This is a genomic window from Streptomyces sp. NPDC107522, assembly GCF_055657525.1.
Map to the genome: position 1 here is coordinate 467,893 of NZ_JBVKAU010000006.1, position 56,105 is coordinate 523,997.

Annotated in this window: 50 protein-coding genes (2 of these 50 only partly in view); 26 read left to right on the forward strand and 24 right to left on the reverse strand. The window is 70.6% G+C overall.

Going from position 1 to position 56,105, the window contains the following annotated elements:
- Window positions 1–594, reverse strand: the beginning of a protein-coding gene (locus ACZ7L6_RS22450; RefSeq protein WP_471926531.1) for a sodium:solute symporter family protein. Its footprint begins 1,098 nt before the window's first position; the window shows 594 of its 1,692 coding nt (coding positions 1–594); the start codon lies at window positions 592–594; the stop codon falls past the left edge of the window.
- A gap of 177 nt (window positions 595–771) precedes the next feature.
- On the opposite strand from ACZ7L6_RS22450, the gene galT reads away from it, so the two are divergent.
- The 3 genes from galT to galK all read left to right on the forward strand — a co-directional run bounded on the left by galT (window position 772) and on the right by galK (window position 4,029).
- Window positions 772–1,833 (forward strand): galactose-1-phosphate uridylyltransferase, encoded by a 1,062-nt coding sequence (gene galT, locus ACZ7L6_RS22455; protein WP_471926533.1) that lies wholly within the window; start codon window positions 772–774, stop codon window positions 1,831–1,833.
- Entirely contained in the window at window positions 1,830–2,792 is a 963-nt protein-coding gene (gene galE / locus ACZ7L6_RS22460; RefSeq protein WP_471926535.1) for a UDP-glucose 4-epimerase GalE, read from the forward strand. The genes galT and galE overlap by 4 nt, the downstream gene beginning before the upstream one ends.
- Window positions 2,793–2,865: 73 nt before the next feature.
- Window positions 2,866–4,029 carry a galactokinase gene (gene galK / locus ACZ7L6_RS22465; protein WP_471926537.1) on the forward strand — a complete coding sequence of 388 codons (1,164 nt, stop codon included), beginning with the start codon at window positions 2,866–2,868 and terminating at the stop codon, window positions 4,027–4,029.
- A 47-nt stretch (window positions 4,030–4,076) separates the two neighbouring features.
- Here galK and ACZ7L6_RS22470 read toward each other — a convergent pair whose 3' ends face one another.
- The gene (locus ACZ7L6_RS22470) at window positions 4,077–4,532 is read right to left on the reverse strand and encodes a GNAT family N-acetyltransferase (RefSeq protein ID WP_471926539.1); all 456 of its coding nucleotides are present in this window, start codon (window positions 4,530–4,532) and stop codon (window positions 4,077–4,079) included.
- A gap of 272 nt (window positions 4,533–4,804) precedes the next feature.
- On the opposite strand from ACZ7L6_RS22470, the gene ACZ7L6_RS22475 reads away from it, so the two are divergent.
- Window positions 4,805–5,578, forward strand: coding sequence for a LuxR C-terminal-related transcriptional regulator (locus ACZ7L6_RS22475; RefSeq protein WP_471926541.1), 774 nt, complete (start codon window positions 4,805–4,807; stop codon window positions 5,576–5,578).
- Window positions 5,579–5,701: 123 nt separating this feature from the next.
- On the opposite strand, the gene tamR is transcribed toward ACZ7L6_RS22475, so the two are convergent.
- Window positions 5,702–6,199: a MarR family transcriptional regulator TamR gene (tamR, locus tag ACZ7L6_RS22480; protein ID WP_059196100.1), complete on the reverse strand. Its 498-nt coding sequence runs from the start codon at window positions 6,197–6,199 to the stop codon at window positions 5,702–5,704.
- A 94-nt stretch (window positions 6,200–6,293) separates the two neighbouring features.
- On the opposite strand from tamR, the gene ACZ7L6_RS22485 reads away from it, so the two are divergent.
- From ACZ7L6_RS22485 to ACZ7L6_RS22495, 3 genes are all read left to right on the forward strand, one after another.
- The gene (locus ACZ7L6_RS22485) at window positions 6,294–7,103 is read left to right on the forward strand and encodes a trans-aconitate 2-methyltransferase (RefSeq protein WP_471926543.1); all 810 of its coding nucleotides are present in this window, start codon (window positions 6,294–6,296) and stop codon (window positions 7,101–7,103) included.
- Window positions 7,103–7,495, forward strand: coding sequence for a VOC family protein (locus ACZ7L6_RS22490; protein ID WP_471926545.1), 393 nt, complete (start codon window positions 7,103–7,105; stop codon window positions 7,493–7,495). The genes ACZ7L6_RS22485 and ACZ7L6_RS22490 overlap by 1 nt, the downstream gene beginning before the upstream one ends.
- A 65-nt stretch (window positions 7,496–7,560) precedes the next feature.
- Complete coding sequence (locus ACZ7L6_RS22495; RefSeq protein ID WP_471926547.1) at window positions 7,561–7,734, forward strand: CsbD family protein; 174 nt, start codon at window positions 7,561–7,563, stop codon at window positions 7,732–7,734.
- 22 nt (window positions 7,735–7,756) lie between these two features.
- Here ACZ7L6_RS22495 and ACZ7L6_RS22500 read toward each other — a convergent pair whose 3' ends face one another.
- Window positions 7,757–8,434 carry a TetR/AcrR family transcriptional regulator gene (locus tag ACZ7L6_RS22500; protein ID WP_433041772.1) on the reverse strand — a complete coding sequence of 226 codons (678 nt, stop codon included), beginning with the start codon at window positions 8,432–8,434 and terminating at the stop codon, window positions 7,757–7,759.
- The gene (locus ACZ7L6_RS22505; RefSeq protein ID WP_471926549.1) at window positions 8,431–9,441 is read right to left on the reverse strand and encodes an acyl-CoA desaturase; all 1,011 of its coding nucleotides are present in this window, start codon (window positions 9,439–9,441) and stop codon (window positions 8,431–8,433) included. Before ACZ7L6_RS22505 ends, ACZ7L6_RS22500 begins: the two co-directional genes overlap by 4 nt.
- Window positions 9,442–9,749: 308 nt before the next feature.
- On the opposite strand from ACZ7L6_RS22505, the gene ppc reads away from it, so the two are divergent.
- Window positions 9,750–12,479, forward strand: a complete 2,730-nt coding sequence (ppc, locus tag ACZ7L6_RS22510) for a phosphoenolpyruvate carboxylase (RefSeq protein ID WP_471926551.1) — start codon at window positions 9,750–9,752, stop codon at window positions 12,477–12,479.
- A 104-nt stretch (window positions 12,480–12,583) separates the two neighbouring features.
- Here the strand turns inward: ppc and ACZ7L6_RS22515 are convergent, their stop codons facing one another.
- The 7 genes from ACZ7L6_RS22515 to ACZ7L6_RS22545 all read right to left on the reverse strand — a co-directional run bounded on the left by ACZ7L6_RS22515 (window position 12,584) and on the right by ACZ7L6_RS22545 (window position 19,132).
- A complete protein-coding gene (locus ACZ7L6_RS22515; protein WP_471926553.1) occupies window positions 12,584–13,255 on the reverse strand; it encodes an LPXTG cell wall anchor domain-containing protein in 672 nt (223 codons plus the stop codon).
- Window positions 13,256–13,392: 137 nt separating this feature from the next.
- Window positions 13,393–13,881 (reverse strand): hypothetical protein, encoded by a 489-nt coding sequence (locus ACZ7L6_RS22520; RefSeq protein ID WP_471926555.1) that lies wholly within the window; start codon window positions 13,879–13,881, stop codon window positions 13,393–13,395.
- 65 nt (window positions 13,882–13,946) lie between these two features.
- On the reverse strand, window positions 13,947–14,549 hold the full coding sequence (gene pth, locus ACZ7L6_RS22525) for an aminoacyl-tRNA hydrolase (protein ID WP_471926557.1): 603 nt from the start codon (window positions 14,547–14,549) through the stop codon (window positions 13,947–13,949).
- 127 nt (window positions 14,550–14,676) lie between these two features.
- Window positions 14,677–15,273 (reverse strand): 50S ribosomal protein L25/general stress protein Ctc, encoded by a 597-nt coding sequence (locus ACZ7L6_RS22530; RefSeq protein ID WP_471926559.1) that lies wholly within the window; start codon window positions 15,271–15,273, stop codon window positions 14,677–14,679.
- 218 nt (window positions 15,274–15,491) lie between these two features.
- Window positions 15,492–16,472 carry a ribose-phosphate diphosphokinase gene (locus ACZ7L6_RS22535; protein WP_398828940.1) on the reverse strand — a complete coding sequence of 327 codons (981 nt, stop codon included), beginning with the start codon at window positions 16,470–16,472 and terminating at the stop codon, window positions 15,492–15,494.
- 133 nt (window positions 16,473–16,605) lie between these two features.
- The gene (gene glmU, locus ACZ7L6_RS22540) at window positions 16,606–18,054 is read right to left on the reverse strand and encodes a bifunctional UDP-N-acetylglucosamine diphosphorylase/glucosamine-1-phosphate N-acetyltransferase GlmU (RefSeq protein ID WP_471926561.1); all 1,449 of its coding nucleotides are present in this window, start codon (window positions 18,052–18,054) and stop codon (window positions 16,606–16,608) included.
- A gap of 214 nt (window positions 18,055–18,268) precedes the next feature.
- On the reverse strand, window positions 18,269–19,132 hold the full coding sequence (locus ACZ7L6_RS22545) for a helix-turn-helix domain-containing protein (RefSeq protein ID WP_471926563.1): 864 nt from the start codon (window positions 19,130–19,132) through the stop codon (window positions 18,269–18,271).
- 167 nt (window positions 19,133–19,299) lie between these two features.
- On the opposite strand from ACZ7L6_RS22545, the gene ACZ7L6_RS22550 reads away from it, so the two are divergent.
- The gene (locus ACZ7L6_RS22550; RefSeq protein WP_471926565.1) at window positions 19,300–20,640 is read left to right on the forward strand and encodes a sensor histidine kinase; all 1,341 of its coding nucleotides are present in this window, start codon (window positions 19,300–19,302) and stop codon (window positions 20,638–20,640) included.
- A 25-nt stretch (window positions 20,641–20,665) separates the two neighbouring features.
- Here ACZ7L6_RS22550 and ACZ7L6_RS22555 read toward each other — a convergent pair whose 3' ends face one another.
- Window positions 20,666–21,160: an SUKH-3 domain-containing protein gene (locus ACZ7L6_RS22555; RefSeq protein WP_471926567.1), complete on the reverse strand. Its 495-nt coding sequence runs from the start codon at window positions 21,158–21,160 to the stop codon at window positions 20,666–20,668.
- A gap of 95 nt (window positions 21,161–21,255) precedes the next feature.
- Window positions 21,256–21,786: a YwqJ-related putative deaminase gene (locus tag ACZ7L6_RS22560; RefSeq protein ID WP_471926569.1), complete on the reverse strand. Its 531-nt coding sequence runs from the start codon at window positions 21,784–21,786 to the stop codon at window positions 21,256–21,258.
- Window positions 21,787–22,094: 308 nt separating this feature from the next.
- On the opposite strand from ACZ7L6_RS22560, the gene ACZ7L6_RS22565 reads away from it, so the two are divergent.
- Window positions 22,095–23,078 carry an SMI1/KNR4 family protein gene (locus ACZ7L6_RS22565; protein WP_471926817.1) on the forward strand — a complete coding sequence of 328 codons (984 nt, stop codon included), beginning with the start codon at window positions 22,095–22,097 and terminating at the stop codon, window positions 23,076–23,078.
- Between the two features lie 319 nt (window positions 23,079–23,397).
- On the opposite strand, the gene ACZ7L6_RS22570 is transcribed toward ACZ7L6_RS22565, so the two are convergent.
- Window positions 23,398–23,892 carry a hypothetical protein gene (locus ACZ7L6_RS22570; protein ID WP_471926835.1) on the reverse strand — a complete coding sequence of 165 codons (495 nt, stop codon included), beginning with the start codon at window positions 23,890–23,892 and terminating at the stop codon, window positions 23,398–23,400.
- Here ACZ7L6_RS22570 and ACZ7L6_RS22575 point away from each other — a divergent pair.
- Window positions 23,795–26,347 (forward strand): SUKH-4 family immunity protein, encoded by a 2,553-nt coding sequence (locus tag ACZ7L6_RS22575; protein WP_471926819.1) that lies wholly within the window; start codon window positions 23,795–23,797, stop codon window positions 26,345–26,347. The genes ACZ7L6_RS22570 and ACZ7L6_RS22575 overlap by 98 nt on opposite strands.
- Window positions 26,348–26,684: 337 nt before the next feature.
- On the forward strand, window positions 26,685–27,572 hold the full coding sequence (locus ACZ7L6_RS22580) for a cellulose-binding protein (RefSeq protein WP_471926571.1): 888 nt from the start codon (window positions 26,685–26,687) through the stop codon (window positions 27,570–27,572).
- Between the two features lie 157 nt (window positions 27,573–27,729).
- Here the strand turns inward: ACZ7L6_RS22580 and ACZ7L6_RS22585 are convergent, their stop codons facing one another.
- Together ACZ7L6_RS22585 and ACZ7L6_RS22590 are read right to left on the reverse strand one after the other, a co-directional pair.
- A complete protein-coding gene (locus ACZ7L6_RS22585) occupies window positions 27,730–29,340 on the reverse strand; it encodes a sodium/solute symporter (protein ID WP_471926573.1) in 1,611 nt (536 codons plus the stop codon).
- A complete protein-coding gene (locus ACZ7L6_RS22590) occupies window positions 29,337–29,900 on the reverse strand; it encodes a DUF485 domain-containing protein (protein WP_471926575.1) in 564 nt (187 codons plus the stop codon). The genes ACZ7L6_RS22585 and ACZ7L6_RS22590 overlap by 4 nt, the downstream gene beginning before the upstream one ends.
- A 274-nt stretch (window positions 29,901–30,174) precedes the next feature.
- On the opposite strand from ACZ7L6_RS22590, the gene ACZ7L6_RS22595 reads away from it, so the two are divergent.
- On the forward strand, window positions 30,175–30,525 hold the full coding sequence (locus tag ACZ7L6_RS22595; protein ID WP_471926577.1) for a hypothetical protein: 351 nt from the start codon (window positions 30,175–30,177) through the stop codon (window positions 30,523–30,525).
- 217 nt (window positions 30,526–30,742) lie between these two features.
- Here ACZ7L6_RS22595 and ACZ7L6_RS22600 read toward each other — a convergent pair whose 3' ends face one another.
- Entirely contained in the window at window positions 30,743–31,237 is a 495-nt protein-coding gene (locus ACZ7L6_RS22600; RefSeq protein ID WP_471926579.1) for a GNAT family N-acetyltransferase, read from the reverse strand.
- A gap of 103 nt (window positions 31,238–31,340) precedes the next feature.
- Here ACZ7L6_RS22600 and ACZ7L6_RS22605 point away from each other — a divergent pair, with 103 nt between their 5' ends.
- On the forward strand, window positions 31,341–32,516 hold the full coding sequence (locus ACZ7L6_RS22605; RefSeq protein WP_471926581.1) for an alpha/beta hydrolase family protein: 1,176 nt from the start codon (window positions 31,341–31,343) through the stop codon (window positions 32,514–32,516).
- On the opposite strand, the gene ACZ7L6_RS22610 is transcribed toward ACZ7L6_RS22605, so the two are convergent.
- On the reverse strand, window positions 32,497–34,101 hold the full coding sequence (locus ACZ7L6_RS22610) for an MFS transporter (RefSeq protein WP_471926583.1): 1,605 nt from the start codon (window positions 34,099–34,101) through the stop codon (window positions 32,497–32,499). The two genes, ACZ7L6_RS22605 and ACZ7L6_RS22610, sit on opposite strands and share 20 nt — an antisense overlap.
- Window positions 34,102–34,550: 449 nt before the next feature.
- Here ACZ7L6_RS22610 and ACZ7L6_RS22615 point away from each other — a divergent pair, with 449 nt between their 5' ends.
- Together ACZ7L6_RS22615 and ACZ7L6_RS22620 are read left to right on the forward strand one after the other, a co-directional pair.
- Window positions 34,551–35,339 carry an ABC transporter ATP-binding protein gene (locus ACZ7L6_RS22615; protein WP_471926585.1) on the forward strand — a complete coding sequence of 263 codons (789 nt, stop codon included), beginning with the start codon at window positions 34,551–34,553 and terminating at the stop codon, window positions 35,337–35,339.
- Window positions 35,336–37,906, forward strand: a complete 2,571-nt coding sequence (locus tag ACZ7L6_RS22620) for an ABC transporter permease (protein WP_471926587.1) — start codon at window positions 35,336–35,338, stop codon at window positions 37,904–37,906. Before ACZ7L6_RS22615 ends, ACZ7L6_RS22620 begins: the two co-directional genes overlap by 4 nt.
- A 107-nt stretch (window positions 37,907–38,013) precedes the next feature.
- Here ACZ7L6_RS22620 and ACZ7L6_RS22625 read toward each other — a convergent pair whose 3' ends face one another.
- Window positions 38,014–39,477, reverse strand: a complete 1,464-nt coding sequence (locus ACZ7L6_RS22625; RefSeq protein ID WP_471926589.1) for a DUF2079 domain-containing protein — start codon at window positions 39,475–39,477, stop codon at window positions 38,014–38,016.
- A gap of 447 nt (window positions 39,478–39,924) precedes the next feature.
- Between ACZ7L6_RS22625 and mfd the strand changes: the two genes are divergently transcribed.
- On the forward strand, window positions 39,925–43,479 hold the full coding sequence (gene mfd / locus ACZ7L6_RS22630) for a transcription-repair coupling factor (protein ID WP_471926591.1): 3,555 nt from the start codon (window positions 39,925–39,927) through the stop codon (window positions 43,477–43,479).
- A 68-nt stretch (window positions 43,480–43,547) separates the two neighbouring features.
- Here mfd and ACZ7L6_RS22635 read toward each other — a convergent pair whose 3' ends face one another.
- From ACZ7L6_RS22635 to ACZ7L6_RS22645, 3 genes are read right to left on the reverse strand one after another with little or no spacing between them, the layout of a single operon-like run.
- On the reverse strand, window positions 43,548–44,210 hold the full coding sequence (locus tag ACZ7L6_RS22635) for an HAD family hydrolase (RefSeq protein WP_471926593.1): 663 nt from the start codon (window positions 44,208–44,210) through the stop codon (window positions 43,548–43,550).
- A 60-nt stretch (window positions 44,211–44,270) separates the two neighbouring features.
- On the reverse strand, window positions 44,271–44,702 hold the full coding sequence (locus tag ACZ7L6_RS22640; RefSeq protein ID WP_471926595.1) for an SgcJ/EcaC family oxidoreductase: 432 nt from the start codon (window positions 44,700–44,702) through the stop codon (window positions 44,271–44,273).
- Window positions 44,703–44,736: 34 nt separating this feature from the next.
- Window positions 44,737–45,333, reverse strand: a complete 597-nt coding sequence (locus ACZ7L6_RS22645) for a TetR/AcrR family transcriptional regulator (protein ID WP_471926597.1) — start codon at window positions 45,331–45,333, stop codon at window positions 44,737–44,739.
- Window positions 45,334–45,449: 116 nt separating this feature from the next.
- Between ACZ7L6_RS22645 and ACZ7L6_RS22650 the strand changes: the two genes are divergently transcribed.
- On the forward strand, window positions 45,450–46,331 hold the full coding sequence (locus ACZ7L6_RS22650) for an SCO6745 family protein (RefSeq protein WP_471926599.1): 882 nt from the start codon (window positions 45,450–45,452) through the stop codon (window positions 46,329–46,331).
- A gap of 340 nt (window positions 46,332–46,671) precedes the next feature.
- Here the strand turns inward: ACZ7L6_RS22650 and ACZ7L6_RS22655 are convergent, their stop codons facing one another.
- Window positions 46,672–46,854, reverse strand: coding sequence for an Rv0909 family putative TA system antitoxin (locus ACZ7L6_RS22655; RefSeq protein WP_471926601.1), 183 nt, complete (start codon window positions 46,852–46,854; stop codon window positions 46,672–46,674).
- Window positions 46,855–47,046: 192 nt separating this feature from the next.
- On the opposite strand from ACZ7L6_RS22655, the gene ACZ7L6_RS22660 reads away from it, so the two are divergent.
- From ACZ7L6_RS22660 to ACZ7L6_RS22695, 8 genes are all read left to right on the forward strand, one after another.
- Entirely contained in the window at window positions 47,047–47,814 is a 768-nt protein-coding gene (locus tag ACZ7L6_RS22660) for an HNH endonuclease family protein (protein ID WP_471926821.1), read from the forward strand.
- A 109-nt stretch (window positions 47,815–47,923) separates the two neighbouring features.
- Complete coding sequence (locus ACZ7L6_RS22665; protein ID WP_471926603.1) at window positions 47,924–48,667, forward strand: GNAT family N-acetyltransferase; 744 nt, start codon at window positions 47,924–47,926, stop codon at window positions 48,665–48,667.
- 218 nt (window positions 48,668–48,885) lie between these two features.
- Window positions 48,886–49,548 carry a hypothetical protein gene (locus ACZ7L6_RS22670; protein WP_471926605.1) on the forward strand — a complete coding sequence of 221 codons (663 nt, stop codon included), beginning with the start codon at window positions 48,886–48,888 and terminating at the stop codon, window positions 49,546–49,548.
- 38 nt (window positions 49,549–49,586) lie between these two features.
- Window positions 49,587–51,080, forward strand: a complete 1,494-nt coding sequence (locus ACZ7L6_RS22675) for a protein kinase domain-containing protein (RefSeq protein WP_471926823.1) — start codon at window positions 49,587–49,589, stop codon at window positions 51,078–51,080.
- Window positions 51,081–51,208: 128 nt separating this feature from the next.
- Window positions 51,209–52,036: a glycoside hydrolase domain-containing protein gene (locus tag ACZ7L6_RS22680; RefSeq protein ID WP_471926607.1), complete on the forward strand. Its 828-nt coding sequence runs from the start codon at window positions 51,209–51,211 to the stop codon at window positions 52,034–52,036.
- Window positions 52,037–52,216: 180 nt separating this feature from the next.
- Window positions 52,217–52,861 carry a SurA N-terminal domain-containing protein gene (locus tag ACZ7L6_RS22685; RefSeq protein WP_471926609.1) on the forward strand — a complete coding sequence of 215 codons (645 nt, stop codon included), beginning with the start codon at window positions 52,217–52,219 and terminating at the stop codon, window positions 52,859–52,861.
- Between the two features lie 121 nt (window positions 52,862–52,982).
- The gene (locus tag ACZ7L6_RS22690; RefSeq protein ID WP_471926611.1) at window positions 52,983–53,969 is read left to right on the forward strand and encodes a nucleoside triphosphate pyrophosphohydrolase; all 987 of its coding nucleotides are present in this window, start codon (window positions 52,983–52,985) and stop codon (window positions 53,967–53,969) included.
- 42 nt (window positions 53,970–54,011) lie between these two features.
- Window positions 54,012–56,105, forward strand: partial view of a tetratricopeptide repeat protein gene (locus ACZ7L6_RS22695; RefSeq protein ID WP_471926613.1) — the 5' portion only. 225 nt of this gene lie beyond the right edge of the window; the window shows 2,094 of its 2,319 coding nt (coding positions 1–2,094); it begins with the start codon at window positions 54,012–54,014; its stop codon lies beyond the right edge, outside the window.

Sequence of the window (56,105 nt, forward strand, 5' to 3'; positions counted from 1 at the left end):
GAGCACTTCGTTGTAGATCGCCGAGGACAGGCCGCCCAGGGTGATGTAGGCGAGGACGAAGAAACCCGCGACCACGATCGCCACCCACTGCGGCCAGCCCAGCAGCGCCTCGACCACGATCGCCAGGGCGTAGAGGTTCACGCCGGCGATGAGGATGGCCGCGAAGGCGAACAGGACCGAGCTGAGCAGGTGCGCCCACTTGTCGAAGCGCAGGAGCAGGAACTCCGGGACCGAACGGACCTTGCTGCCGTAGTAGAAGGGCATCATCACCAGGCCGAGGAAGACCATGGCCGGGATGGCGCCGATCCAGTACCAGTGGACCGTGTAGGCGCCGTACTGCGCGCTGTTCGCGGCCATGCCGAGGATCTCGGTGGCGGCCAGGTTGGCGGAGATGAAGGCGAGACCCGTGACCCAGGCGGGCAGGGAGCGGCCCGAGAGGAAGAAGTCGAGGCTGGTCTTCACCGAGCGGCGGGCGGCGAAGCCGATGCCCAGCACGACGACGAAGTAGATGGCAAGGATCGTGTAGTCGAGCCAGTTCGTGGGGAGTCGTAGCTCGGCAGCCAGCTGGATGGGTACTTCTGTGGGGGTTTGCATAAGTACTCGCTTCGTTGCGCGAACCGATACAGAGCGGAACCTACGCCTTTGCGTTCAGTAATTGAACATGTCTGTTGATGCTCTTTGTTTGATTGTGATGTTGACGCTGGTGGTGGCTTGTGTTTCGATGTGTTTACTTATGTTGAGTGGTTGAGTGGCCCTAATAGGGAGTCCGGCGTGAAGAAGACCTCGACCCAGCTGGCCGACGGTCGCGAGCTGATCTACTACGACCTGCGTGACGACTCGGTGCGGGACGCCGTCGACAAGCGGCCGCTGGACCCGACCGTCACCACGTCCGAAGTGCGCCAGGACCCCCTGCTCGGCGACTCCGTCGCCATCGCCTCGCACCGGCAGGGGCGTACCTACCACCCGCCGGCCGACGAGTGCCCGCTGTGCCCGTCCGAGGGCGACCGCCTGAGCGAGATCCCGGACTCGTCGTACGACGTCGTCGTCTTCGAGAACCGCTTCCCCTCGCTGGCCGGCGACTCCGGGCGCTGCGAGGTCGTCTGCTTCACCTCCGACCACAACGCGTCCTTCGCCGACCTGACCGAGGAGCAGGCGCGGCTCGTCCTCGACGCCTGGACCGACCGGACCTCCGAGCTGTCATCTCTGCCTTCCGTCGAGCAGGTGTTCTGCTTCGAGAACCGCGGCGCCGAGATCGGCGTGACGCTGCAGCACCCGCACGGGCAGATCTACGCCTACCCCTTCACCACCCCCCGCACCGCCCTGATGCTGCGCTCCGCCGCGGAGCACAAGGACGCGACCGGCGGCGAGAACCTCTTCGACCACATCGTGGAGCGTGAACTCGCCGGCGAGCGGGTCGTCCTCGAGGGTGAACACTGGGTGGCCTTCGTGCCGTACGCCGCGCACTGGCCGTACGAGGTCCACCTGTACCCGAAGCGCCGCGTGCCCGATCTCCTTGCGCTGGACGAGGAGGCGCGCACAGAGTTCCCCAAGGTGTATCTGGAACTCTTGAGGCGCTTCGACCGGATCTTCGGCACCGACGAGCCTCCGACGCCGTACATCGCCGCCTGGCACCAGGCGCCGTTCGGGCAACTGGAGGACTTCGAGGGCGTCGTGCGTGAGGACTTCGCGCTTCACCTCGAGCTTTTCACCATCCGCCGCACTTCCGGCAAGCTGAAGTTCCTCGCGGGTTCCGAATCCGGCATGAGCGTGTTCATCAACGACATCCGGCCGGAGGCCGCGGCCGAGCGACTGCGAGAGGTAGCGAGTTCATGAGTGGGAAGTACCTGGTCACCGGTGGCGCCGGCTATGTGGGCAGCGTGGTCGCCCAGCATCTGCTGGAGGCGGGTGACGAGGTCGTCGTCCTCGACAACCTCTCCACCGGCTTCCGCGAGGGCGTGCCGGCCGGGGCTTCCTTCATCGAGGGCGACATCCGTGACGCCGCCAAGTGGCTGGACCCCTCCTTCGACGCCGTCCTGCACTTCGCCGCGTCCTCGCAGGTCGGCGAGTCGGTGGTGAAGCCGGAGAAGTACTGGGACAACAACGTCGGCGGCACCATGTCCCTGCTCGGCGCCATGCGCGAGGCGGGCGTGCGCAAGCTGGTCTTCTCCTCCACGGCCGCCACCTACGGTGAGCCGCGCCAGGTGCCGATCGTCGAGTCGGCGCCGACGCAGCCGACGAACCCGTACGGCGCCTCGAAGCTCGCCGTCGACCACATGATCACCGGCGAGGCGACCGCCCACGGCCTGGGCGCGGTCTCCCTGCGCTACTTCAACGTGGCGGGCGCCTACGGCGAGTACGGCGAGCGCCACGACCCCGAGTCGCACCTCATCCCGCTCGTCCTCCAGGTCGCCCAGGGCAGGCGCGACGCGATCAACGTCTTCGGCGACGACTACCCGACGCCGGACGGCACCTGCGTGCGCGACTACATCCACGTCGCCGACCTCGCCGAGGCCCATCTGCTGGCGCTGAAGGCCGCCCGGCCGGGCGAGCACCTCATCTGCAACCTCGGCAACGGCAACGGCTTCTCCGTCCGCCAGGTCATCGAGACCGTCCGGCAGGTCACCGGGCACCCGATCCCCGAGGTCGTGGCCCCGCGCCGCGGCGGCGACCCGGCGGTCCTGGTCGCCTCGGCCGACACCGCCCGCGAGCGGCTCGGCTGGAACCCGTCCCGCGCGGACCTCGTGGGGATCGTCGCGGACGCGTGGGAGTTCGCGCAGCGGCGCGCAGGCTAAGTTCTACGGCTGTTCGGCCGGTCAACTCACCGGTCGCTTCGGCCGGTTCAGCAGGGAAGGTCAGGGTCAGGGGATGAGCGTCGACACGGCAGCCGCGGTCGCCGAGCGGTTCAGGGAGCTGTACGGGGCCGAGCCGGAAGGGGTGTGGGCCGCGCCGGGCCGGGTCAACCTGATCGGCGAGCACACCGACTACAACGACGGCTTCGTCATGCCGTTCGCGCTGCCGCACACCGCGGTCGCGGCGGTCTCGCGTCGCACGGACGGCATGCTGCGGCTGCACTCGTCGGACGTCGAGGGCGGGGTCGTCGAACTGCGCGTCGACGACCTGGCCCCCGAGTCGGACCAGGCCTGGACGGCGTACCCGTCGGGCGTCGTCTGGGCGCTGCGCCAGGCCGGCCATGCGGTGACCGGCGCCGACATCCACCTGGCCTCGACGGTCCCGGCGGGCGCGGGCCTGTCCTCGTCGGCGGCGCTGGAGGTCGTGGTGGCGCTGGCGCTCAATGATTTGTACGACCTCGGCCAGAAGGGCTGGCAGCTGGCCCGCCTGTGCCAGCGCGCGGAGAACGTGTACGTCGGCGCCCCGGTAGGGATCATGGACCAGACGGCGTCGGCGTGCTGCGAGGCCGGCCACGCCCTGTTCCTGGACACCCGGGACCTCTCCCAGAGGCAGATCCCCTTCGACCTGGCCGCCTTGGGGCTGCGCCTGCTGGTCGTCGACACCCAGGTCAAGCACTCCCACAGCGAGGGCGAGTACGGCAAGCGGCGCGCGGGCTGCGAGAAGGGCGCTGCGCTGCTGGGCGTGGACGCGCTCAGGGACATCGCGTACGACGACCTGGACGCGGCGCTTCAGCGCCTCGGCGACGAGGAGGAGGTCCGCCGCCTGGTCCGGCACGTGGTCACGGAGGACCAGCGCGTCGAGCGGGTCGTCTCCCTGCTGGAGTCGGGCGAGACGCGCGCGATCGGCCCGGTCCTGACGCAGGGCCACGCCTCCCTGCGGGACGACTTCCGCATCTCCTGCCCGGAGCTGGACCTGGTCGTGGACACCGCCCTTGCGAACGGCGCCCTGGGCGCCCGCATGACGGGCGGCGGCTTCGGCGGCTCTGCGATCGTGCTGGCCGAGGCGGCCGGCGTCGAGACCATCACCAAGGCCGTCGAAGAGGCCTTCGCCTCGGCCGGGTTCACGGCACCGCGCGTCTTCGAGGCGGTGCCTGCGGCCGGGGCGCGGCGGGTGAGCTGACGCACGGCGCGTGAGCTGACGCGCGGCGGGTGAGGTGACCGGCTCGCTCACCCCAGCCGCTTGGTCAGCGTGTACTCCGTGATCCCCGGCGGATAGTCGGGGATCACGCACACCACGTCGTACCCCTGCTTCTTGTAGAACTCCGGCGCCTGGAAGTCCCATGTCTCCAGGCGTACGGCCGTGCAGCCCCGCTCGTCGCGGGCGATGCTCTCCGCACGTGCAAGCAGTTGCGAACCGAGACCGGCCCCGCGGTGGCGTTCGTCGACCCAGAGGTACGTGACATGGAGCCAGCTGGTCCAGGTGTGACCGACGAGGCCGCCGGCCAGGGCGCCGGAGTCGTGCAACGCCCAGACCTGGAGCGGAAGTTCGCGTTCTCCTGGGGTTCCGCGCAGGGCGCGCAGGATCGGGGAGGCCGCGGTGTTGGTGTCCCGCAGCCGCCGGCGAAGAAGATCCTGCCGGGCTTTGTCGACTTCTGTCTCCAGACGAAACATGCGGCTCACCATAAACGCGTCGGACGGCCAGTTCTGCAAATTACCTTCCGCTCCTGCCGCCCGCCCGTACTCTGATGGACAGCACCGGTGGGGGCCGGTGCTGATCAGGGGGCGAGACAAGTCGGGTTCGATGCCCGAAGTGGGGGTAGCAGTTCTTGCACGGCGGCGGCCGTGCGGCCATCCGTGCTTCGGGCGTCGTGCCCGCAACCGTGTTCGTCTCCCGGTGTCGTCCTCATGACGATGGGGTATCCCCTGCTCTTCGAGAGCTTGGGGAAGGGGGTTTCGTGGTTCGCATCCGAGTCCTGGTCGTCGACGACCATCGCATCTTCGCCGAGTCGCTCGCCGCCGCCCTGGCCGCCGAGCCCGACGTCGACGTCTCCGCCGCGGGCAGCGGTCCGGCGGCGCTGCGCAGCCTGGAGCGCGCGGCCGCCGAGGGGCGCCGGTTCGATGTCCTGCTCGTCGACGCCGACCTGGGCGGCAGTGTGCCGGGCGTGAGGCCCGCCGTGCCCGTCCAGGAGGTGGGCGAGGACGGGCTGGTCGACGGCATATCGCTGGTCGCCGGGGTCCGCTCGGCGCAGCCGGCCGTACGGATCGTCGTCCTCGCCGAGAAGGACGATCCACGCCGGGCCGCGCTCGCCCTGCAGGCCGGGGCCTCCGGATGGGTGGCCAAGGACTGCTCGCTGTCCCGGCTGCTCACCGTCATCCGTGGCGTACTGCGCGACGAGACGCATCTGCCGCCGGCCCTGCTGACGGGCGTCCTGCGGGAGCTGACGGCCGCGCGCAAGCACCGCACCGAGAGCGAGCGGCTGGTCGAGTCGCTGACCCCGCGCGAGCGCGAGGTCCTGCGCTGCATGGTCGCCGGCCTGGGCAGAAAGGCGGTCGCCGAGCGCCTCTACCTCTCCCCGCACACGGTCCGCACCCACATGCAGAACGTCCTCGGAAAGCTGGGCGTCCACTCGACGCTGGCCGCGGTCGCGCTGGCGCGGCGCGCCGGGGTCGGCCCGGTGGACCTGGGCCCGGCCGGCCGAATCCTGCCGGAGGAAAGCAGCAGCGCGTGACAGATGCCGGTGAGCAGCAACGTCCCTAAGGGGCGCGGGGAACTGCGCGACCAGCCGCGACGAAGCTGCAGACAACCGACGGCATAGCGAGGCACTACCCAAACGGCTCTCCCAGCGGAGCGCCTAGCCGGGGATGTTGTCGAACGGCGCAGTCAGCTGCCGCAGCAGACCGGCCAGTTCACCCCGCTGCGCCCGCGACAGCTCCGCCAGGATCGCGCGCTCCTGGTCGAGCAGCCCGGCGAGCGCCTGGTCCGCCCGGTCGCGGCCCTCGTCCGTGAGGCGGACCAGCACACCGCGCCGGTCGCTGGGGTCGGGAAGGCGCTCCACCAGGCCCTTCTTGGCCAGGCGGTCGATGCGGTTCGTCATCGTGCCCGAGGTGACCAGGGTCTGTGTGAGCAGCTGCCCCGGGGAGAGCTGGTACGGCGTTCCGGCGCGTCTGAGCGCGGTCAGCACGTCGAACTCCCAGGGCTCCAGGCTGTGCTCGGAGAAGGCCAGCCGGCGTGCGCGGTCCAGATGCCGGGCCAGTCTGCTCACCCGGCTGAGCACCTCGAGCGGTTCCACGTCGAGGTCCGGGCGCTCCCGGCGCCACGCTGCGACCAGCCGATCGACCTCGTCCTCCATGACGATCAGTGTAGTGGTTGTGTCGACGTGAAGTCTCTTGACGTCAAGATATCTCGGGAGGCAGGCTGGACAGCGAGAGACAGGAGGCCCCGCCATGTCCGCTGCCGCCGCCCCCACCTGGGACCCCGCCCAGTACCTGCGCCACGCCGGCCACCGTGCCCGCCCCTTCACCGACCTCCTCGCCCGGGTCCCCGACCTCCCCGGCGAGCAGCCCCGTATCGCCGACCTCGGCTGCGGCCCCGGCAACGTCACCGCCCTGCTCGCGCGGCGCTGGCCCACCGCGCACATCACCGGCTACGACAACTCCGGCGAGATGCTCGACAAGGCCCACGTCGAGCACGAGGGCCCGACCAGGGGCGGCGGCCGCCTCGACTTCGCGCACGCCGACGTACGGACGTGGGAGCCGGGTGAGCCGTACGACCTGATCGTCAGCAATGCCACGCTGCAGTGGGTGCCGGGCCATGTGGAGCGTTTCGGCGCCTGGGTGCGGGGCCTGCGCCCGGGCGGCACCTTCGCCTTCCAGGTCCCCGGCAACTTCGACGCCCCGAGCCACCGCCTGATGCGCGACCTCGCCGACCGCCACGGCCTCACCGACACCCTGCGCCACTCCGACGCCGTGCTGTCCCCGCAGGACTACCTGGCCCGCCTGACCGGCCTGGACTGCACGGCGGACGTGTGGGAGACGACGTACATCCACCTGCTGACCGGCGAGGACCCCGTCCTCGACTGGGTGAAGGGCACGGGTCTGCGCCCCGTCCTGACGGCCCTCGCCGACACGCCTGACCGGCGCGAAGCCTTCCTGCACGACTACCGGGCGGCCCTGCGCGAGGCGTATCCGCCCGGCCCGCACGGCACTCCCTTCCCGTTCCGCCGGATCTTCGCCGTGGCCCACAAGGAGGCGTGATGATCACCGCCGTCGACCACGTCCAGCTCGCGGCCCCGCCCGGCTCGGAGGAGCGGCTGCGGGCGTACTACGTGGACGTCCTCGGCATGACCGAGATCCCGAAGCCGCCGGTGCTCGCCGCGCGCGGGGGCTGCTGGTTCCAGGCCGGGGGTGTGCAGCTGCATCTGGGGATCGAGAGCGCCCCCGCCGGAGGCGGAAAATGTCACTGCCGGGCCGCGAGGAAGGCGCACCCCGGGCTGCGGGTGATCGGAATCGAGCGGTACGGGGCCGCCCTCGCCGCCCGTGGAGCGCAGGTGGAGTGGGACGAGAACCTGCCGGGGCACAAGCGGTTCTACTCCTGGGACCCCGTGGGGAACCGGCTGGAGTTCCTGGAGCCGGTGCTCACTGTTTGAGTTCCACCCCGGAGGGTCACCCGCTGGTTGGACCCCGACGTCAAGCCTTGCGAGGAGTGAGGGACGTGGCGAAGGAAGAGAAGGCCCGGGGCAAGAAGGAACAGCTCAAGGGCAAGGCCAAGGAAACCATGGGCCGCACGGTCGGCAACGAGGGGCTGACCGCCGAAGGCAAGAGCGAGAAGAGGAAGGGCAACGCCCGCCAGATGAAGGAGAAGGGGAAGGACACCTTCAAGGGCTGAGTCCGCGGGCACCCGAGGTGCGTCAGCTCTTGCGGTGCCCTATCAGCCGCGGCTTCGGCTCCAGGCCGTCCAGCCCGTGCCAGGCCAGGTTCACCAGATGGGCCGCCACCTCCGCCTTCTTCGGGCGGCGGACGTCCAGCCACCACTGACCGGTCAGGGCGACCATCCCGACCAGGGCCTGCGCATACAGCGGGGCCAGCTTGGGGTCGAAGCCGCGGCTCTTGAACTCGCGGCCCAGGATGTCCTCCACCTGGGTCGCGATGTCCGAGATCAGCGAGGCGAAGGTACCCGTCGACTGGGGGATGGGCGAGTCACGGACCAGGATGCGGAAGCCGTCCGTGTACTCCTCGATGTAGTCCAGCAGCGCGAACGCCGCCTGCTCGCACAGCTCACGCGGATGGCCGGCCGTGAGGGAACTCGTCACCATGTCCAGCAGACGGCGCATCTCGCGGTCCACCACCACCGCGTACAGCCCCTCCTTGCCGCCGAAGTGCTCGTACACCACCGGCTTGGACACTCCGGCCTTCGCCGCGATCTCCTCCACCGACGTGCCCTCGAAGCCCTTCGCGGCGAAGAGGGTGCGACCGATCTCCAGCAGCTGCTGACGCCGCTCCGCACCGGTCATCCGGGTACGGCGCGTCCGCCGCTGCTTCTCATTGCCGGGGGTACTGCTGGAGTCGGTCGCCACGGCGTCAATCATGCCGCCTTCGCAGGCTCCTTCCGGCGCCGGGAGCCGCCTTCCTCGGTGTTCCGGCGCGAATCGATACGCGAGCGTGACGGCCAGCGCACGTCGTAGGCCCAGCCGAGCATCTCGAACCAGCGGATGAAGCGCGCCGAGGAGTCGATCTGCCCGCGCATCACACCGTGCCGCGCGGAGGTCGGGTCGGCGTGGTGCAGGTTGTGCCAGGACTCGCCGCACGACAGGACCGCCAGCCACCACACGTTGCCCGAGCGGTCACGCGACTTGAACGGCCGCTTGCCCACCGCATGGCAGATCGAGTTGATCGACCACGTCACATGGTGCAGCAGAGCCACCCGGACGAGTGACCCCCAGAAGAACGCGGTGAACGCGCCCCACCAGGACATCGTCACCAGACCGCCGATCACCGGCGGCAGCGCCAGCGACACGACCGTCCACAGCACGAACTGCCGGGAGATCGTCCGGATCGCCTTGTCCTTGATCAGATCCGGCGCGTACTTGTCCTGCGGCGTCTGCTCCTCGTCGAACATCCAGCCGATGTGCGCCCACCACAGGCCCTTCATCAGGGCCGGGACGGTCTCACCGAAACGCCACGGAGAGTGCGGGTCGCCCTCCGCGTCCGAGAACTTGTGGTGCTTGCGGTGGTCCGCCACCCAGCGGACCAGCGGGCCCTCGACCGCCAGCGACCCCATGATCGCCAGCGCGATCCTGAGCGGCCGCTTGGCCTTGAAGGAACCATGCGTGAAGTAGCGGTGGAAACCGATCGTGATGCCGTGGCAGCCGAGGAAGTACATGAAGACCAGCAGGCCGAGATCCAGCCAGCTCACACCCCAGCCCCAGGCCAGCGGCACCGCGGCCAGCAGCGCCAGGAACGGGACGATGATGAAGAGGAGAAGCGTGATCTGCTCGAGCGAGCGCTTCTGCTCACCGCCCAGCGTGGCGGAGGGCGTAGGGGTGTCGTCGTTCGCCTTCGGGGCGTCTTCGATCACATCGGAGCTCGTGGTCATGGGCGTCCCCTGTGGGGTCGAGGGTTGAGGCAAGTGCCGGGGTCTCGGGAACTGTTCCCAGGTTCCGTCACAACGGTCCCTACGGTTCCGTAACCTACGGCGTCGTAAGTATGGCAGTGCGCCGCCCGGCGGCAAGAGCCCGTGAGACTGCGCGTCCGCATGGACACCTATCCTTGGAGTCGGTCGGACAGCGCGGTCCGCTCTGAATTCTTCCCGGATGCCAGGAGCCGTATGCGGCACCCGCCGCGCGGCCCCCAGCGCCGGGTTCCCCTCCCAGACGAGCTTCAACACTGCAAGGAGCCGCACCTGTGAGCAGTGCCGACGACCAGACGACGACCAGCAGCGAGCTGCGCGCCGACATCCGCCGACTGGGCGACCTCCTCGGTGAGACCCTCGTCCGGCAGGAAGGCCCCGAGCTCCTCGACCTCGTCGAGAAGGTCCGCCGCCTGACCCGAGAGGACGGCGAAGCCGCCGCCGAGCTGCTGCGCGGCACGGAACTGGAGACCGCGGCCAAGCTGGTCCGCGCCTTCTCCACCTACTTCCACCTGGCCAACGTCACCGAGCAGGTCCACCGAGGCCGCGAGCTGCGCGCCAAGCGCGCCGCCGAGGGCGGCCTCCTCGCCCGCACGGCCGACCGCCTCAAGGACGCCGACCCCGAGCACCTGCGCCAGACGGTCCAGCACCTCAACGTCCGCCCCGTCTTCACGGCCCACCCCACCGAGGCCGCACGCCGCTCGGTCCTCAACAAGCTCCGGCGCATCGCCGCCCTCCTGGAGGAGCCGGTCCTCGAAGGCGACCGCCGCCGCCACGACACCCGACTGGCCGAGAACATCGACCTCGTATGGCAGACGGACGAGCTCCGCGTCGTCCGTCCCGAGCCCGCCGACGAGGCCCGCAACGCCATCTACTACCTCGACGAACTCCACGCCGGCGCCGTCGGCGACGTCCTGGAGGACCTCACCGCCGAACTGGAACGCGTCGGCTACAAGCTCCCCGACGCCACCCGCCCCCTCACCTTCGGCACCTGGATCGGCGGCGACCGCGACGGCAACCCCAACGTCACCCCCCAGGTGACCTGGGACGTCCTCATCCTCCAGCACGAGCACGGCATCAACGACGCCCTGGAGATGATCGACGAGCTGCGCGGCTTCCTGTCGAACTCCATCCGCTACACGGGCGCGACCGAGGAGCTCCTGGAGTCGCTGAAGGCCGACCTGGAGAACCTCCCCGAGATCAGCCCCCGCTACAAGCGCCTCAACGCCGAGGAGCCCTACCGGCTCAAGGCCACCTGCATCCGGCAGAAGCTGGAGAACACCAAGACCCGCCTGGCCAGGAACATCCCGCACGAGCCCGGCCGCGACTACCTCGGCACCAGCGAGCTGCTCCAGGACCTCACCCTCATCCAGGCCTCGCTGCGCGAACACCGCGGCGGCCTGTTCGCCGACGGCCGCATGGACCGCACCATCCGCACCCTGTCCGCGTTCGGCCTCCAGCTCGCCACCATGGACGTACGCGAACACGCGGACGCCCACCACCACGCCCTCGGCCAGCTCTTCGACCGCCTCGGCGAGGAGTCCTGGCGCTACGCCGACATGCCCCGCGACTACCGCACCAAGCTCCTCGCCAAGGAGCTCCGCTCGCGCAGGCCCCTCGCCCCCACCCCGGCGCCCGTCGACGCGGCCGGTGAGAAGACGCTCGGCGTGTTCCAGACCGTGAAGAAGGCCCTGGAGGTCTTCGGACCCGAGGTCATCGAGTCGTACATCATCTCCATGTGCCAGGGCGCCGACGACGTCTTCGCCGCCGCCGTCCTCGCCCGCGAGGCCGGCCTCATCGACCTGCACGCCGGCTGGGCCAAGATCGGCATCGTGCCGCTGCTGGAGACCACCGACGAGCTCAAGGCCGCCGACACCATCCTGGAGGACATGCTCTCCGACCCGTCGTACCGCAGGCTCGTGGCACTGCGGGGCGACGTCCAGGAGGTCATGCTCGGCTACTCCGACTCCTCCAAGTTCGGCGGCATCACCACCAGCCAGTGGGAGATCCACCGCGCCCAGCGCCGCCTGCGCGACGTCGCCCACCGCTACGGCGTCCGCCTGCGCCTCTTCCACGGCCGCGGCGGCACCGTCGGCCGCGGCGGCGGCCCCTCCCACGACGCCATCCTCGCCCAGCCCTGGGGCACCCTGGAGGGCGAGATCAAGGTCACCGAACAGGGCGAGGTCATCTCCGACAAGTACCTCGTGCCCTCCCTCGCCAGGGAGAACCTGGAGCTGACCGTCGCGGCGACGCTGCAGGCCTCCGCGCTGCACACCGCCCCGCGCCAGTCGGTCGAGGCGCTCGCCCGCTGGGACGCCGCGATGGACGTCGTCTCCGACGCCGCCCACGCCGCCTACCGCAAGCTCGTCGAAGACCCCGACCTGCCGACGTACTTCCTCGCCTCCACGCCGGTCGACCAGCTCGCCGACCTGCACCTGGGCTCGCGGCCCTCCCGCCGCCCCGGCTCGGGCGTCTCGCTCGACGGACTGCGCGCCATCCCGTGGGTCTTCGGCTGGACCCAGTCCCGGCAGATCGTCCCCGGCTGGTTCGGCGTGGGATCGGGGCTGAAGGCGCTGCGCGAGGCCGGCCTCGACACCGTGCTCGACGAGATGCACGAACAGTGGCACTTCTTCCGCAACTTCATCTCCAACGTCGAGATGACGCTCGCCAAGACCGACCTGCGGATCGCCGCCCACTACGTCGACACGCTGGTGCCGGACGAGCTGAAGCACGTCTTCGACACCATCCGCGCCGAACACGACCTGACCGTCGCCGAGGTCCTCAAGGTCACCGGCGAGCAGGAACTCCTCGACGCCCAGCCCGTCCTCAAGCAGACCTTCGCCATCCGCGACGCCTACCTGGACCCGATCTCCTACCTCCAGGTCGCCCTCCTCAAGCGCCAGCGTGACGCCGTGGCCGCCGGAGAGACAGCCGACCCGCTGCTCTCCCGCGCCCTGCTCCTCACCGTGAACGGCGTGGCAGCCGGCCTGCGCAACACCGGCTGAGCACCCCGCACACGACGGTGCCCCCGCGCTTCACACGAAGCACGGGGGCACCGCTCGTTCACAGCCCTACGGCAGACAAGCCCCTACGTCGGACAAGTCCCAGCTCAGGCCTTACGACGCCGGAACACCAGGTATCCGCCCGCGCCCAGCAGCGCCGCCGCGGCCGCGGACAGCAGGCCCACCGGCGCACCGTTGCCCGTCTCGGCGAGGTCGCCCTCGCTGTCACCGCCCTGCGCGGACGGCGACGACGACGCAGCGGCCTCGGCGGACTCAGACGGGCTCGCGGACGGCTCGGCGGTGGACTCGCCCGGCGCCTCCGACTCCGAGGCCGACGGCGAAGCCGTGCTGCCGCCGCCCTCCTCCTCGTCCTCGCAGTCCGTCCAGAACACCTTGTGCTTGGCCGAGCCGTTCTCGCCCTCGAAGTTCCAGAACAGCTTGTAGTGCCCGTCGGGCAGCGTCATGTCCTGCGTACGGCCATGACCCTCGCCGTCCAGGGTGATGGCACCGGACTTCACCGTCTCGCCCTTTGTAGCGGCGGTCGGCGCCCAGGCCTCGATGTGCCAGTCGACCTTCTGAACGCTGTCGAAACCGAACGCGTCCAGGTAGAACTCGCACACGTGCGGCTCGTTCTTGCGCAGCTCTTCGCCGGTCGTGGCGTCATGGATCTTGACGGTCCCGTTGTCACCGGGAGCGGTGGCGTGGGCGGCGGCCGGTGCGGAGAAAACAGCGGCCGCGGCGACGGCGGACAGGGCGCCGGCGCGGGTGAGGGTTCGCATGAGGCAGTAGTCCATCTTCGTGAAACGAACGGGAAGATGTGGAGGGGGCGGCTCAGCATCCTGCTCGCACTGACCACAGGTCAATCACGAACAGACAACACTCAATTCCTCCACAGACCGGTAGAACGACGCGGCCGTCAGATCGTCACAAAAGCCGCCGTGAGCAGGGCCAACCCCGACCCCGCCAGCACCCACGCCACCCGAGTCCGCCGCAACCCACCCGCGACGACCACCGAAGCCAGCAACAGCGCTCCGCCCATCGGAACCCACGCATAGAGAACGCCCGCCGGCCCCGACCGCACGACATCGTCACTGCCCGGCTTCACCACGACCGTGTACGTCCGCCCCTTGCGCACGGCCACGTTCTTCTCGATGACGACCGACTCCCGCGGCCGCGACCCCGCCGACATCGGCGTGTACGGCCCACTGCACGTGTCCGCACCACACCGCGTCACCTCGATCGTGCCGCTCTCCCGCCCCTTCGTGAGCATCACATGATGCGCGGTGCCCCACGACCCCCACACACCCGCGATCAGAATCAGCAGCGCGACCGTACCCATCGCCGCGAACCGCCCGAACCGCAGCACCGCGACAGCGCCCTGACTGGAAACAACGGCAGAAGGCATGGCCGCGATCCTTGGCCATGCCCCTGCGCTCGGTCAACCTCGGCCCGTTCGACTGACCGGACAAGTCAGGAGTTGTACGTGCTTTGCGCCCGCTCCAACCCCTCGATCACCAGACACTCCACCGCATCCGCCGCCCGGTCCACGAAGTAGTCCAGCTCCTTGCGCTCCGCCGACGAGAAATCCTTCAGCACGAAGTCCGCCACCGGCATACGCCCCGGAGGCCGCCCGATCCCGAACCGCACCCGGTGATAGTCCGAACCCATCGCCTTGGTCATCGACTTCAGCCCGTTGTGCCCGTTGTCACCGCCACCCAGCTTCAGCCGCAGCGTGCCGTAGTCGATGTCCAACTCGTCATGTACGGCGACGATGTTCGCGACCGGCACTTTGTAGAAGTCCCGCAACGCGTTCACCGGACCCCCGGACAGATTCATGTACGACATCGGCTTCGCCAGAATCACCCGCCGGTTCAACGGCCCCGGCGGCCCGATCCGCCCCTCCACGACCTGCGCCTGAGCCTTACCGGCCCGCTTGAACTTCCCCCCGATCCGCTCGGCCAGCAGCTCCACCACCATGAACCCGACGTTGTGCCGGTTCTTGGCGTACTCAGGTCCGGGATTGCCCAGGCCGGCGATCAGCCAGGGGGCACTCGGGTCGGTGGTCACGTCCATGTCTCCTTGCTGTGCTTTCTGGGGGATGACCCCCAGACCCGCAGCAGCCAGCCGCTGCCCCCAACGGGAACAGCGGCTGACAAACCGATGACAGAGCCGACGATCACGCCTCTGCCAGAGCTGAGGATCAGGCCTCGGCGACTTCCTCGCCCTCGGCGGCCTCGCCCTCCGGGGCCTCCTCGGCCTGCGCGGCCAGAACCTGCAGGACGACAGCGTCCTCCTCGACGGCCAGCGTCGTGCCCTTCGGCAGCGTGATGTCCTTGGCGAGGACGGAGGCACCGGCCTCCAGGCCCTCGATGGAGACGGTCACGGACTCGGGGATGTGCGTGGCCTCGGTCTCGACCGGCAGCGCGTTCAGCACGTGCTCCAGCAGGTTGCCACCCGCGGCCAGCTCGCCCTCGGTGTGCACCGGGATCTCGACCGTGACCTTCTCGCCGCGCTTGACCAGCTGCAGGTCGACGTGCTCCAGGAAGCCCTTCAGCGGGTCACGCTGCACGGCCTTCGGAATCGCCAGCTCGTTGCCCTTGCCGTCGATGTCCAGAGAGATCAGAACGTTCGGCGTACGCAGCGCCAGCAGCAGGTCGTGGCCCGGCAGGGTCAGGTGCAGCGGGTCCGAACCGTGCCCGTACAGGACACCGGGAACCTTGCTGTCACGACGGATACGACGGGCAGCGCCCTTGCCGAACTCGGTACGGGTCTCGGCGGAGATCTTGACCTCGGACATGATCACTCCTCGTAGAAGCTAGGACGGACGTGGTTACCCGGCCACGAACGGCCTGCTACGAAGAGCGCGTCGATAACGGATCGCCGTACGACTTCCCATGAAGCGGTACGGCCTCCCTCGCCGAGCAACTGCAGCAGTCTACTCGGCAGGGGAGGCCGTAGAGAAGTTGACCTTGAGCGCCCTCCGGGCGCGGGCGATCAACCAGGTCCGCTAACGGCTCACTGCTCGTCGAACAGGCTCGTCACCGAACCGTCCTCGAACACCTCACGCACCGCACTCGCGATCGTCGGCGCGATCGACAGAACAGTGATCTTGTCCAGCTCACGGTTCAGCTCACCCGGCGTCGGCAGCGTGTTCGTGAACACGAACTCACTCACCCGCGAGTTCTTCAACCGGTCCGCCGCAGGCCCCGACAGCACACCATGCGTCGCCGTCACGATGACGTCCTCCGCACCGTGCGCGAACAGCGCGTCCGCCGCCGCACAGATCGTGCCACCCGTGTCGATCATGTCGTCGACCAGGACACACACGCGGCCCTTGACCTCACCCACGACCTCGTGGACCGTCACCTGGTTCGCCACGTCCTTGTCCCGCCGCTTGTGCACGATCGCGAGAGGAGCACCCAGCCGGTCACACCACCGGTCGGCCACCCGCACACGACCCGCGTCCGGCGACACGACCGTCAGCTTGTCCCGGTCGACCTTGTCGCCCACGTAGTCCGCCAGAAGCGGAAGGGCGAAGAGGTGATCGACCGGCCCGTCGAAGAAGCCCTGAATCTGGTCCGTGTGCAGATCCACGGTCAGGATCCGGTCCGCACCCGCCGTCTTCATAAGATCCGCGATCAGACGCGCCGAAATCGGTTCACGCCCACGGTGCTTCTTGTCCTGCCGCGCGTAACCGTAGAACGGCACGATGACCGTGATGGAGCGAGCCGACGCACGCTTCAGCGCATCGATCATGATCAACTGCTCCATGATCCACTGATTGATCGGAGCCGTGTGGCTCTGGATCACAAAGCAGTCCGCACCACGCGCCGACTCCTGATAACGGACATAGATCTCACCGTTGGCGAAGTCGAAGGCCTTCGTCGGGACAACCCCGACACCCAACTGCTGGGCGACCTCCTCGGCAAGCTCGGGGTGGGCGCGGCCGGAGAAGAACATCAACTTCTTCTCGCCGGTCGTCTTGATCCCGGTCACAGCACTGTCTCCTCAGAGGTGTCGCAGCTGGGTGTCGAGAGACCACGCCGCTGGGCGCGACGAGCCGTCTCAGCTGGTGGGGTGCGGGTGTGCACTTATCACGGTACGCCGTGTCCGACGCACCCGTTTCCGGTCAGTCTTCGCTTTCCCCCTGCCGGGAGGCCGCCTCGGCCGCCTTCGCAGCCGCACTGCCCGGACGCTTACGGGCCACCCAACCCTCGATATTCCGCTGCTGACCACGGGCCACAGCGAGCGAACCGGGCGGCACATCCTTCGTGATCACAGAGCCGGCAGCGGTGTACGCACCGTCCCCGATCGTGACAGGCGCCACAAACATGTTGTCCGAACCGGTACGGCAATGCGAGCCGACCGTCGTGTGGTGTTTGTCCTGTCCGTCGTAGTTCACGAAGACACTCGCGGCACCGATGTTCGTGTACTCACCGATGGTCGCGTCACCCACATACGACAGATGCGGGATCTTCGTCCCCTCACCGATCGAAGCGTTCTTCGTCTCGACGTACGTCCCGATCTTGCCCTTCGCCCCCAGCCGCGTACCGGGCCGCAGATAGGCATACGGCCCCACCGACGCACCCGGCCCCACGTGAGAGCTGTAGGCCACGGTGTTGTCCACACGAGCACCGGCGTCGACACGCGTGTCCGTGAGCCGGCTGTTCGGCCCCACCTCCGCGCCCTCACCGACATGAGTGGAACCATGCAGCTGAGTGCCCGGGTGCACAACCGCGTCCTGCTCGAACGTGACCGTGACGTCGACCCAGGTGGTAGCGGGATCGACCACGGTCACGCCGTCCAGCATGGCCCGGGTCAGCAGCCGGTCGTTCAGAATCCGGCGCGCCTCGGCGAGCTGCACACGGTTGTTGATCCCCGCGATCTCGCGATGGTCGGCGGCCACGGAGGCGCCGACACGATGACCGGCCTCGCGAAGAATCCCCAGCACATCGGTGAGGTACTCCTCACCCTGACTGTTGTCGGTACGCACCTTGCCGAGCGCGTCCGCGAGCAACTGCCCGTCGAACGCGAAGACACCCGAGTTGATCTCCCGGATCGCCCGCTGCGACTCCGTCGCGTCCTTGTGCTCGACGATCGCCGTGACCGCACCGGAAACCCCGTCCCGCACGATCCGCCCGTACCCGGTCGCGTCCGGCACCTCGGCGGTCAGCACGGTCACCGCGTTGCCGTCGGCGGAGTGCGTGGCGGCGAGACGGGTCAGGGTCTCGCCGGTCAGAAGCGGAGTGTCGCCACAGACGACGACCACGGTCCCGTCGACGCCACCGCCGAGCTCCTCGAGAGCCATCCGTACGGCATGCCCCGTGCCGTTCTGCTCCGCCTGGATCGCGGTCCGCACGCCGGGGTCGATCTCCCCGAGATGCGCGGTGACCTTCTCCCGCGCGTGCCCCACGACCACGACGAGGTTCTCGGGCTGCAACTCGCGCGCGGCGGCGAGCACATGGCCTACGAGGCTGCGTCCGCACAGCTCGTGCAGGACCTTGGGTGTGGCCGACTTCATACGGGTGCCCTCACCCGCTGCGAGAACGACGACGGCTGCCGGGCGAATGGCGCTCACGGGATGCCCTTCGGCTGTGGATGGGGTGGGGTGACATCCGCAGGATACCGGGGGGTTTCGTGGGGGACATGGGAGCGGGCCCTGACTTGGCTGTCAGGGCCCGGAGGCAGAGAGCTCCCCCATCAGGATTTGAACCTGAACTTAAGGGACCAAAACCCTCAGTGCTGCCTGATTACACCATGGGGGATGAAACTCGACTAAACCGGACATTTGGTCAGGTCGCCGAGTCGGCACCCAACACTATGCCGTACCAGGCGCCCTCCATGCGACGGTACAACTCGGCGCTCCTGGTGACATAAATGACCAAGCAACCTCGATAGGAGTCGCCGATGTTCTTGCGAACCGTCCTCGGGTTGTGCCTCTTGAGAGTGGCTCGCTGGAAGGTTGAAGCGTCCACGCCGACCAGGTCGGCCCAGAAGGCCTCGGCTTCGCTCACGTCTGCTGATTCGTGGATGCTGACGCGGAATCGCATCCGCTCGCGCTCTACATCCAAGGACTCGAGCCAGCGCAGATAGAAGCGGATGACGTTCGGGTCGCTGTTGATGAACTGCAGGATCTCCCGGCGCTGGGTGCTGTGAGCTTTGTCCTTGGCCCCCTCGGCCCAGTAGAGAACCACCCCGGCCAAGAACAGCTCGCGGTCTGAGAGGCTGCCGACGGCTTGCTTCGCCTCTTCCTTCGTGCGATGCCGTTCCTCGTCCTGTGCGTTACGGAGGCGTTCCAGCCCTGCATTCATGAGTGCCCGCTGCTCCTCCGGCGTGTAGCGAGGCTCGGGCCTCGGCAGATCCCGTACCCATAGCGAGACGGAGCTCCTGGAGCACCCCAGCTCCGCCTCGATCTGGTCGTACGTCCAACCCTGTAGCCGGAGCTCCCGTGCCTTCGCCCGCAGGTCGTCCTTCGCTCGCGGCCGCTTCGTCCACTCCGGTGGCGGCTCCCCCTTCACCAGCTGGTTGAGGATGTCGTTGTTGAAGATCTTCAGTTCGTCGCGGATCTGCCGAAGGCTGTAGCCCCGCCGCTGCAGCGACACCGCCTGCTCCCGCAGTCCTTCGAAGTCGGCGTATTTGCCCTGTGGATGTGCCATAGGCATACCGTCCGGCCGGAATGATCGGTTCCGGGGTCGAACAGTGTGCGATTCAGCAGTTCGAGGGATATCGGGCGGTTTCGCTTACGTTCGGTTACGCGCTGTGGTGTAGGCCAGTCCGCAAAACTCGCCGGAAAACCGGGCCGGGGCGCCCGTAGGCTGGAGGCATGACCACGACGGGGGAAGCCCACACAGAGGCGCCGCCACCGGGGGCGGGGCCGTGGTGGTGGGCCAGGGTGCGCAGTGCGGTGCTGGACGTGGGTCTGGCGGTCGTGTCGGCGGTGGAGTGCGGGGGCGAGGGGGTTCGGTTCGCGCGGGATGCCGGGATTCCGGAGGCCTCGGGGGTGGTGTTCGGGGTTCTGGCGGGGTCGGTGCTGGTGTTGCGGCGGCAGTGGCCCATCGCCGTCGTGCTGGTGTCGATTGCCGTGATGCCCGCCCAGATGGGGTTCCTGATGGGCATCGTCGGTCTGTACACCCTTGCCGCTTCGGAGCTGCCGCGGCGGATCATCGCCTCGCTGGCGGGCATGTCGTTCGTCGGGATGCTGATCGTGACGTTCGTGTGGGTGCGGCAGGGCGTGGCGAGCGGTGATCTGACGTTCGGGGAGTGGGTTGTCCCGCTGGCTTCGCTGACCACGGCTCTCGGTGTGACCGCGCCGCCGCTGTTGCTGGGGTTGTATGTGGGGGCTCGGCGGCGGTTGATGGAGAGTCTGCGGGAGCGGGCGGACAGTCTTGAGCGGGAGCTTCAGTTGCTCGCGGAGCGGGCGGAGGAGCGGGCCGAGTGGGCGCGGGGCGAGGAGCGGACCCGGATCGCTCGGGAGATGCATGACGTGGTGGCCCACAGGGTGAGCCTCATGGTCGTGCATGCCGCGGCGTTGCAGGCGGTGGCCCGGAAGGATCCCGAGAAGGCCGTGAAGAATGCGGCGCTGGTGGGGGACATGGGGCGGCAGGCGCTCACCGAGTTGCGGGAGATGCTCGGGGTGTTGCGCAGTGGGGGTGGTGAGGCGGAGCGGGCTCGGCGGGCTGTGGTGCCGCTTGCGGCGGTGGGGGCCGCTGCTGCTGCCGCTGCTGATCGGGAGTGGTCCGGCGGCGGGGACGAGGGGGCGGCTGCCGAGGGGCCTTGTCTTTCGGAGCTGGATGAGTTGATCGGGCAGTCGGCTGCTGCGGGGATGGTGGTGGATCTGTCCGTGGAGGGGGAGTCGCGGTCGTATGCGCCGGAGGTGGAGCAGACGGCGTATCGGGTGGTGCAGGAGGCGTTGACGAACGTCCACAAGCATGCGGCGGGGGCGAAGACGCATGTGCGGCTCGCGCATCGGGTATCGGAGATCGCGATGCAGGTGGAGAACGAGCCGCCGCCGGAGGTGTCGTCGGCGTCGTCGGCGCGGTTGCCGTCGGGGGGCAACGGTCTGGTGGGGATGAAGGAGCGGGTCTCGGCGCTGGGTGGGGTGTTTGTGTCGGGGCCGACGGATGCGGGGGGTTTTCGGGTGTCGGCGGTGATTCCGGCGGCGTAGGCGCGGCCTTCGCCGTTTTCGTGTGTCAGCCGGCTGTGAGTCGTACGGGTTCTATGCCTGCGACGAGGCCGGCGAGGGCTTGGTCGATGTCGGGGCCGAGGTACCAGTCGCCGGTGTGGTCGAGGGTGTAGACGCGGCCTTCGGTGTCGATGGCGAGGAGGGCCTGGGTGTCGGTTTCGGCGCCGAGGGGGCAGACCTCGGTGTCGAGGGCGCGGCCGAGGTCGCCGAGGGTGCGGGCCATGTGGAGGCCGTGGAGGGGGTCGAAGTGGACGGTTGCGGGGGCGACCTGGCGGCCGGGGCCGGTGGGGTTGAGGTGGAGGCCGCCGAATTCGGCCCAGGCCTCGACCGCGGCGGGGAAGACGGCGTGGCGGTGGCCGGCGGGGGAGACGTGGTCGCGTAGGGCGTCGGCCCAGATTTCGGCCTGTTTGATGTCCCAGCGTCCGGGTTGCCAGCCGGCGGCGCGCAGGGCGGCGTCGACGGGGACGGGGAAGCGGGTGGTGGAGGTGCGGTCGGTGTGCATCTGCCCTTCGTTCGTCGAGTGCGCCGGGGGGCGTGGTGGTGCGTGGCCGCCCGGCGGGGTGCGGTCTTACTGGTTGTGCTGCTCGGTGTGGGGGGTCAGTCGTCTGCTGCTGTGGGGTCGACGATGCGGACGCCGAAGTGGGCGCTGAGGGCGGTGCAGGCGCGGCAGGGTGTGGCGAAGCTGCCGTGGAGGGGGTCGCCGTCCTCGCGGATGCGGCGGGCGGTGAGTTTTGCTTGTTTGAGGGCTTTGCGGGCTTCGCCGTTGGTCATGGGTTTGCGGGCGGCGCGTTTGCTGCGGGCGGCGTCGGCGGCGGCGATGTGGCGTGAGATGAGGATGGTCTCGGCGCAGCGGCCGGTGAAGCGGTCGCGTTGTCCGCTGGTGAGGGTGTCGAGGAAGTCCTGGACGAGGTGGTGCAGGGGCGGGGGCTGGTCGCCGCGGGCGGCGGTGCCGGTGAGGGTGGCGCCGCGGACGGAGAGGGCGGCGGCGACGGTGGGGAGTATGCCGTCGCGGCGGTGGCGGAGCGTGGGCGCGTGGGGGGCGTCGGTGGCGCTCCAGCCGATGCGGGGGTCGCCGGACCCGGACCTGGCTGAGTGTGGTCCTGTCTGCGTCGCGTTCATGTTCGTCATCCCCTCCCGAGCATCCCCCGGGCATGCTCTTGGACGTCACAGAGTGCCAAATGCCGTGGCGGGTGCGGAAGCTGGGGCGGCGTGACACGCCCGGGTTTGGGCGGGCTGTCACGGCGGGGTGACGGCTGGTCACGGAAGCGGAGGGGGTCGTGACCGGCGCCGGTGACCGGTGTCGTCGTACCGCATAGGCTGTCGGCACCGCTTTCCATGCGGTGACGTGTGGACGCAGATGAGACAGCCGATGCGGGGCGTTGTGACCGTCAGTGGTCATGGCGGGCCGTGTCAGAACGCCGCAGGGGGCAACCGCCATGACGACAGGTCGGCTCGGGCAGCAAGCCGCGCCGCCGAACGCGGCCTACGCCGGGCAGGTCGTGCATTTCCCGGATCCGGTTCGGGCGTCGCGTCACCCGAGAGGAGTACGGGTCGATGAGCGGGGTTACCCCGATTTCTCGCCGTATGCGCGGGCGGCGGCGGAGATCGCGGAGCCGCCGGAGGGTTTCGGTGTCGACGAGTTGCGGCTGACGGACTATGTGTCGGCGAACGCGGCGCTCGCGGCGTCGGGGCACGATCTGTGGGACACGGTGCCGGCGGTGGCGACGCCGCATGGCTGGACGTGGCATCACGTGGTGGGTTCGCGGCGGCTGGAGTTGGTTCCGGTCGAGGTGAAGGCGTTGCTGCGGCATCACGGTGGGATCGCGACGTCGGCGGTGGATCACGACAAGCGGGGGACGCGGCCGTTGCAGGACACGCGGCCTGCGCATTTCCGGTTGCCGAAGTCGGGTGTTGCGGTGACGGAGTCGCAGGTGCTGGGGGTCGAGGAGGATCTCGGGTATCGGCTGCCGGGTGCGTATCGGTCGTTTCTGAAGGCGGCGGGCGGGTGTGCTCCGGTGGGGACGGCGCTGGATCCGGAGTTGGGTCTGCTGGTGGACCAGCCGCTGTTCACGGTGCGGGACGAGGCGGCGGTCAATGACCTGGTCTATGTCAACAAGTGCCTGCGGGACCATCTGACCAAGGATTACTTGGGTGTTGGGTTTGTGCAGGGCGGGTTGCTGGCGCTGAAGGTGAAGGGCGACCGGATCGGTTCGGTGTGGTTCTGCGCGTACGACGATGCGCGGGATGTGGATCCGGGGTGGTCGCCGGCCGAGCGGGTGGAGCGGTTGTTGGTGCCGTGCGGTGAGGACTTCGATGCGTTTCTGTCCCGGCTGGCGGGTTCTCCGCCGGAGTTGGAGACGGTGGCGAATCTGATGGTGGACGGCGGGTTCGCACGGTCCGTTCCGGTTGCTGGGGAGTGAGCTTCGCGATGGTGACGTTCGCGCAGGCGCAGGAGCGCGCGGAAGAGTGGGTCAACGGGGATGTGCCGTCGTACCAGCATCGTGAGGTGCGGGTGCGGGAGTTCGAGCTCGGGTTCGTGGTGTGGGCCGAGGACCGCGCCGACGGGCCGCGTTCGGGCGGCGGCGAGCAGCGGCTGGTGATCGCCCGGGACAGCGGGGAGGCCACGTTGTGGCCTTCGCTGCCGGTGGGTGAGGTGATTCGCCGGTACGAGGAGGAGTACGGCCGTGCCGACGCGGCGGCCGAGCCGGTGCCGGCTGCTCCGGCTCGGGTGGATCTGAATCAGACGTCGTTCTTGTTGACGCCGCCGGAGTGGTTGCAGGAGGCGGCGGACAGGCTGGGGATCTCGGATCGGCGGGACGGGGGTTCGGGGGCCGGGTCTGATGGTGCCGGTTCTGATGGTGGGGCGGGTTCGGCTGCCTCCGGTGGCGCGTCTGCGGGCGCCTCTGGCGGCGGGGCGCTTCCTGAGACGCCGGGCGGGGTTCCGGCGGGGACGGCGACGGCCGGCTCGGGTGCTGCCGCGGCTGCGGCCGGTGTGCCTGAGGGTGCGACTCCGTGGGCCGGGACGGACACGAGTGCGGATGCCCTCGAGGACCGTTCCGTGCCGTTGCCGGAGACGGTGTTCGCGCCGCCGTTGAGCGGTGACGACACCGCGCCGCCGGATGCCAAGACGGCGCTGATGTCGGGCGGCAGCCAGCTGCCGCCGACGGCGATCGAGCCGCCGCTCGACGAGCCGAACGCGCAGGGCGTGCCGGGTGGTGCGCCGCGGGGCAGCATGCCTCCGCCTCCGCCTGGGCCGGGTGGGGCTTCGTACGGGTATCCGCAGGCGGCGGGTGTGCCGGGTACGCCGCCTCCGGGTGCTCCGGGTGCTCCGGGTGCTCCGGGTGCGGGTGCCACGCCGCCGTCTTCGCCGGGGCCGGGTGGGTCGTCATACGGGTATCCGCAGGGTGCCGGTGTGCCGGGTACGCCCCCGCCGGGCGCTCCCGTGCCAGGTGCCATGCCGCCGCCCGCGCCGTCGTACGGCTACCCGCAGGGCGGGCCCGCCGGTGGTCCGGGTGGGTCGCAGGGTCCGGGTGCTCCCGGGGTGCCGGGGCGGCCGCTTGCGCCGAATGCCGAGGACATCGCCGATGCCGCGACGAGCAAGGCGGCGCCTCCGTCGCGCGCGCGGGGTGGGGCGACGCCGCCTCCTCCGCCGGGTGCCCCGGGGACGCCGGGGGCGCGGGCGGGGAGTACCCCTCCGCCGCCGTCCGCTCCGGGGACGCCGGGTACGCCGGCGGGTGGGTACGTTCCGACGCAGCTCGTGTCGGCGCTGGGGCCGGATGGGCCTGAGGGTGCTGCCGGTCCGGGTGCGCCGCAGGGGCCGGGGGGCGCGAACGCGCCGGGCGCTCCGCAGCCGCCCGGTGTTCCGGGTGCTCCCGGGTCGCCGAATCCTCCCGGTGTCCCGAATCCGCCGGGTGCTCCCATTCCGCCCGGTGCGCCCGGCGGTGTGCATCATGCCGCCACGGTGCTGGCCGACCCGGGTCAGATGGGCAGTCCTCCGCAGCCTCCGGGTGCCCCTGGGGCGCCCGGCGCTCCGGGTGGGCCGAACCCGCCTGGCATCCCCAACCCGCCCGGCACTCCGGGCGCCCCGGGCATGCCTGGCGCTCCACAGCCTCCCGGTGCCCCCGGTGCCCCCGGTGCTCCGGGTGCTCCGCAGTCGCCGGGCGCCCCACAGCCGCCCGGCGCTCCCCGCGCTCCAGGCGCCCCGGGCTCCGCGGGCGACGCCGCCGGTGCCGTTCACCACGCGGAAACGGTGCTGGCCGCGCCCCCGGTGGGCGGCCCCGGGGTTCCGCCTCCGCCGCAGGCGCCCGGTGCTCCCGGTATGCCTGCTGCTCCGGGCACCCCCGGTGCTCCCGGTATGCCTGCCGCTCCAGGCACCCCTGGCGCTCCAGGCACCCCCGGCGCTCCGGGCGCCCCCGGCGCTGCAGGTGCTCCCGCGGGCCCCGGCGCTCCCGGCATGCCAGGCGCCCCCGGCGCTGCAGCCCCGCCCGCCCCTCCCGGCATGCCCGGTGCCCCCGGCATGCCCCCGGCCGCCCCACAGCCCCCCATGTCGCCAGGGGCCGTACCACCACCGCCTGGCCAGCCAGGCCAGCCCGCGCACCCGGGACAGGGCCAGCCCTCCGCACCCGGCCACCCGGGACAGGGCCGGCCCCCGGCCTCCGGCCGCCAGGGCCCGGCCCAACCCCCGGCCTACGGCTACCCCCACCAGCCCACCGGTCAGCCCACCGTCGGCCCCGGCTACCAGGCCGTCCTGCGCTACCGCGCTCAGGACGGGTCCGAGCAGCAGCTGATCCGGCGTTCGGCGCCGGGGACGCCGCACCCGGAGTGGCAGATCTTCCATGAGCTGCGGGCCATGAACGTGCCGCCGGACCAGGTGCTGGAGCTGCACACGGAGTTGGAGTCGTGTGAGCTGCCGGGTGCGTACTGTGCGCGGATGATCCGGGAGCAGTGGCCGCAGGCGCGGATCACGAGCATTGCGCCGTACGGCACGGATCACGCGAGCCGGCAGCAGGGTATGCAGCAACTGCTCGCGCATCAGGGCGAGTTGCACCAGGTCGCCGACGGGCCCGCCCGGCCGGCGCCGGTGCGTGCCCCGCTGCCGCAGGTGCAGGCGGCGCCGCCGGCTCCGCCGGAGGGTGTGGCGCAGGAGCTGGCGGGGGCGTTCGGGCCGGGGATCTTCCGGTTCGAGCAGGCCGCCGTGTCCCGGCAGGGCGTGCCGCCGGTCGTGGCGCACAGCCTGGTGGTCGGCGGTCTGCCGATGGACATGGGTCCGTTCTTCTGGGCGCAGGCCCAGCCGGGGCGGCCCGTTCCGACGCTCGCGGAGCTGGCGGCGGAGCGCGGGGTGCAGCCGGCCTCGGACGCGGGCTCGTACCTCGTCATGGGCAGTGACTTCGGCAAGGCGCTCTGTGTGCAGTACGGGACGGCGAACATCGTCGCCGTGCCGGTGGAGGCGGGGCCGGGCGGTGCGCCCGTACCGCCGCAGTTCGTGAACACGGGGCTGCCGGAGTTCCAGCGCTGCCTTGCGCTGCTGGGCCGTATGTGGCGTCTTCGCTTCGGCCTGAACCAGGAGCAGGCGGGCCGCTGGACCGTCGACTTCCAGGCCCAGCTGGCCGCCCTCGACCCGGCGGCGCTCGGCTCGCCGGAGAGCTGGTGGTCGGTGCTGCTGGAGCAGATGTGGGACGGGTTGCTGTGACGCCACCGAGCCCGTCGTGGACGTCGGTCGGCCCGTCGTGGACGTCGGTCGGCCCCTCGCAGACATCCCCCACCCCCTCGTTGACGTCGCCAAGCCCCTCGTAGGCGTCACCCGGCTGCCGCCGGCAGCGGCGTGCGGGCGTGAAAGGGCCGGCTCTCGGTTGTGCGACCGGAGCCGGCCCTTTCGTATGCGCCCGTACGCGCTTTTCGTGACGGTCTTCGTGCCTCCGCCCGTGTCCCGTGCGCGGAGTGTCGCGTTATGAACGCTTCCGTCCGATACATCAAGATGTGCGCTAAATCATCATTTCGCATCCGTTCGGAGCGGAGAGGGGTTCAGGATGAGCAGCGCACCGGTCTCGCTCTACGACTTCGCGGTCGTACGGGGGCGCGGCTACCGTCCCGACCAGGTCGACGCCTATGTCGCCGCCCTCTTCCACGACCGTGACGCCGCCTGGGAGCGCGCCGCCCGTCTCACCGTGCTCGCCAGGGAGATGGAGGAGGAGGCGGAGGAGCTGCGCGAGACGGTGGCGCAGCTGGCCCCGCAGACGTACGAGTCGCTCGGGGAGGGAGCGCGGCGGATCTTCGAGCTGGTGGAGGAGGAGGCCGCGGCGGTGCGGGAGCGGGCGCGGCAGGAGGCGCAGCAGCTGGTGGAGGAGGCGCAGTCGTACGCGGACGAGGTGCGGGACGCGGCGCAGGCGTACGCCGATGCCGTGGGCGCCGAGGCCGACGAGTGCGCCCGTCAGCGGCTGCTCGCGGCACGCAACGAGGCGGGCGAGATCCGTATCACCGCAAAGCGTGCCTTGAAGGACGGGCGGGGGGAGGTGCTCGGCCCGTTGCGTGAGGTACGGCGGCGCACCACCGGGTTGCTCGCCGAGCAGGACAAGGAGCAGGCCGAGCGGTGGGCAGAGGCCGAGCGGGAGGCCGAGGAACGGCTGGCGGCGCTGGAGGCGTCGGAGGCGGAGCGGGTGGCGCAGGCCGAGGCCTCGGTGGCGGAGGCGCAGCTGGTGCTCACGGAGGCGGAGGCCTCGGCGGAGCGGTTGCAGGAGGAGGCGCGCGCGCATGCGGAGGAGCTGGTCGCTCAGGCTCAGGGGCAGGCGGAGGAGATCGCCCGGGAGACGGAGCGGATCCTGCACGAGCACGGGAAGATGTGGGACGAGGTCCGCAAGAGCATGGACCAGATGCGCCACAGCCTGGCGACGCTGACGCGGCAGGCGGCGCTGGAGTGAGCGACGCCGGTCGCGGGCCGGCACGTTCGGAGCGGTGACCCGGCGAACGGCTCCTCCCCGGTCCGGGGCTCTCCCGGCCGCCGTCGAGCTGCTCCGCCGCTCTGCCGCCCGGCCGCTCAGCTGCCCCCGCCGCCTTGCCGTCCCGCCGCCGCGCCGCTCAGCTCCCCTTCCGCACCGCCCCCGCCAGAATCCACCCCTCCACAGCCTCGTATCGCCGTCGCTGCTCCTCCACCTTCCCCCGCCCCGACACGACCGTCCCCAGCCACCCGAAGAGGAACCCGGCCGGAATCGACACCAGCCCCGGTGTCGTGAACGGGAACCAGTTGAAGTCGGCGTCGGGGAAGGCCGAGATCGGCGAGCCGGAGACCAGGTTGGTCCCCGGCATCAGGATCACCACCACCGCCGAGCCGCCGATCAGCGTCCACAGCAGACCGGCCGGGGTGTACCGGCGCCAGAAGAGGCTGTAGACGAGGGCCGGGGCGATGGCGGAGGCGCCCAGGGTGAAGGACAGGGTCACCAGCGGCTGCAGGCTGCGGTGCTGGACCATCGTCGCCAGCACGATCGACAGGACGCCGACCCCCAGCGCCGACAGCCGCGCCAGCGTCATCTCGTGGTGCGTCGACATCTCCCGTACCCGGGTGGCGAACAGGTCGTGGGCGAGGGAGTTGGCGCAGGCGAGGATCATGCCCGCGACCGAGGCGAGCACGGTGAGGAAGATGGCCGTGGTGACCGCCGTGAACAGGAAGGACTCCGCGGTCGAGACCTCGGCGCCGAAGACGGCCCGGGAGCCCAGCAGATACGCCGTGTTGCCCTGCGGGTCCGCCCCGGCGATCACCTCCCGCCCGATCAGTGCCGTAGCCCCGAAGCCGACGACCGTGATCACCAGCACGAACACCGCCACGCTCGACACCGCCCACGACATCGACCGCCGCACCTGCCGCGCGCCGCTCGCCGTGTACATACGCATGGTGATGTGCGGCAAGACGGCACCGCCGAGGACGACCGCCATCTGGGAGCTGATCATGTCGAGGCGCGGATACGACCCGCCCGCGAACTGCAGCCCCGACTCCAGGAACGCCGAGCCGACCCCGCTGCGCTCGGCCGCCGCGTCGAACAGCGCACCCGGATCCCAGTCGAACCGGTGCAGCACCATGACGGCGACCACGGCACCCGACCCGAGCAGCATGACCATCTTCAGGATCTGGATGAGTGCCGTGCCCTTCATCCCGCCGATGGCGGCATAACTGATCATCAGCACACCCAGCCCGACGATGCACCCCGTCTTCAGGGAGTCGCCCGAGAAGCCGAGGATGAATGCCAGCAACTGCCCGGTCCCCGCCAACTGCACCAGCATCAGCGGCAGCAGCGCGGCCAGCGTCACCGCGCACGCCGCGACCCGTACGCCCCGCCCCGGCATACGGCGCGTCAGCGCGTCGCCCATCGTGAACCGGCCCGCGTTGCGCAGGGGTTCGGCCAGCAGGAACATCAGCAGCATCAGCGACAGGGCCGTGCTCAGCGCCAGCACGATGCCGTCGTAGCCGCACAGCGCGACCACGCCGGTCGTGCCCAGGACGGTCGCCGCGCTGATGTAGTCGCCGGCGATCGCCAGGCCGTTGCGCATGGGGGACAGGGAGCTGTAGCCCGTGTAGAACTCGTCGAGGTCGTCCCGGTCCGGGCCCGTCATCACGCACAGCAGCAGCGTGATGGTGGCCACCGCGCAGAACGCGACCAGCGACATCGCCTGCGCGTTCCCGCTGAAGTCCGTCATCGCCCCGTCCCCCGCTTCCCCGCCTCACGCTTGGCGTCCACCTCGGCCTCCTTGCGGATGCGGTCCGCGAGCGGGTCGACGTAACGGCGCGCGGTGTGTTCGTACAGCGCTATCGCCAGCCAGGTGACGGGCAGTTGCAGCAGCGCGAGCAGCAGTCCGGCGGGCAGCCCGTCGGCGACCGTGCTCGTCATGAACCCGGGTGCGAAGGCGGACAGGATCAGAAAGAGGGTGAAGTACCCGAGCGCGGTGAGCGTCGCCACCCGCCGCTGCCAGCGGTAGGCGGTGCGCAGGATCCGCAGGTCGCTGTGGTGCCCGAGGGGCGGGCGGTCCGGGGTGCGGTGGCGTGGTGGTGAGGGAGGTTCCGGTGGGACCGGGGGTTGCCACGGGTAGGTGGCGTACGACGGTGACGTGTCACCCCGGCCGTACGGATATGACGGTGACGTGTCACCCCGGCCGTACGGATATGACGGCGACGTGTCACCCCGGCCGTACGGATATTGCGGTGACGTGTCATCTCGCCCGTACGGGTACGGCGGTGACGGGTCGTAGGACGGGGTCATCCCGGTGCTCCTTGCGCGGCTCGGGTCCGGTGCGGCGGACCGCAGGGAGGTGGGGGGTGGGCGAACGGAGTCACGCACGTTACTTCGCGGTGCCGGGAACGCGCGGGGTTTTCACCAAACTGAGCGGTCGGTATGCGCTTACTACGCCAAACCGCGTCTGACCTGGGGTGTTACCGCCATTAACTCAGACCTTTGCGCCCCGCACTCCTGCTGCCCGCCTCGCGCCAGAAGTGCCGGCAGCCGGCCCTTCAACCGTCCAACAGGTAGCGTGAACATGGTGCTCAGCTTCATCGACGCCTACACCCTGTGGCGCAACCTGCCGTTCCCCCGGAGCGGGGCGAGCAAGGATCTGATTCTTGCCCACAGCGACCTGGCGGAAGCGGACGAATATGTGACGACGGTGATCCGTTACGTGGAAAGCGGGATCTTCAAACCGGCGCCGGTCGACGTCCCCGCGATGCTTCAGGAGCTGATGTCGCGAATGGATCGGCTCGGTGACGAGGCATCGGGTGGTGACCAGGCCGTCGCCCGTTCCCAACACGCCTACGCGGCGCTGTTGGACCTCGTTTACGGACAGTTCCTCGAAATGGGGCGTCCGTGTGAAGAGGTAATGGCATCGGGCTGAGATTTCGCAGGCGCGTGCGGCCCAGCTGCTGTTCCCGCCGGAGGCTACGGCGGGGGCTTGCTGTCGCGGGCGGGGGCCAACGGGCGGGCGTCGTCGTGGACTTCGCGGCAGTCGCCGCCGCTCTCTCCGCTTGCGGCCGCCGTCACGGGAGGCGTGTGGCGCGGAGACCGTCAGGCAAGGACACCCCCTTCGACCTCGCGGGCCGCTTCCCGCCCTGTCAGTGCCCGAGATGTGAGCGGCGATACCGGATCCCGGGACGGCCGTCGACGGTGATGTCATCCGCGGCGGTGAAGGCGTTGCGCTCGAGGACAGACCTGGACGCCAGGTTGTCCAGGGTGGTGACGGCGACCAGGGACGTCAGCCCGTACGCCGTCCCGGCCAGCCGGCACACCTGTGCCACCGCGCCCGTCGCGACGCCCTTGCCCGCCGCCCGTTCGCCGATCCGGTATCCCAGCTCGGCGGACGCGTCGGCGACGTCGATCAGGTTCACGCGGCCGATGAGGTGTCCCTCGGCGTCCAGCACGACGTGGAAGTGGCAGATCCCGGCGTCCTGTTCGGCCAGCAGCGCCGCGTGCCTGGCGGCGAACCCGGCAGGGGTGAAGTAGGCGTCCCCGCGGTCCGGGACCGAGCGGGCGAAGTACTCGCGGTTCTCCCGCTCGAAGGCCAGCAGGGCGTCCGCGTGGTCGGCGCGTAGGCGCTCCAGGGTCGGCATGGCGGTCAGGGTATGTCCGTACGTCCGAGGTCGCACGGGGGTTTCCGGGGAGCCGACCGCAGGATGACGCCAGGTCAGGGGACCGCGGCCTACCGTCCTCGGCATGAACAGATCACGCCTCTTAGCGGTCGCGGCAACCGCGGCAGTGCTCGCGCTCGGACCGGCCCTGACCCTCCCGGCCGTCGGCGCGGGCACCGCCACCGCTGCCGCCCTCGCCCCTGCGTCCTCCGAAGTCACATTCTCCGAAGCGGCCCGACTGCCCCGCCCCACCGGCCCCCACGCCGTGGGCCGCAGCACCATCCATCTCGTCGACGCCGATCGTCAGGATCCGTGGGTTCCGTCCGCCGGAGCACGGCAGTTGATGGTGTCCATGTACTACCCCGCCCGACCCGGCACGGGCGGACCGACCGCCCCCTACATGACCCTCGAAGAGGCCCGGCACCTGCTGGAGTTGAGGGCCCCGGACGTCACCGTCCCGCCCGAGACGATCAGCGGCGTCCGTACCTGGGCGCACACCGACGCGCGCCCCGCGCCCGGCAGGTTCCCGCTCGTCGTGCTCTCGCCCGGGTTCACGTTCCCGCGCGCCACGCTCACCGGTCTCGCCGAGGATCTGGCCAGTCGTGGGTACGTCGTCGCGCTGGTCGACCATCCGTATGAGAACGCCGGTACGACCCTGCCCGACGGGCAGACGCTGCCGTGCGCCATCTGTGACGAGTTCCCCGAGGTCGGCGAGGCCGTCGTGGAGAGCCGCGCCAAGGACGTCTCCTTCGTGGTGGACCGGCTGACCGGCCGTCACCCCGCCTGGCGGCACGCGCGCGTGATCGACTCCAAGCGCATCGGTATGGCCGGTCATTCCATCGGCGGCGCCTCCGCGGCCACGACGATGGCAGGGGACCCGCGTGTGCGAGCCGGTGTGAACATGGACGGGACCTTCCAGATCCCGGTCCCCTCCTCCGGCCTCGGCGGCCGTCCCTTCCTGATGTTCGGGCAGCAGGAGAGGACCCTCGACAAGGACTGGAACCAGGCCTGGGCCGATCTGGACGGCTGGAAGCGCTGGCTGACCGTCGCCGGAGCCGACCACGGCTCCTTCACCGACGTACCGCTCCTCGCCGAACTGGTCGGCATCCCCGACACCGCCCAACTGCCCTACCTGCGTTCGCAGGCCCTCACGCGCGCGTACGTCGCCGCGTTCTTCGACCTGCATCTGAAGGGCGTCCCGCAGCCCTTGCTCGACGGGCCGTCTCCGGCCAGCCCCGAGGTCAGCGTTCGTCTTCCCTGAGGGCGTCTTCCCTGGGGGCGTCTTCTCTGGTGGCGTCCCCCTTGGGGACGCCTTCTCCGGGCACGTCCTCCTTGAGCACCGGAAACCGCCTCGGCGCCAGCAGCAACAGCACCAGGAAGGCCAGCGCCGCCGCGCACGACGCGCCCAGGTACACGGCGTGCACCGCGTCGGCGATGGCCCGCCTGGTGGCCTCCGGGGCCGTGCCGCCGGAGTCCAGGGCCCGGGTCACCGAGTCCAGGTCGCTCGCCCCGCCGAGCCGCGAGGCCAGGACGCCGTTCGCGACCGCGCCGAAGAGCGCCGCGCCCACCGTCTGCCCGGTCTGGCGGCAGAACAGCACGGACGCCGTCGTCGTCCCCCGCTCCGACCACCCCACCGTCGACTGCACCCCCACGATCAGCGGCAGTTGGAACAGCCCCAGCGCCGCCCCCAGCAACAGCATCAGCAGCGTCGGCTGCCAGGCCTGCCCGGGATAGGGCAGGAACGGGAACGCCAGCAGGATCAGCGACGCGGAACCGATCCCCAGCATCGCGGTGTTCCGGAACCCGATCCTTCGGTACATGTGCTGACTGAACGCCGCCGACACCGGCCAGCTCAACGTCCACACGGACAGCACGAATCCGGCCGCCACCGGGGCCAGACCGAGCACCGACTGCGCGTACGTCGGCAGGAACACCGTGGGCGCCACCATCAGCAGCCCCAGCGCGCCCAGCGCGAGATTCACCGCCGCGATCGTCCGGCGGCGCCACACCCAGCCCGGGATGATCGGGTCGGCCGCCCGGCGCTCCACGACGACCACGACCGCCGCGAGCGCAAGTCCCGTACCGAACAGGGCGATCGACGGCCCCGACAGCCACGGCCACGCCACCCCGCCCTGCACCAGCGCCGTCAGCAGCACGCCCCCGCACGCGAACACCGCCAACGCCCCCGCCCAGTCGACACGCGCGCGCGTGCCCGTCGTGTCCGCACCCTTCCCGGCCGTGTCCCGCTGCGGCTCGTGCAGATGGCGGACGATCAGCCACAACGCCACCGCCCCGATCGGCAGGTTGATCAGGAAGATCCAGCGCCAGTCCGCGTACGCCGCCAGGACCCCGCCCACCCCCGGGCCGGCCACCGCCGACACCGCCCACACCGTGGACAGCTTGGACTGGATCTTCGGGCGTTCCTCGAGCGGGTACAGGTCGGCGGCCAGCGTCTGGACGGTGCCCTGAAGAGCCCCGCCGCCCAGACCCTGCACGATCCGGAACGCGATCAGCGCCCCCATGTTCCAGGCCACCGCACACAGCAGCGACCCCAGGAGGAACAGCGCCGCGCCCGCGACCAGCACCGGCTTGCGGCCGAAGGTGTCGGAGAGCTTGCCGTACACCGGGAGGGTCACGGTCACGGCCAGCAGATATCCGGAGAACAGCCAGGAGAAGACCGTAAAGCCGCCGAGCTCGCCGACGATCTGCGGTACGGCCGTGGAGACGATGGTGGCGTCCAGTGCCGCCAGCGCCATCGCGAGCATCAGGGCCGCGACCACGGCGCCCCGCTTCTCGGTTCCGGTGCGCTGTGCGGTGTCGCGTATCGCGGGTGTCGTACGGCCCACCGGGCCCCCTTCTCCTTTTGCTTTCCCCTTGCACCTATCTGCCGCCGAACAGCTTCCCACTTGACCCTCACGTCGCGGGAGGGTGGAGCCTGGATGCGTCCAAAGGGGGAGACGACCCCGAGGCGCGCTCCACCGAAGGGCGGACAGCCCCTAGGGGGACCTCCGTATCAGGTCTCGGGGAGGGTTGGTACCGGCGGAGGACGAGACGCCAAGGGGTTCGTCCTTAGCCTGGCTTCACGCCGCTGGGGGGCGGTTGACCGAACCGTCGGGGGTGGGGTTTTCCCCCGTACAAGACGGGGCTCGGCACCAGCGCGCCGGACCCCTCTCCGGCGCCAGACTCAACGACGTACCACCGCGCACCACTTCGCAGAACGACCGCAGAACGACCGCAGGACGTACCGGCAGACGGCCTCGTACGCCCATCCACTGACCGACATAGGAGACATACCGTGACATCGGCTGTGACCATTCCCAGGCACGGGGGCACTGGAGGGCGTACGGCCGTTGCCGCGCGGGCGCGGCAGGTCGTCAAGGCGTACGGGTCGGGGGAGACCCGGGTCGTCGCCCTCGACCATGTGGACGTGGACATCGCACGCGGGCAGTTCACCGCGATCATGGGGCCCTCGGGGTCCGGCAAGTCCACCCTCATGCACTGCCTCGCCGGGCTCGACACCGTCACCAGCGGCCAGATCTACCTCGACGAGACCGAGATCACCGGGCTGAAGGACAAGAAGCTCACGCAGCTGCGCCGGGACCGGATCGGCTTCATCTTCCAGGCGTTCAACCTGCTGCCGACGCTGAATGCCATCGAGAACATCACGCTGCCCATGGACATCGCGGGCCGTAAGCCGGACCGGCAGTGGCTCGGGCGCGTGGTCGACACGGTGGGACTCTCCGACCGGCTCAAGCACCGGCCCACCCAGCTCTCCGGCGGTCAGCAGCAGCGCGTCGCCGTGGCCCGTGCCCTGGCCGCGCGGCCCGAGATCATCTTCGGTGACGAGCCGACCGGAAACCTCGACTCGCGCGCGGGTGCCGAGGTGCTCGGCTTCCTGCGGCGGTCCGTCGACGAGCTCGGCCAGACCATCGTGATGGTCACGCACGACCCCGTCGCCGCCTCGTACGCGGACCGCGTGCTGTACCTCGCCGACGGGCGCATCGTCGACGAGATGTACAAGCCGACCGCCGACGCCGTCCTGGACCGCATGAAGGACTTCGACGCCCGGGGGCGTACGTCATGACCGTCCTGAGGACCTCCCTGCGCAACTTCTTCGCGCACAAGGGGCGCATGGCCCTGTCGGCCGTGGCGGTGCTCCTGTCCGTGGCCTTCGTGTGCGGGACGCTCGTGTTCACCGACACGATGAACACCACCTTCGACAAGCTCTTCGCCGTCACCTCGTCGGATGTCACCGTCAGCCCGAAGAACGCCGAGGACGAGGACGACGGCAACGGCACGGGCCGGCCCAGTTCCCTGCCCGCCTCGACCGTCGAGCAGGTCGCGGCCGTCGACGGCGTCAAGAAGGCGGAGGGCGCGGTCGCCTCCGCGAGCGTGACCGTCGTCAACTCCGAGAACAAGAACATGGGGTCCAGCACCGGTGCGCCCACGTTCGCCGGCAACTGGACGGTCAACGACCTGAAGTCCATGGAGATCACCTCGGGACACGCCCCGCGCGGGCCCACCGAGGTCATGGTCGACGCGGACACCGCCGACAAGCACGACCTCGAGCTCGGCGACGAACTGCGCACCATCGCCGCCACCGGCGACATCCGCGCGCGGATCGTCGGCATCGCCTCCTGGAAAGTGACCAACCCGGGCGCGGCCGCCGTCTACTTCGACACCGAGACCGCCCAGCGCACCCTCCTCGGCGCCACCGGCCGCTTCACGCAGGTCTCCGTCACCGCGGCGGACGGCGTCAGCGACGCGCAGCTCAAGCGCAACGTCGCGGCTGCCCTCGACGGCCCGTACAAGATTCAGACGGCCAAGGAGAACGCCGACGAGAACCGCAAGGACGTCGGCGCGTTCATGAACGTCATCAAGTACGCCATGCTCGGCTTCGCCGGGATCGCGTTCCTGGTCGGCATCTTCCTGATCATCAACACCTTCTCGATGCTGGTCGCCCAGCGGACGAGGGAGATCGGCCTGATGCGGGCGATCGGCTCGTCCCGCAGGCAGGTGAACCGCTCCGTGCTCGTGGAGGCCCTGCTGCTGGGCTTCGTGGGCTCGATACTGGGCGTCGGTGCCGGTGTCGGCATCGCGATCGGCCTGATGAAGCTCATGTCGATGGCCGGCATGAACCTCTCCACCGACGACCTCACGGTGAAGGTGACGACTCCGGTGGCCGGCCTCGTCCTGGGCGTCGTGGTCACGGTCCTCGCCGCCTATCTGCCGGCCCGCCGCGCGGGCAAGGTCTCCCCGATGGCCGCCCTGCGCGACGCCGGCACACCGGCCGACGGCAAGGCGGGCTGGGTGCGCGGCCTGCTCGGACTCGTCCTGACCGGCGGGGGCGCCTACGCCCTCTACGCGGCCGCCACCGCCGACAAGGCGAGCGACGGTGCGCTGATGCTGGGCGGTGGCGTGGTGCTGACCCTGATCGGCTTCGTGGTCATCGGCCCGCTGCTCGCGGGCGGCGTGGTCCGGGTGATCAGCGCGGTGCTGCTGCGGGCCTTCGGCCCGGTCGGCCGTATGGCCGAGCGCAACGCCCTGCGCAATCCGCGCCGTACCGGCGCCACGGGCGCCGCCCTGATGATCGGCCTCGCGCTGGTGGCCTGCCTGTCGGTGGTCGGTTCCTCGATGGTCGCCTCGGCGACGAGCGAGCTCGACAAGTCGGTGGGCGCGGACTACATCGTCCTGGCCCAGCAGCAGCGGATCGTCCCGCAGGCCGAGCAGGCGATGCGGCAGACGCCGGGACTGGAACACGTCACCCGCTCCAAGCAGGTCAACGCCACGCTGACCTCGCCGGACGGCAGGACCGACGACACCGGGCTCACCGCCGCCGACCCGACGTACGCCGAGGACCTTCGCCGTACGACCACGGAGGGCACCCTGTCCGCCGCCTACGGCAAGGACGCCATGTCGGTCGGCTCCGACTACGCGACCAAGCACGGCGTGCACGTCGGCGACACCATCACTGTCGCCTTCAAGGGCGGCGAGACCGCGAAGCTGGAGGTCGCGGCCATCACGGACGACGACACCTCCTTCGACCAGGGCGCGCGCTACATCAGCATCGAGACCCTGCAGAAGTACGTCCCCGCCGACCGGATCCCGCAGAGCGACATGCTGCTCGGCAAGGCGAAGGACGGGCAGGAGGAGGCGGCGTACGCGGCCCTGAAGAAGTCGCTGCACGACTACCCGCAGTACCCGGTCCGCGACCAGACCGACTACAAGCAGGAGCTCAAGGACCAGATGGGCCAGCTCCTGAACATGGTCTACGGCCTGCTGGCCCTGGCGATCATCGTGGCCGTCCTGGGCGTGGTGAACACCCTGGCCCTGTCGGTGGTGGAACGCACCAGGGAGATCGGACTGATGCGGGCGATCGGCCTCTCCCGCCGCCAGCTGCGCCGCATGATCCGCATGGAGTCCGTGGTGATCGCCCTGTTCGGCGCCCTGCTGGGCCTGGGGCTCGGCATGGGCTGGGGCGCGACGGCCCAGAAGCTCCTGGCGCTGGAGGGCCTGAACGTCCTGGACATCCCGTGGCCGACGATCATCGGTGTCTTCATCGGCTCGGCCTTCGTGGGCCTGTTCGCGGCACTGATCCCGGCGTTCAGGGCGGGCCGGATGAACGTACTGAACGCGATAGCGACCGAGTAGCCGCCCGGCAGCCATGGCCACCGCACACGGGGGTTGCGGGGGAGGGCCCGGTCCGGAGGGATGACCTTCGGACCGGGCCCGCGTCCGTCTCCGTCCGGTCTCCGGCTCTATCCGGTCTCTTGGGTCTGCCGCTTGAGGAGTACGACTCCGTAGGCGGTGCCGTCGACGGTGTACCGGGCGTCGGGGTGCAGGGCCTCGGCGTAGGCCTCGACGTCGCGGTAGCGCTTGCGGGAGTTGTCGAGGGCGATGAAGTCCGGGTCGATGCCGTGCGTGTTGCTGACCCAGAAGACCCGGCACCGCGAGGTGAGGCGGCTGATCGGCGCGATGTTCGCCTCGACGGAGGCCCCGTCCGGAACCTCGGCCAGCAGCCGCTCGATGGCGCTCACGCGCGCGGGCTTGCGATAGATCTCGCTCTCGGTCAGCGCGGCCAGCGGCAGCGAGGTCGTGAGCGCGAGGGATGCGGCGGCGACGGCTGCGGGCAGCTGATGGGCGTACGACCGCAGCCACGCGCGCGTGCTGCTGCGGGTGCTGTCGAGGGCGTCGACGAGCGCGAGGGTCACGACGGGCATCAGGACGGCGCTGTAGTGCCAGTCGGTGCCCCAGTACTGCGAGTAGGAGGAGACGAAGCGCCACCCAAGGGTGGGCAGGGCGACGAGGAGAATCGGCGACCGCAGGGCGAGCAGCCCGCTGGTGGGTATGAGCAGCCAGCCGAGCGTACGGAGCTTGGTGTCGAGGCCGTCGAAGGGGCCGCCGCCCTCCGACTCGTTCACCTTGTTCCAGTAGTCGTAGGTGCCGGCGGTGTTGAAGCCCGGTATGACCAGCAGAAGGGTGACGGCGACGGCCACCACGCCGAAGACGGCGACGCCGAGCGCATACCGGGCCGCCCGCGGGGAGTCACGGCGCGCCCGCAGGGCGACGACCAGGGCGAGGGCGGCGAGGGTCATCCCCAGGTCCTCCTTCACGAGGACGAGGGGAAGCGCCCAGAGCAGCGCGGCACGCCGGCGCCGGGCGAGCAGCGCCTCGAGGCTGAAGGCGATGAGCGGTACGGCGAAACAGATCTCGTGGAAGTCGAAGTCGACGGCCTGCTGCAACCCCCAGGACAGCCCGTACGCGACACCGAGCGCCAGCCCGTGCCGCCGCCCGAGCAGCCGGGCGGCGGCACGGGTGACGGGGACGACGGACAGGGCGAAGAGCGCGGCCTGGGCGACGAGCAGCGTGACCGGCGAGGGGAACATCCGGTACAGCGGCGCGAGCAGCGCGGTCACGGGGCTGAAGTGATCGCCCAGGATGTTGAACCCCGGCCCCTTGAGGTCGGCGACCGGCGCCTGCAGGTGCGCGTACGAACGGATGACCTGCTCGAAGATCCCCAGATCCCACGACCGCTGTCCGAGATGCCGATACCGCCCGACGGAGACGACCGCGTACCCGACGAAGAGGACCACGGCGAGCAGCCAGGGATCACGCCGAGCGGATTCGGGCTGCTCCGTCTCCGAAGCGCGTGGCGTGGATTGCGCCGGTATGTGGGGTTCGGAGGATGTGTTCGACGTCGCGGAGGCGGCGGGGGTGGGCATGAGGGGGACCTTACGCGGTGTACATGCGTGGCCTTCAATGGCCGGGCACTTGCGTGCCGACGCATTCAGCCCGTCCGGCGTTCGAGGACGAGGCCGCAACCGTCCCTGGCCCCCACCCACCCGCGGGTGGCGGCACCTCTCGACGCCGGTGACCGTATTCAGCCCGTCCGGCGTTTGAGGACAGGGCCCCTTCAGGGCCGGAGCGGGGGTCTGGGGGCGGCAGCCCCCAGGGGCCGGGTCGATGGGGCGGAGCCCCTTCAGGATGGGACGGGTAGGGGCGGCGGGGGCGAGAAAAGGCCGGGCCCCGCCGCAGCGCCGACGCACAGAGAACGGACGTTATCCACAGCCCCCGGCACCCGCCCGCGCAGCGACGTACGCTGGAACCCCCGGCCCGTACCACGCGCCGGGCCCTTCGCGTTGCCCACCCAGGACGGAAAGCGCCCCCGAATGAGCCTGCACGGTCTGCTCGACGCCGTAGTCAAGGACACCGCCCTCGCGGAAGCGACCAAGGCGGCCGCAGACGGCAACCGCATGCACGTCGACCTGGTCGGCCCCCCGGCGGCCCGCCCGTTCACGATCGCCGCCCTCGCCCGCGAGACCGACCGCCCGGTCCTGGCGGTGACGGCGACGGGCCGGGAGGCCGAGGACCTGGCGGCAGCCCTGCGCTCGCTCCTCCCTCCGGAGGGCGTCGTGGAGTACCCGTCCTGGGAGACCCTCCCGCACGAGCGCCTCAGCCCCCGCAGTGACACCGTCGGCCGCCGCCTCGCGGTGCTCCGCCGCCTCGCCCACCCCCGCCCCGACGACCCCGAGACGGGCCGGGTCTCCGTCGTCGTGGCCCCCGTCCGCTCGGTCCTGCAGCCCCAGGTCAAGGGCCTCGGCGACCTCGAACCGGTGGCCCTGCGAACCGGCCAGACCGCCGACCTGAACACCATCGTGGAGGCCCTCGCCGCCGCCGCGTACGCGCGCGTGGAGCTCGTCGAGAAGCGCGGCGAGTTCGCCGTACGGGGCGGCATCCTGGACGTCTTCCCGCCCACCGAGGAACACCCCCTGCGCATCGAGTTCTGGGGCGACGACGTCGAGGAGATCCGCTACTTCAAGGTCGCCGACCAGCGCTCCCTGGAAATCGCCGAGCACGGCCTGTGGGCGCCGCCCTGCCGCGAACTCCTCCTCACCGACGACGTCCGCGCACGCGCGCGTGCCCTCGCCGAACAGCACCCGGAGCTCGGCGAGCTCCTCGGCAAGATCGCCGAGGGCATCGCGGTCGAGGGCATGGAGTCCCTCGCGCCCGTCCTCGTCGACGACATGGAGCTGCTGCTCGACGTCCTGCCCAAGGGCGCCATGGCCGTCGTATGCGACCCGGAGCGGGTACGCACGCGTGCCGCCGATCTCGTGGCCACCTCGCAGGAATTCCTCCAGGCGTCCTGGGCCGCCACCGCCGGCGGCGGCGAGGCGCCCATCGACGTCGGCGCGGCCTCCCTGTGGTCCATCGCGGACGTCCGCGACCGCGCGCGCGAGCTGGACATGATGTGGTGGTCGGTCTCGCCCTTCGCGGCCGACGAGGAGCTCACGGAGACATTTGCCGCTGACGCGGCGGGCGACACCCTCAAGCTCGGCATGCACGCCCCCGAGTCGTACCGCGGCGACACCGCGAAGGCCCTCGCCGACACCAAGGGCTGGCTCGCCGACGGCTGGCGCACGGTCTTCGTGACCGAGGGCCACGGCCCGGCGGCCCGCACGGTCGAGGTGCTCGGCGGCGAGGGCGTGGCGGCACGCCTGGAGGCGGACCTGGGGGAGATCTCCCCGTCGGTCGTGCATGTCGCCTGCGGCTCGATCGAGTACGGCTTCGTCGACCCGGCGCTCAAGCTGGCCGTCCTGACCGAGACCGACCTGACCGGGCAGAGGGCCGCCGGCCGCGACGGCGCCCGCATGCCGGCCCGCCGCCGCAAGACCATCGATCCGCTCACCCTGGAGACGGGCGACTACATCGTCCACGAGCAGCACGGCGTCGGCCGCTACATCGAGATGGTGCAGCGGACCGTGCAGGGCGCCACGCGCGAGTACCTCGTCGTGGAGTACGCCCCCGCCAAGCGCGGCCAGCCCGGCGACCGCCTGTACATCCCCACCGACCAGCTGGAGCAGATCACCAAGTACGTCGGCGGCGAGGCGCCCACCCTGCACCGTCTGGGCGGCGCGGACTGGACGAAGACGAAGGCGCGGGCCAAGAAGGCGGTCAAGGAGATCGCGGCCGACCTGATCAAGCTGTACAGCGCGCGCATGGCGGCCCCCGGGCACGCCTTCGGCCCGGACACCCCCTGGCAGCGCGAGCTGGAGGACGCCTTCCCGTACGCCGAGACCCCCGACCAGCTGACGACCATCGCCGAGGTCAAGGAGGACATGGAGAAGTCGGTCCCGATGGACCGCCTGATCTGCGGCGACGTCGGCTACGGCAAGACGGAGATCGCGGTACGGGCCGCCTTCAAGGCGGTCCAGGACGGCAAGCAGGTGGCCGTACTCGTCCCCACGACCCTGCTGGTGCAGCAGCACTTCGGGACGTTCTCCGACCGCTACTCGCAGTTCCCGGTGAACACCCGGGCGCTGTCCCGCTTCCAGACCGACACCGAGGCGAAGGCGGTCCTGGAGGGCCTGAAGGACGGCTCGGTGGACATCGTCATCGGCACGCACCGGCTGTTCTCCTCGGAGACCAAGTTCAAGGACCTGGGCCTGGTCATCGTCGACGAGGAGCAGCGCTTCGGCGTCGAGCACAAGGAGCAGCTGAAGAAGCTGCGTGCCAACGTCGACGTGCTGACGATGTCCGCGACCCCGATCCCGAGAACCCTGGAGATGGCGGTCACGGGCATCAGGGAGATGTCGACGATCACCACCCCGCCCGAGGAGCGCCACCCGGTCCTGACCTTCGTCGGGCCGTACGAGGAGAAGCAGATCGGCGCCGCGATCCGCCGCGAACTGCTGCGCGAGGGCCAGGTCTTCTACATCCACAACCGCGTCGAGTCGATCGACCGCGCGGCAGCCCGTCTGCGCGAGATCGTCCCCGAGGCGCGCATCGCGACGGCCCACGGCCAGATGTCGGAGCAGGCCCTGGAGCAGGTGGTGGTCGACTTCTGGGAGAAGAAGTTCGACGTCCTGGTCTCCACGACGATCGTCGAGTCCGGCATCGACATCTCCAACGCCAACACCCTGATCGTGGAGCGCGGCGACAACTTCGGCCTCTCCCAGCTGCACCAGCTGCGCGGCCGGGTCGGGCGAGGGCGCGAGCGCGGATACGCGTACTTCCTGTATCCGCCGGAGAAGCCGCTGACGGAGACGGCTCACGAGCGTCTCGCCACCATCGCGCAGCACACCGAGATGGGCGCGGGCATGTACGTGGCGATGAAGGACCTGGAGATCCGCGGCGCGGGCAATCTGCTCGGCGGCGAGCAGTCCGGCCATATCGCGGGCGTCGGCTTCGACCTGTACGTCCGTATGGTCGGCGAGGCGGTCGCGGACTACCGGGCGTCCCTGGAGGGCGGCGTCGAGGAGGAGCCGCCGCTCGAGGTCAAGATCGAACTGCCCGTCGACGCGCACGTCCCGCACGACTACGCGCCCGGCGAGCGGCTGCGCCTCCAGGCCTACCGTTCCATCGCCTCCGCCAACACGGAGGAGGACATCAAGGCCGTACGCGAGGAACTCGTCGACCGCTACGGCAAGTTGCCCGAACCGGTCGAGAACCTCCTCCTGGTGGCGGGTCTGCGGATGCTGGCACGCGCATGCGGCGTCGGCGAGATCGTCCTGCAGGGCAACAACATCCGCTTCGCGCCGGTGGAGTTGCGCGAGTCCCAGGAACTCAGGGTCAAGCGGCTGTACCCGGGCAGCGTCATCAAGCCGGCCGTGCACCAGGTGCTGGTGCCGCGCCCGAAGACCGCGAAGGTGGGCGGGAAGCCGCTGGTCGGGCGGGAGTTGCTCGGGTGGGTCGGGGAGTTCCTGGCGTCGATCCTGGGGTCGTGACCCGGGCGGTCGCCGGGGGCACGACACGTTGGCGGTTCGCGAGGAGGTGAGCGTCCTCGTCGCGGCCGTCAACCGGTGGCGGTGACCAGGCGGCTCAAGACGGGGAGCACGCTGCGCAGGTCGTCGTCGTCCACCGTGACGGTCGCCCTTGCGCGCGCTCCTGCCGAGGCATTGAAGGCCACGCTCAGCCCGACGGATGCGAACAGGGGCAGATCGGAGCGGCTGTCCCCGACCGCCCCGCACAAGCGGGGAGCCAGCCCCAGCTCCCGCGCCTGCGCAAGGGCGAAGTCCCGTTTGTCGTACTCGTCGAAGTGGCGGGCGACCCGGCCCGTGAACCTGCCGTCGGTGGTCTCCAGGCGGGGTCCGCTGAACGCGTGGAAGCCGAAGCGGTCGGTCAGGTAGCTGCCGACCGGCGACCAGGCAAGGGTTGCCAGCACCGGCACCAACCCCCTCTGCCGGCACCAGTTCACGGTCTCCGCGATGCCCGAGACGAGGGGAAGCCCGTCGAGCCGGCCGGCGATCCGGTCTTCGGGAACGCCCGCCCAGCCCGCGGCATCCAGCTCGGAGACCCGCCGATTGTCCAGGGCGCCGCAGGCGTAGGCATCCTCGGCCTCGGCCAACTCGCCGCGGTGCCCGAGGAAGCCGGCCAGAAAGAGCGACGAACTCGTGCCTGGGACCAGGGTGCCGTCGACGTCGAAGAACACGGCGCCCGCATGATCGGATGAGAACACCGGCCAAGGATGCCAGCCCGCCGCGAGACGCGGGATCGACGGGACGCCCCGGGTGCTTCCCTACACATCCGAGTCGACTCGTACCTCCGTGTTCTGGCAGGCGTGCAGCAACCACCTGCCGTCGTCCTGCCTGGTCATGACGTACAGCGGAGCGCCCTCCGTGTCGCCCTTTGGCGAGTGGTAGACCTGCCGGACCTTCACGGCGGCCACGTCCGGCCGCAGGAACTGCGTGTGCGCCACCTCGTAGGTGACCTCGCCGTCCCACGTCGCGTTCGGCAGCACGGCGCGGGTGAACTCGGCGATCGCGTCGAGGCCGATGAGGACCTTGCCGTGGGCGGTGGTCCAGAGGGCGTCCGGGTGGAAGAGAGCGAGGAAGCCTTCGGGGTCCTTGGCGCGCTGGGTGCGCTCGACGGTGGCGACGACCTGCTCGATGGCCTTGAGGTCGGCCTGCTCGATCTGCTCGACTGCCTTGTCTGCGGCTTCGGTTGTCATGCGGATCACTCTGGTACCTCAACCGGACTTGAGGTCAAGCGTCGTCCTCCGGCTCTCTCCGGAACAGCATCGCCGCAAGCGTCCGGAACACCTCCTCGGGGTCCTTGCCGCCGACCGGTCCGTCGAGGTTGTGGCTGAGGAGCAGCGTGGCGAAGCCGTGGGCCAGGGACCAGGCCGCGACCCCGGCCAGGCGGGTGTCGATGCCGAGGCTCTCGGGCCGTACGGAGGCGAGGGTGCCGCGGAGCGCGTCGGCGACGAGGGTGCGGGCCGTGGTCAGTTCGAGGTCGTCGGCGCGCAGCAGCTCGGGGGTGAACATCACCTGGAAGTGGGCGGGGTGCTCGCGCGCGAAGCGGACGTAGCGCACGCCGGCGTCCTTGAGATCCCCGGCTTCGTTCAGTGTGGCCGCAAGCAGCCCGAACCCCTCGGCGGCGATGGCCGTGAGCAGTCCTGTGCGGTCCCTGAAGTGATGCGCGGGCGCCGCGTGCGAGACGCCCGCACGGCGGGCGAGGTCGCGCAGGCTCAGCGCGGACGGGCCGTCGGCGGCGATGGCGTCGAGCGCCGCGGTGAGGATGGCGCGGCGCAGGTCGCCGTGGTGGTAGGGGCGGCGGGCGGACGGTTTCGCGGGGGTCATGGTCAGCAGGGTACGCGCAATCTAGGCATTGACAAGTTCGGGCCGGAGCGGGCAATCTTGTCAGTGTCAAGTTGTGGGTTTCGGAGATCCGCGTCATCGGACTGGGGAGTTGCGTCATGGTGAAGCACGGCGATGGTCTGGAATCGGGTCGCGTACGTCAGCTCTGGCACCTGCTGGAGCCCTTGCATGCGGTGCTGTACTACGCGCCGGAGGCCTTCGAGGAGGCGGCCGCGCTCGGTTACGCCACCGAGGAGCGATGGCCGAGCTACTTCCCGTACCGGGCAGCGCCGTTGGGGGTGGTCGGCGCGGAACGGGTCACCTCTGCCTTCTACAGCTTCAGTCCCCGTATGGTCGCCGAACACACCGACCCGGCGTGGAAGATCGCCGCTCCCCACGCCGTGTTGCAGGCGAGGGTGCGGGGGGTCGACCGGGCCTACCGCGCGATATTCGGCGACCGGACGGACAGTCCCGAGCTGGCGGAAGCCGCCGCCCTCGCCCGCCGTGCCGCCGAGGCGGCCGACACCGCGGGCCGCCCGCTCGCCGCGGCCAACGCCGCCCTGGACTGGCCGGAGGCGCCCCACCTCCAGCTGTGGCATGCGGCGACACTCCTGCGCGAACACCGCGGCGACGGCCACATAGCCGCCCTGCTGGTGGCCGGCCTCGACCCCGTCGAGTCGCTCGTGTCCTTCGCCGCGATAGGCGCCGCATCCGTCGAACGCTTCGAGAGCCGAGGCTGGAGCACCGGGGAATGGGCGGCCGCCCGCACCCGCTTGACCGCCCGAGGTCTGGTCGCCGCCGACGGTACGGCCACGCAGGCGGGCCGGGAACTGCGCCGCACCGTCGAGAAGCACACCGACCGGCTCGCCGCCGCACCCTGGCAGGCCCTGGCCCCTGAGGAGACCGACCGCCTCGTGGACCTGCTCGGCGGGTTCTGGGTGGCGGTGCTGTCCTCCGGACTGCTGCCGTCGGAGACGACGTTGGGGATCGGAAAGGTCTGAGCGAGCCTTGTCGGCCCGGGCGCCGGAGGCGGGAGGCGGGCGCCGACTGCGGGCCGTCATGGATCGGTTGATGGGCCGGTGGGTGGCTGAGAGCGGTTGGCGGTCGGCAGTTCGTAGTCCGTGGTCGGTAGCCGTTGGCCGACAGCACGAAGCCGCCCGCGGGACGTGGGTGTCCGCGGACGGCCCCTGTTCTCAAGGTTGTTCAGCGAAGGCCCGGTCGTGCCACGGGCACCGGCAGAGGCGGTGGGGGTGTGCCCTCGCGGGCCTTCCCCGCGTCGGCGCCGTGCTCGACGGGGCTCGTGGTCCTCCGTGGGTCTCCGGCCTTACGGCTGCTGCGGCCTTACGGTTGCTCGGGCCTGTCGCGGTCCATGCCGAGTTCGCGCTCCATCCGTCGCTGCGCCTCGTCGGTCTGGCTCTCGTACTTGTTGCCCGTCTTCTCGTTGACCTTGCGTTCCGCGGCGTCGGACATGTCCCTGGCCTTGTCCTGCGCCTGACGGTTCTTGAACCTGTCGAAGATGCCCATGCAGAGCTCCTTCCGGAGGTGATTCACCACCGACGATACGCCCGGGTTGCGCGGTATGCGCGATTGAGCCCGTTGTGGTCTGGACCTCTTGAACGCCGCCGTGCGCCGGGTCGCTACCGTGTTCGCGACGGCGTACCAGGGAAAGCCGCCTGTGCGGGGCGGAACCGGCAACAAGGGGAGGCGCGCATCGTGATGCGTCTGAGGGGCGGGGCGGCGAGCGCCGCGGCAGTGCTCGGCATGGTGCTGGTCCTGGCAGGGTGTGAGAACGTCGACCTGCCCGTGGACGGCGAGCCCTCCGGCTCCGTCGCCGACACGGGTTCCGGACGCGCCGCGAGCCCGCTGGACAACCCCGACGGCACGAAACCGGGTCTGGCGCCCCTCACCTCGGACGCGGACCGGGCCGAGGCACGGGCCCTCATCGAGAAGGTGGCGACGAAGGGCCGCGGCCCCAGGACGGGTTACGACCGGGACGAGTTCGGCTACGCCTGGATGGACTCCGCCCCGGGCGGCATCCCCTTCGCGCGCAACGGCTGCGACACCCGCAACGACCTCCTCAAGCGCGACGGCGAGGACGTCCGCTTCCGCTCCGGCTCGGACTGCGTCGTGACCTCCATGACCCTGCACGACCCCTACACGGGGCGGACGATCGACTGGGCCAAGTCCCGCGCCACGACCGTGCAGATCGACCATGTCATGCCGCTGTCGTACGACTGGCAGATGGGCGCTTCCCGCTGGCCGAAGGGCAAACGCCAGGACATCGCCAACGACCCCCTCAACCTCATACCGGTCGACGGCCCGACCAACGGCTCCAAGGGCGACTCCGGCCCCGCGTCGTGGCTGCCCCCGAACAAGCGGATCCGCTGCTCGTACGCGGTGCGCTTCGCCCAGGTGTCACTGAAGTACGAACTGCCGGTGACGGCTGCCGACAAGGAGATGATGCTGCGTCAGTGCGGCGGGTGACCGGCGGCGCGACGCGGTGCCGAGCGGTGCCGGGAGGTGTCGAGCGGTGCCGGGCGGTGCGCCGAAAACGGCTGTCCGGCGCAGTCGCTCCGCGCTTACCGTGACGGGCATGGAGTTGAAGGTATCGAGTCTCGCCGAACGCCCCGAGATGCTCGAGCGGGTCGTCGAAATGGCGGACACCTGGCCGGAGTTCGCGATCCAGGACCTCGTGGGCGACGCCCACTACGGCCGGATCCCCCGCGAACTCCCGGAGTACGCGCTGTTCGCCGAGGACGAGCACGGTGAGGTCGTCGCCCACGCCTACAGCGTCCCGTTCGCCCTCGCCGCCGAGGGCCGCGGCCGACTGCCCGCCCGCGGCTGGGCCGAGGTGCTGGTGTGGGCGTTCGCCGACCTGAGCCAGGGCACCCGGCCGGACACGGTCAGCGCCATCTCCGTCGTCATCGCCCCGCACGCCCAGGGCAGCGGCCTGTCCGCCCGGATGCTCTCCGCGATGCGCGACAACGCCCGGGCCCACGGCTTCCGCGAGGTCGTCGCCCCGGTCCGCCCCAACGCCAAGCACCTCGAACCGCACACCCCCATCGAGGAGTACGCCCACCGCGTACGCTCCGACGGCCTGCCCCACGACCCGTGGCTGCGCGTCCACGCCCGCGCCGGTGCCACCATCGACTCCATCGCCCCGGCCTCCATGACCGTCGTCGGCTCACTGCAGCAGTGGCGGGGCTGGACCGGCCTGCCCTTCGACACGGCGGGCGACATCGAGGTGCCCGGCGCGCTGGTGCCGGTGCGGTGCGAGCCGGAGCGGGACTACGCGGTGTACGTCGAGCCCAACGTGTGGATGCGGCACCCGCTGTGAGCCACCGGGGCCGGTCGTGCGCGGCCGAGCCGGAAGCCGATCCTCCGCGCGACCTGCGGCGTCGTACGAAGTGATCAGCACGACAACGGTTCGGTACAACCGGTGACCGTATGTCGGTGTCGACCTATACGCTCGAAGCGACAATCGCACGACGAGGGTTGCCCGCACCGGCAGGGTCGGGCGGCCTCGTACGCCCACTTCAGGCATCAGGAGCAACCATGCAAGGCCACGGCTACACGCAGCCGGTGAAGCAGCAGCCGCCCACCGGGGTGCTGGTCTTCCTGCGCGTGTTGTTCGTCGTGATCTCGGTGTGCAGCTTCGGCCTGCTGACGTGGGCGATGATGCTGCGCCTGGCCATCGTGACCCGCAAGCCGCTGGACTGGTGCCTGTTCGGGGCGTCGATCGTGGTGGAGTTCCTCGGCCTGTACCTGATGGGTTCCGAGCCGGGCGACGAGATCCACACCCCGGGCGGCTGGACGGGCCTCGCCCTCGTCCTGGGCGGCCTCGTGGCCTCGATCGCGTACTACCTCTCCGCGGAGATACGCCACTTTCACCAGCTCCGCTTCCCCGGCTACGCCCCGCAGCAGCCACCGGCCCCGGCCTACGGCTACCCGCAGCCCCAGTCGCCGTACACGGCCACGACCGTGCCGCAGTCATCGGCGATACCTCAGACCCCGATACCTCAGACCCCGATACCGCAGACTCCGGTACCCCAGACCCCGGCGCCTCAGCCGCCGCTGTCCCGGACGCCGGTACCGCCGCCCCCGCAGCGCCCGGCGCCCGCGCGTATCGACCAGGTGCGCGCCGAGCTCGACGAGCTCAGTGACTACCTGCGCCAGCACGACTCCCGGCAGGACGGCAACCACGAGGGCGGAAGGTGACCGTGGCGACAGGACGTGTCGTCGCCGGCCGCTATGAACTGTCCACGCTCATCGGACAGGGCGGCATGGGACAGGTCTGGACGGCGTACGACCAGCGGCTCGACCGGCGCGTGGCGGTGAAGCTGCTGCGCCCCGACAAGGTGGCCGGGCAGGAGGCCGACGAGCTGCGCCGCCGGTTCGTGCGCGAGTGCCGGGTGACCGCACAGGTCGACCACCCCGGGCTCGTCACCGTGCACGACGCGGGCAGCGAGGGCGAGGAGCTGTTCCTCGTCATGCAGTACGTCGACGGCGTCGACCTCTCCGCCCATCTCGCCGAACACGACCCGTACCCCTGGCAGTGGGCGGTCTCGGTCGCCGCGCAACTGTGCGCCGTGTTGAGCGCCGTGCACGCCGTGCCGATCGTCCACCGCGACCTCAAGCCGCGCAACGTGATGGTGAAGCAGGAGGGCACCGTCACCGTCCTCGACCTGGGCGTCGCCTCCGTCATGGACACCGACACCACCCGCCTCACCCACACCGGCACCCCCATCGGCTCGCCCGCCTACATGGCCCCCGAGCAGGCGATGGGCGGCGCGGTCGGCCCGTACACCGACCTGTACGCACTCGGCGTACTCCTGCACGAACTCCTCAGCGGCGACGTGCCGTTCTCCGGCTCGACGGCGCTCGGCGTGCTCCACCGGCACCTGTACGAGCCGCCGCTGCCCGTGCGCCGCATCCGCCCCGAGGTCCCCGAGGCGCTCGAAGCCCTGGTCCTGCGCCTGCTCGCGAAGGACCCGCAGCACCGCCCCGCCTCCGCGCAGGACGTGTACGAGGACCTGGCGCAGCTCCTGCCCGCGCGCGGCACGCCCACCGGAGCGCCCCTCGACCCCACCCGCCCCTTCCTGCGCCCCCACGCCCCCTGGCCGGACCGCGCCCGCACGCCCGCGCCCCAGCCCGCCCCCGCCACCCCCGTCACACCCGCCGACGAGAAGCCGGACGTCGCGCGCGCCGTCGACGAGGTCAAGCGCCTCCTCGGCGAGGGCCGCATCACCCAGGCCGTCGACATCCTCGGCGCGATCCTGCCCGCCGCCGCCGAGCAGCACGGCGAGCACTCCCCGGTCGTACGCACCCTGCGCAAGCAGTACGCGGCCACCCTCATGGACGACGGCCAGTACCGGCGCGCGCTGCCCGAACTGCGCCGCCTCGCCGACGAACGCGCCACCGAGGCCGGCCAGGCCGACCCGCAGTCCCTGCGCTTCCGCTACGACGCCGCCCAGTGCCTGGAACAGCTCGGCGAACCGGCGGCCGCGCTCGCCGAGTACCGGGCGCTGCTGCCGTACTACGAGAACCAGTACGTCTCCGGCGACCCCGAGCTCGCCCACGACGTCCGCCGCCGCATCGGCCACCTCCTGCTGGCCCTCGGCGACCGCCCCGCCGCCCACGACACCCTGGCCCGCCTGCTGCTCGACGTGGAACGCCTGCGCGGCCCCGGCCACCCCCTCGCGGGGGAGGTACGGCGGACCCTGCAGTGGCTGGGGCAGGTGCGCGGCTAGATTTTGCCGTTCCCTGAGCGACTCTTGTGACCGCGCGGGGCCGGGGTTTCCCGAACGCATGACCGACGCCGGATAGGTTGCGGTTCCTTTTGCCACGCAGTGCCACGCAACCAGGGGTGGGATCACGCATGTCCAGCCATCGTCAGTCGAAGAAGCGCAGATACCTCACCTGGGCGGTGGCCGGTGCCGCCGTCGTCGCCGGAGCCGGCATCTCGGCGCAGACCTCGATGGCCGCCACGACCTGGCCCCCGCAGAGGACGTACACGGGCCGCGCCTTCGACACCTGCGCCGCCCCCTCCCTGTCCGCGATGAAGGCCTGGCACACCGGCTTCTACGGAGCCGCCGCCGTCTACATCGGCGGCAGGAACCGCGGCTGCTCCCAGCCCAACCTCACCGCCTCCTGGGTGAAGTCCGTCAGCACCGTGGGCTGGAAACTCATCCCGATCTACGTCGGCGCCCAGCCGCCCTGCCAGACCGGCTCCAACCCCGAGAAGCTCACCGCATCCACGGCCGCCTCCCTCGGCGCGAGCGACGCGGCGGACGCCGTGGCCAGGGCATCGGCGCTCGGCATGAAGGCGGGCAGCCCCGTCTACCTCGACATGGAGCCGTACGACATCACGAACAAGGCGTGCAACGACGCCGTGCTGACATACGTCCGGGCCTTCGACAAGGGCCTGCGCGCCAAGATCTACCGCGCCGGTTTCTACGGCTTCACCAGCTCCAGCGCGAAGGCCGTCGCCACGGCGACCGACCGGACTGACCTGCCCGGCAACCTCTGGTACGCCCTGTGGGACAAGCAGAACACCACGACGGCGGACTGGCCGTGGGGTTCGACCCAGTACACCGGCCACAGCCGCGCCCACCAGTACATGGTCAACAGCAAGGAGACCCGCAACGGCTACACGATCACCGTGGACCGTGACGCGTGGGACGCGCCGGTGGCCATCACCGGCTGAGCAGGGCCGAGGGCGCCTGGAGCGCCGAGTGGGCCGGGCGGGGGTGCTTCGCTGTGCTCCGGTGCCCGAAGTCCTGATGAATCGTTGGTCGAATGGGTTGGCCAGAGCTTGCCCACTGCCTACCATCGATCACCGCAAGACTTTGTGCACCGTCGCACAAGCTCTCCTCGGGAGGTCTCCTTGCACCGCCGCCGTCGCACCGCGCTCCTCCTCTCCGCCGCGATCGCCGCGGCGCCTCTCCTCACCGCCTGCGGAAACGATGCGCATCCGGGCGCGGCGGCCGTCGTCGGCGGCGAGCGGATCACCGTCGCGCAGCTGGAGAACCGGGTGAGCGAGGTGCGCGCGGCGCAGCGCGCGGCCGTGCCGGACGACGCCCAGTACGCGCAGGTCGTCGCGAAGTCCGGCACCCTCCCGCGCGACGTCCTGCACACCATGGTCCTCGACCAGGTGCTGCACCGCGCGGCCCAGGACGCGGGTGTGACCTTCACCCGCAAGGAGCTCCAGCGGATGCGCAGCGGCCTGGAAGCGCAGGTCGGCGGTGCCAAGGCGCTGGAGGCGGCCTGGCTCCAGCAGTACGGCATCCCCCCGCAGCGCCTCGAGGAGAACCTCCGCCTCCAGCTGGAGGCCCAGAAACTCGCCACCGCCCTCGGCACCGACACCGGAAAGCCCGCCTTCTGGAACGCCCTGTCCGAGGCGTCCAAGAAGCTCGACATCGACCTCAACCCGCGCTACGGCACCTGGGACGTCCAGAAGAGCAGCCGGGCCGACGCGAAGACGCCGTGGGTGCGCGAGGTGACGGCCGCGGGGATGCAGCAGCCGATGTGACGGTACGGCGGCGGCGCCCAGCCTGTGGACAAGGGAGGCGGCCCCGGCCTGTGGACAAGGAAGCGGCCCCGGCCTGTGGATAACTCGGGGTGACGTCGGCGACGTGGGTTACGTTCGGATCGTGAACGCAACCAGCCCAGAAGCCGCCGAGGCCGGCCCCGGCCGCATCGTCCTGCTCACCACCAGCCACCGCGTCGCGCCCGGCCTGCTCTCGTGGCCCGCGTGGCAGGCGCTGCACAGCGCCGACCGCGTGCTGTGCGCGGACGGCGCGCATCCGCAGCTGCCGTATCTGCGGGAGGCCGGGACAGCCGTCGACGAGGCCGCCCCGAGCGCCGAGGAACTGATCGCCGCGTGCGCCGGCGGCCGTACGGTCGTGGTCGTCGCGACCGGCGAGGGCGAGCCCGCTCTGACGGACGGCCTGGCACGCCTCGCCGGATCCGGACGCGTCAGCATGCCGGAGCTGGAGCTGCTCCCCGCCTCCTACGACCTGCCCGGCGCCCGCCTCCTCGACCTCGTCCAGGTCATGGACCGCATCCGCGCCGAGTGCCCTTGGTCCTCCCAGCAGACTCACAAGGGCCTGGCGAAGTACGGCATCGAGGAGGCGTACGAACTCGTCGAGGCGATCGAGGACGGCGACCGCGACGAACTGCGCGAGGAACTGGGCGATGTCCTGCTGCAGGTCGTCTTCCACTCCCGGATCGCCGAGGAGGACCCGCAGGCGCCCTTCTCCATCGACGACGTGGCCGGCGGCATCGTCGCCAAGCTCATCCACCGCCACCCGCACGTCTTCGGCGACGAGACGGCGACCACCCCCGAGGAGGTCAAGGAGCACTGGCTGCGCACGAAGGCCGTCGAGAAGCAGCGGGAGTCGGTGACCGAGGGCATACCCCTGGGCCAGCCCGGTCTCGCCCTAGCGGCGAAGCTGGCGTCCCGGGTCCGCATGGCGGGACTGGAGGTGCCGCTGCCGACGGGGGAGGGCATCGGGTACGAGCTGCTCGCGATGGCGGTGCGGGCGGAGGCGGCCGGGGTGGATCCGGAGGCGGCGTTGCGGGTGGCCGCGCGGGCCTACCGGGATGCCGTGCGGGCTGCTGAGGGGGTGTCCTCTTAGTACCGTTGGGGCAACGGGTGGGTGCGAGGTGTGGGGGCCTGTGTGGCAAGGGAGTTGGAGGAGCTGAGGGACGCGCTGGTGTGCGCCATGGACGACTCGCCGGCCACCTCACGGCGGATCGTGAATGTGCTGCAGCGGTCGGGTGTTCCCGGGGCGGTGGATCTCTGGATCATGACACCGTCAGGGGCGTCCACGGACGACTGGGTCAGGTTGCTGACGTTCCTGCGCAGAAACCATCCCCAGGAGTTCTCCGACCTTCAGACCATCGCGGCCGAGCAAGCCCCCGCCACCCCGCCGACCGGTACCGCGTCCGGCGTCACGGCGAGCGGGCCGCGCTCCGTCGCGGCGGGCGGTGACATCGGCGTCGCGGTGACCGGCGACAACGCCCACGTGGTGACCGGTGGCAGCACCACCCATATCGCCGGTGACCACATCGACTTCCGCGACTCCACGTTCCACGACCGGGTCGTGGGCGTGCAGCACAACCACTACGGCACCGTGCCGCCGCCGGCGCAGTGGCGGCCGGTCGGTGCGGTGGGGCCGCTGGAGTTCGGCGTGCGCCCGACTCGACCCGTGCCCGGAGAGCCGGACGTACCGCCGTATGTGCCGCGCGACTGCGAGGAGGACCTGCGCGCCAAGCTGGCCGACAAGGGCCTCGTGCTGATCCTGGGCGATTCGTGCGTGGGCAAGTCGTACACCGCATGGCACGGCGTGCGCTTACTGGAGGGCCACCGCCTGTACGCCCCGGACCCCGGCGAGGACCTGCGTCCCCTGGCCGCCGCGCTGCAGGGCAACCCCGGCGCCTACGTCGTCTGGCTGGACGAGCTGACCGGCCATCTCGGCGCGGGCGGCCTGGATCTTCGGCTGCTGGGGCGGCTCAGTGATCTCGGCGCCGTCGTGCTCGCCACGATGAGCTTCGCCGAGTACTACCGGCGCCGCACCGGGACCACACCCGGTGACCGGGTCGTCGCCGCCGCGCGCACGGTGGAGCTGGCGCGCGAGTGGAGCGAGGCCGAACTGGCGCGGCTGGCGGCGCTCGACGATCCGCGGGCGTACCCGGCGTACATGTGGAGCGGCCGGGAGGGCGTGGCCTCCTACTTCGCCGTCGGGCACCACCTGTACGACGAGTGGCGCCGCGTAGGCACGCAACTGGAGCATCCGCGAGGCCAGTTGCTGGTCCGGGCGGCCGTCGATCTCGCCCGGTGCGGGGTCACGGGAGCGGTGCCGGCCGAACTGCTCGGGAGGGTCCAGGAGCAGTACCGGGCGGAGGACCGGGAGTCCTTCGAGGACGCCCTCGCCTGGGCCACCGCGCCCATGTTCGGGGCCTCGGGACTGCTCGTGGCAGGCGAGGAGGACGGCACCTGGCGGGCGTACGGGGCGCTGGTCGCGGAGGCGCTGCGGTCGGGGGACCTGGAGCCGGTGCCGGACGGGGTGTGGTGGTTGTTGCTCGACGCCGCCGGGGAGCCGGGCGCTGCGCTGGACTTCACCGCCGTCCTGGAAGCGGCCCGCACTGCATTGCACCCCCGCGTCGAGGCGGGGGACGCGACGGTGGCGCTCGGGTTCGCGCAGCACACCGAGGGCGACGAGCGCGAGGGGTGGCTGCGGGGGGCGGCGGACGCGGGGGATCCGTGGGCTGCTGTTGAGCTGGCGGGGACCCTGCTGGAACGCGGGGACGAGGACTCTGCGCTGCCATATTTCCAGAAGGCGGCTGCGGCGGGCTCTGTCGAAGCCATGGCGAGGCTCGGCAGCCTGCTGCGGGAGCGGGCCGAGCACTGGCTGCGCGCGGCCGCCGAGGCGGGTGACGGGGCGGCAGCGCACGAGTTGGGCGACATGCTGATAGGGCCCGGGTATGAGGACGAGGCCGTGCGCTGGTACCGCAAGGCCGCGGCCGCTGGCCACCGGGAGGTCGCGGGAAGCCTAGGGAGCATCCTGAGCTACTGGCGCGAATATGAGGCCGAGGACTGGCTGCGGTACGCGGCCGCCTGGGGTGACGCTCGCGCCGCGAACACCCTCGCCGTCTATCTCGAGAGCGTGCGGAAACGCGACGACGCCGAGACGGAGCCCCTTTTCCGGCAGGCGGCGGAGTGCGGCGACCCGTCCGCGGCGGTCAACCTCGGCCTCACACTCGAGAGCCAG

Excerpts from the sequence above, each read along its gene's own strand:
- ACZ7L6_RS22470 (WP_471926539.1), bottom strand. The coding sequence starts at position 4,532 with ATGGTGAGCCGCATGTTTCGTCTGGAGACAGAAGTCGACAAAGCCCGG.
- ACZ7L6_RS22555 (WP_471926567.1), bottom strand. The coding sequence starts at position 21,160 with ATGCACACCGACCGCACCTCCACCACCCGCTTCCCCGTCCCCGTCGAC.
- ACZ7L6_RS22505 (WP_471926549.1), bottom strand. The coding sequence starts at position 9,441 with ATGACCACGAGCTCCGATGTGATCGAAGACGCCCCGAAGGCGAACGAC.
- ACZ7L6_RS22680 (WP_471926607.1), top strand. The coding sequence starts at position 51,209 with ATGTCCAGCCATCGTCAGTCGAAGAAGCGCAGATACCTCACCTGGGCG.
- ACZ7L6_RS22600 (WP_471926579.1), bottom strand. The coding sequence starts at position 31,237 with ATGCCGACCCTGGAGCGCCTACGCGCCGACCACGCGGACGCCCTGCTG.
- ACZ7L6_RS22665 (WP_471926603.1), top strand. The coding sequence starts at position 47,924 with ATGGAGTTGAAGGTATCGAGTCTCGCCGAACGCCCCGAGATGCTCGAG.
- ACZ7L6_RS22565 (WP_471926817.1), top strand. The coding sequence starts at position 22,095 with ATGACGACAGGTCGGCTCGGGCAGCAAGCCGCGCCGCCGAACGCGGCC.
- ACZ7L6_RS22550 (WP_471926565.1), top strand. The coding sequence starts at position 19,300 with ATGACCACGACGGGGGAAGCCCACACAGAGGCGCCGCCACCGGGGGCG.
- ACZ7L6_RS22650 (WP_471926599.1), top strand. The coding sequence starts at position 45,450 with ATGGTGAAGCACGGCGATGGTCTGGAATCGGGTCGCGTACGTCAGCTC.
- ACZ7L6_RS22660 (WP_471926821.1), top strand. The coding sequence starts at position 47,047 with ATGCGTCTGAGGGGCGGGGCGGCGAGCGCCGCGGCAGTGCTCGGCATG.
- ACZ7L6_RS22560 (WP_471926569.1), bottom strand. The coding sequence starts at position 21,786 with ATGACGAACATGAACGCGACGCAGACAGGACCACACTCAGCCAGGTCC.
- galK (WP_471926537.1), top strand. The coding sequence starts at position 2,866 with ATGAGCGTCGACACGGCAGCCGCGGTCGCCGAGCGGTTCAGGGAGCTG.
- ACZ7L6_RS22575 (WP_471926819.1), top strand. The coding sequence starts at position 23,795 with ATGTCGGGCGGCAGCCAGCTGCCGCCGACGGCGATCGAGCCGCCGCTC.
- ACZ7L6_RS22490 (WP_471926545.1), top strand. The coding sequence starts at position 7,103 with ATGATCACCGCCGTCGACCACGTCCAGCTCGCGGCCCCGCCCGGCTCG.
- ACZ7L6_RS22590 (WP_471926575.1), bottom strand. The coding sequence starts at position 29,900 with ATGACCCCGTCCTACGACCCGTCACCGCCGTACCCGTACGGGCGAGAT.
- ACZ7L6_RS22655 (WP_471926601.1), bottom strand. The coding sequence starts at position 46,854 with ATGGGCATCTTCGACAGGTTCAAGAACCGTCAGGCGCAGGACAAGGCC.
- ACZ7L6_RS22580 (WP_471926571.1), top strand. The coding sequence starts at position 26,685 with ATGAGCAGCGCACCGGTCTCGCTCTACGACTTCGCGGTCGTACGGGGG.
- mfd (WP_471926591.1), top strand. The coding sequence starts at position 39,925 with ATGAGCCTGCACGGTCTGCTCGACGCCGTAGTCAAGGACACCGCCCTC.
- ACZ7L6_RS22485 (WP_471926543.1), top strand. The coding sequence starts at position 6,294 with ATGTCCGCTGCCGCCGCCCCCACCTGGGACCCCGCCCAGTACCTGCGC.
- tamR (WP_059196100.1), bottom strand. The coding sequence starts at position 6,199 with ATGGAGGACGAGGTCGATCGGCTGGTCGCAGCGTGGCGCCGGGAGCGC.
- ACZ7L6_RS22670 (WP_471926605.1), top strand. The coding sequence starts at position 48,886 with ATGCAAGGCCACGGCTACACGCAGCCGGTGAAGCAGCAGCCGCCCACC.
- ACZ7L6_RS22605 (WP_471926581.1), top strand. The coding sequence starts at position 31,341 with ATGAACAGATCACGCCTCTTAGCGGTCGCGGCAACCGCGGCAGTGCTC.
- ACZ7L6_RS22620 (WP_471926587.1), top strand. The coding sequence starts at position 35,336 with ATGACCGTCCTGAGGACCTCCCTGCGCAACTTCTTCGCGCACAAGGGG.
- ACZ7L6_RS22595 (WP_471926577.1), top strand. The coding sequence starts at position 30,175 with ATGGTGCTCAGCTTCATCGACGCCTACACCCTGTGGCGCAACCTGCCG.
- ACZ7L6_RS22500 (WP_433041772.1), bottom strand. The coding sequence starts at position 8,434 with ATGATTGACGCCGTGGCGACCGACTCCAGCAGTACCCCCGGCAATGAG.
- ACZ7L6_RS22585 (WP_471926573.1), bottom strand. The coding sequence starts at position 29,340 with ATGACGGACTTCAGCGGGAACGCGCAGGCGATGTCGCTGGTCGCGTTC.
- ACZ7L6_RS22515 (WP_471926553.1), bottom strand. The coding sequence starts at position 13,255 with ATGCGAACCCTCACCCGCGCCGGCGCCCTGTCCGCCGTCGCCGCGGCC.
- ACZ7L6_RS22570 (WP_471926835.1), bottom strand. The coding sequence starts at position 23,892 with ATGCTGCCCCGCGGCGCACCACCCGGCACGCCCTGCGCGTTCGGCTCG.
- ACZ7L6_RS22640 (WP_471926595.1), bottom strand. The coding sequence starts at position 44,702 with ATGACAACCGAAGCCGCAGACAAGGCAGTCGAGCAGATCGAGCAGGCC.
- pth (WP_471926557.1), bottom strand. The coding sequence starts at position 14,549 with ATGGACGTGACCACCGACCCGAGTGCCCCCTGGCTGATCGCCGGCCTG.
- ACZ7L6_RS22625 (WP_471926589.1), bottom strand. The coding sequence starts at position 39,477 with ATGCCCACCCCCGCCGCCTCCGCGACGTCGAACACATCCTCCGAACCC.
- galE (WP_471926535.1), top strand. The coding sequence starts at position 1,830 with ATGAGTGGGAAGTACCTGGTCACCGGTGGCGCCGGCTATGTGGGCAGC.
- ACZ7L6_RS22545 (WP_471926563.1), bottom strand. The coding sequence starts at position 19,132 with ATGGCACATCCACAGGGCAAATACGCCGACTTCGAAGGACTGCGGGAG.
- ACZ7L6_RS22520 (WP_471926555.1), bottom strand. The coding sequence starts at position 13,881 with ATGCCTTCTGCCGTTGTTTCCAGTCAGGGCGCTGTCGCGGTGCTGCGG.
- ACZ7L6_RS22645 (WP_471926597.1), bottom strand. The coding sequence starts at position 45,333 with ATGACCCCCGCGAAACCGTCCGCCCGCCGCCCCTACCACCACGGCGAC.
- ACZ7L6_RS22530 (WP_471926559.1), bottom strand. The coding sequence starts at position 15,273 with ATGTCCGAGGTCAAGATCTCCGCCGAGACCCGTACCGAGTTCGGCAAG.